Raw genomic sequence first — 57,671 nt, 5'->3', positions numbered from 1 at the left:
CTCGCCGGTCTCAGGGTCATCGATGCCGGGGTGATCTTTGCCGGTCCTTTGGTGGCGACGCTGCTGGGCGATCTCGGCGCGGATGTCGTCAAGATCGAGCACCCGAAGGGCGACGATGTGCGCAAGACGGGCAAGTTCAAGGACGGCGAAGGCTTGTGGTGGCGGGTGACCGCGCGCAACAAGAAGGCCATCTCGATCGATATGGGCAAGCCCGAAGGCGCTGAAGTCGTGCGCAAATTGGCCGGCTCCGCCGACGTTCTGGTGGAGAATTTCCGAGCCGGACGATTCGGAAAATGGGGGCTGGACTATGCAAGCCTGTCCAGGCTCAACCCTGGTTTGGTGATGTTGCATATCAGCGGCTACGGTCAGGAAGGGCCCTACAGCCAGCGGCCCTGCCTGGGCACGCTCGCTGAGGCGTTCAGCGGGTTCGCCCACGTGAACGGTGAGACGGATGGCCCACCGACCCTGCCCTCCTTTCCCGTAGCCGACAGCGTGGCGGCCATCTACGGCGCCTATGCGGTCATGGCCGCGCTGTGGGCTCGAGAGAAACGCGGCGGCAAGGGCGAGGAGATCGACATCAATTTGTACGAGCCTCTGCTCAGCTTGATGGGCTCCATGGCCATAGACTACGACCAGCTCGGTTTCGTCGCCAGGCGGCACGGCAATCGGTCGATCTGGAGTGTTCCTAGGAACGCCTACAGGACCAGCGACGACCGCTGGGTGGCCATATCGGGCGCTGCCAACTCGGTCACGCAGCGCCTGTTTCGCGCCATAGACCGCAACGACATGGCAGACGATCCGGGGTTGGCCACCAATCAGCTGCGCGCGCAGCGCATGGATGAATGTGACAGCGCGATAGCGGACTGGATCGTCCGGCACACGCTTGAAGAGGTTATGGCCCGCTTTCATACCTACGACGTGGTGGCCGGCCCCATCTACGACATCGAGCAGATCTTCAATGACCCGCAGGTGCAGGCCCGCGGCACATTCGCCCAGCTCGATGACCCGGCGCTCGGCAAGGTGCGCATCCAGGATGTTGTGCCTCGATTCACCAACCGACCCGTCCATATGCGCTGGCTGGGCAGGCGCGAGATTGGCGCCGATACCGAAAGCGTGCTTGGCGACCTCGGCTATTCCAGCGATGCGCTCGAACAGCTTGAATCCCAGGGAGTGATCAAGCGCGCTTGCCTCAACAATAGCGCGCCTCGCGTAGATTGACGCTTGCCCGGGTTGAACGATGTCCTGCCCTATCTTGCCGTTTTACAATGACCTCTTCCTGAAAACCGGTTCTTGTCCACAGCATAGGCATTTGCAGGATTTCGCACTGCGCCCGCTGAACCTGTTACGGCCATGGGTTCGACCTGACCGAAACAACAGGAACTTGGAACCGTGAATTCTCTGATTGGAATCGGCGAAGTCTTTGTCATCAACCTCGCACTGTCAGGTGACAATGCCGTCGTGATCGGCCTTGCCGCAGCAGGCCTGCCGGGGCAGCAACGCAGAAAGGCTATCCTTTTTGGGATACTTGCAGCAACTCTACTTCGCTTATGCTTTGCCCTTATCGCAAGCCAGATGCTCGATGTGTTCGGGCTGTTGTTTGTCGGCGGCGTCCTGCTTGCGTGGGTATCTTGGAAGATGTGGTCCGAACTGCGCCAAGACAACAAGGCTCACTGCCTGAATAACGAGGGACACCCGGACAATGTGCCTTCAAAGACGCTGTTTCAGGCAGTCACCCAGATCGTGATTGCCGACGTGTCCATGTCGCTGGACAACGTGTTGGCTGTTGCAGGAGCCGCAGGCCAGAGCACGACCGTACTCGTTGCGGGACTTCTGATGTCTATCGCACTGATGGGCGTTGCGGCTACGTTTATCGCCGATGTGCTGAACCGATGGAGGTGGCTCGGCTATGCTGGTGTAGCCCTGATTGCTTATGTCGCCGTCACAATGATTTGGCAGGGCTCCGAACAAATGTTGAGCTCCGGGATACTCGGAAACTCGTTGTAACCCACCGAGCTGGCATGCCTCCGGTCAACGAGCAGTTGGCTCAACCTCGCTAGCGTCGGCATCGGCATGCGTCAGCAGCACGGGTGCAAAATGGACCGCGACATGGTGCCATATGTTACGCCGGATACCAAAGTTCATTCAATTTCCATGCCTTTCCTTCGTCTTGAAGCTTTATCAAATGCGCATCCACATTGCGCTGCGCAGCCCGCATCAGCTTGGGGTGCGCGTTGCGGTATAGTGCATCCGAAATCTGCTTTACCGACATACCATCGACGGTCAGCGATTTTAGGATCTCTTTTTCGCGGGTCTGCCTTCGTTCCAAAAGGTCACAGACATGTGGCAAGGGTTCGAACAAGGCTGGCCCGTGCCCCGGCAGATAGACCTTGTCTGATCGGTCGATCATAAGCTGCAGACTGACGAAGTATGCCCTCATGTCACCAAGGGGCGCCGAGACAACGGTGCTCGACCATCCCATGACGTGGTCACCGGTAAAAACGGTCCCATCGGGACCACAAAAACATAAATGATCAGGAGCGTGGCCCGGAGTGTGGAGCGCGGTCAGATCTGCAACGACGTCACCATTCGTGATCGCGCGGTCGGGGATAAAGTCCGTGGTCGGGTTTTTCCCGAAAGCGTATGTGGGGACACCAAGCGCTGCTTTCAGCATCGGTAGGGCGCCGATGTGATCATAGTGGGCGTGACTGACCAGGATCCCGGCCGGTGACGTCTTAATCGCCGCGATCACCGCCGCGACGTGACCAGCGTCATCTGGTCCTGGATCAAGAACGAAAGTGCCTTCAGGACGATCCAGGAGGTACGTGTTAGTGCCGTGGTAAGTCATAGGCCCAGGATTTGGTGCCACAACACGGCCGACACCGGGCAGCACCGGCATGTAGATCCCGCGAGGGGGTTCCGATTCCGTAGAAAAGGGCATCAAGGTTTTCCCGAGGCAAGCGAGTTGCCGAATATGATGTCTAACGCACCGTATCGCGCGTTTCGCTGAGGTTTGGCTGCCTGAGGTACTTGTTACCCAACGTCAAGTCCGACAGTTCGACACCCTTCTCGTCTACCACCTCAAAGTGCAAACAATTCTTCATCCCCTCCTGGCCTCCTGGAGCCCCAGCTTTGCGCGGTTTGGGTTTGAAACCTGGGGAGTGTGGAAACAACGTCCTCACCAAATCTATTCTCCGAATATCCATCATTCTCAAAGCTAAGGAATAGCTCCAAAATTGCCAGGTTTTGACGACCGCAATATCAATGCTTTAGCGTCGGCCTCGCTTCGGGCAGCTTTGCGGCTCGCACGCCTCGCAAACAAAACTCAACTATGCCATCGCCCCGTGCCCATCCGGTGAAGACCGCAGGTGGCTTGAGCCTGTTTCTAGAAATTTGATCGGAGCGCCACGACTGCTTCTGCGGCTCTATCGCACAGTTTCGCCGTCTCGCGATCGGGGAGATCGGCGCGGCATCCCTCACCACAGTCCCGTCGGCTGCCGACGGCCAGATGAAGCGGCCGCGTTCAAGCTTCTTCGTGAACAGGCAAGCACCCTGGCCGATGCGCGGAATTCCCTTCTGGTTCTTCCTGACCGCCACCCTCTATGTGAGCCTTGGGATGGTCTGGGGCACTCGAGCTGCCGTTCGACATTTTCGATCGGCCCGGAATGTTGCGACGCTGGAATGGTTGTAGAATTCGGCTTTCGTAGTGCCATCGCCATCATGGTGGCTTGAGGACGTTTGCCTTCGGCTTCTGCCTGCCCGGTTTCGCCTTACATTCCTTGGCCCTCGGCTTCTTCAGCTTTCCCGGTTTTCCTTCGGGCTTTCCAGTTCGAGGCGCGATAGCGGGCCGTGGTTGTACTCGTGCGTCACCCGCTGAACGGTCTCCTTCTGCGCTTCACGAGGCCGGCGCTTTCGACTGCATGGCCATGACAAAGCTCCTTCCAAACTCGGTTTTGCCTTTGCCGTCGATGGCTGGACGTGAATTCTATGGAAGAACGGAAGCTGCCCTCGGCGCCTCACCAGCGAATGACGATCACCTTATCTCTCCCGCCGCCCAGTTGGATCGCCTCGGTGCCATCGGACTTGCGGCTACCAATTTGAGCGTCGTCAACGATTTCTACCGCAGTAGGATTCATGCCAAAGGCTTCGTCCACTTCGGCGCTGCAGACCAGCGTCTCCGGCGGTAAATCCTTGATCTGCTCTAAAAGCTCGCGAACGGTCATTTCGCACCTGTTTCATGGAAGTGGAAGACACAGATCGCAAACTGCCCCCCTCGCGAAATGTTCCTCCTGCACGGCGAATATCCCCGCAGGCGGAGCTGATGGCATCGCTCAGCCGCTCAGCGGATCTTGCGGGCGACGAGGTGATGAAGGATCCGCTTGGGAGCATCACCTTTGCCCCTTCGTTTGCTTATGGCTGCCCCTGGCCGCCGCCGGACCCGTAGATATTTCCGGTTGCGAAGCTTGCATCGTTGGCTGCCAACTGCACATAGATGGAGGCCAGTTCCGCCGGCTGACCCGGCCGTTCCAACGCAGTTGTGCTGCCGAATTTCTTGTATTTTTCCTCCGACGCGCCGCCGCTTATCTGCAGGGGCGTCCAGATCGGTCCCGGGGCCACGCCGTTTACGCGAATACCCTTAGGTCCGAGCTGCTTCGCCAACGACTTCACGTAGTTCATAGTCGCGGCCTTGGTCTGAGCGTAGTCGTAGAGCTCGGGCGAAGGATCGTAGGCCTGTTCCGAGGTCGTTCCGATTATGCAGGATCCTGGCTTCAGATGCGGCAGCACCGCCTTGATGATCCAGAACGGCGCGTAGATGTTGGTCTTCATTGTAGCGTCGAAGTCCTCGCTCGTTATGTCGAGGATGGAGGGTTTCGCCTGCTGCCGGCCGGCATTGCAGACGACGATATCGAGCCCGCCGAGCTGCTGCAGGGCGTCGGCAACCAATTTCTGGCAGAAAGCCTCCTCCCGCAAATCGCCGGGAAGCGCGACTCCGGTCCTGCCGGCATCTCGTATAAGTTGGATCACCTCACTCGCGTCGGGCTCTTCCGACGGATAGAAGTTGATCGCGACATCCGCTCCTTCGCGCGCATAAGCAATAGCGGCGGCCCGGCCCATACCGGAATCGCCTCCCGTGATCAGAGCTTTGCGACCCGCAAGCCGGTCTGAACCCTTGTAGCTGGTCTCTCCGTGGTCGGGTTTCGGCTTCATGTCGCGTGCCAGGCCGGGCCAGGGCTGCGTCTGTGCTTCGAATGGCGGCTTCGGGTACTTGGAGCGGGGATCTTGCATCGCGGGTCCGTTCTCTGAGATTTTGGTCGTTGTTTGCTGGGCGCTGGCCGTACCCGAGACGCCGGCCGCTATTCCGACTCCTGCTGCCGCCATGACTTCACGTCGGGACAATGAACGGGGACGGTCTTTGGTCATTCGACTTCTCCGAGGCGCGTGAAACGTCCGAACCGCCTCGGCCTGATAAGGTTCCTTGGTCCGATCGAGAGAGCCCGAGGAGGGCCGCCATGTCATCTTTTCTCCACGGGATGGCGAATTTTCTCCACGGGATGGCGAATGGCTGGGCGGCTGGTTGCGCAGGAGGTCCGATTGACCGCGAACCCAAGAGCTCTCAATGCCCGAGATAAGGAAGCAATGGAGCAAATCATCGGCTATGACAGCCGAAATTACCTCGACTGGAGATCGGCAGTGCGTACGAGGCGATCCTGCTGGCGTTGTGGGCCCACAGAATTTCGCCTACCCAATTGACCGCTAGCAGAGTTCTTTGCCCGTTAGCGGCAACGCATCTTCGTCCAATGATTTGAGCCGGCCGATCCGGAGCTCGCGGCTGGTGATTGATCTAATCGGTCTGCACGAGCGACATAATTTCACCTTTGACAAGCGCCTGGGGATTACGCGGCCTCTTCCGTCTCAGCGTAATTGACGGGAATCTGCAGGTATGACGGGTCGAGCCGTCGAGCCCAGTTCCTCTCAGCATCGAGCAGTTCATCCTCCTCAGTCAGGCCGTTCATAAAGAGCCTGAGGACGTGCGCAGCAATGCGCGCTGCTTCGTTCGAAGCAGGGGCTACGCCGCGCTCTTTGCAGACGGAGTGACAAACGTGGGCAAGCATAACAATATCGCTCGGCCCCAAAAAACGACCAGGATACAACATACCGTTCTCTGCTCAAAAGCTACTGATGGCTACCGGTTACGCAAGGTTACCAGCAGTTACAATTAACTATGATAGTCATGCACCTCGACTTTGCGAAACATCCATTGCGCCCTCGAAAGGGCGTCAGGTACCAGCAGCACTGAGGCCGAGCCGGACGCTGGGCTGATCTGGCTGCTCGGGAGAATGTGAGAGAGCCTGAAAACTTGGACGAAGTGAAGCCGCTGGACCCGGGAGCGGCAGTCCCGTGCGCTCTGTGGCCGCGGCTACCAATGCGATCAAAGCGTCCGTCATCGATCCTTGAATGCCGGCCGATCGCGCAAGCTCCAAACATTGGCGTCCGGTTCAAATGTCGCGCCGACCACCCGCTCCTTCTCCTCCGGCCCAGCGCCGGCGCCGCTCGACCGAGGTGATCACTTCAATCTGATGCTTCGTCATAGGGCTACTCCTAGTGCTGGCACTAGAACTTGCAGCCCTTCAGCCTATGTCAGCAAGGCTGCTTCACCGGATGGGTACCGGGTTTCCAAAGAGGACATTCGTGCTTCTCGCGGTCGCTCGCCTCGCCATGTGTATATCGAGAAGAGATCGCCGCGATCCCCTATTCATTTCACCTGCACTTCGTCATTCCCGTATGGACCGGTATGTCGTCGATCATCGCGCAGCGCTGGAACGGACGAAACTGAGGCAGGGGGTTATGTCCGGGTAGAGGGCGGCCTGCCGGCATGCGGAACCCGAACACATAGTTCGATCCAATAGCTGGCCCTGACTTTCAGTTCCACACTACGCGCCGATGAATTGAACCGGAAGAGTCCGGCCGCGTTGTTGGGAAATCGAAACTAATCCTTGGAGGAAGAAATGGCCGCTACTCAAACAACTCGCGGGCGCAGCCAGGACCGCGCAAAGGTCGCTGGTGGGCAGAATCATGAGGTGAAATACGAGGCGGGCAAGAGTGGGGCAAGCAAAGCCGACGTCAAATCGGCCGTGAAATCGGTCGGCAACAGTCGCAAGAAGGTCAAGGACAAACTCGGAAAGAAATGAGCCACGGCAAATGGTTCGGATTGCCACCTTCAATGTGAACGGTGTCAATGGACGGCTGCCCGTGCTCCTCAAGTGGCTCTCGGCCACCAACTACGACATCGTCTGCCTCCAGGAACTAAAAACGTCCGACGAGAAATTTCCGATCAAGGCCATCCGCGAGGCGGGGTACGGCGCCATCTGGCATGGCCAGAAATCCTACAACGGAGTGGCCATTGTAACTCGAGGGATGGACCCGGTTGAACGCCGGCGCGGCTTGCCTGGCGATCCTGATGACACTCACAGCCGCTACATCGAAGCCCAGGTGGACCGGCTCGTTGTCGGCTGTCTCTACGTGCCCAATGGGAATCCAGCGCCTGGTCCCAAGTTCGACTACAAGCTGCGCTGGTTCGACCGCTTGATCAGCCACGGCCAGGACTTGCTCAAAGCGGGAGCGCCGACAGTGCTGTGTGGAGACTACAACGTCGTTCCAACTCCGATTGACGCCGTGGTGCCGCGACGATGGCTCGGCGATGCGGTTTTCTTCCCCGAGAGCCGGCAAGCCTATGCCGAGATGCTTGAGGATGGCTGGATCGATGCGGTCCGGCGCATCCGCCCGGAGAAGGGGGTCTATACTTATTGGAATCACACCTATGGCGGCGGCTACGACAAGAGTTCTGGCCTGCGAATGGACCATCTGCTCGTCAGTCCATCGTTGTCGCCCAGGCTTCGCGATGCCGGCGTGGATGTTGGGACGCGAGGGTGGGAAAAGCCCAGCGATCATGCGCCGGCTTGGATAGAGCTCGACTAGTCGATTTTGACGGGGCCAAGTTCAGATGTCAGCAGGTTCACGCCTTTGTCCGAAACTTGTCGCATATTTCGGACATGTCCTTGGTTGAGCCTGACAGCAATTTCCGTTCGCGCGTGCTTGCACGGATCGAGTCCAAACCCGACGAGGTATGGACCCGCCGACTTTGCAGACTTCGGTGGAGGCATCGAGAAGAGCCTCAACGGTGGCAAACAGGGTCACACTCGACCTCGCCGTCTTTCCAACCCACGCGCCGCCTTTCGTGCGACCCTGAGGTCATCGAGAGTTGGCTGCCACCAAAGCGCGTCACCAATCTCCGTCTTGGTTCGCGAGGGCCAGGTCTTGATGAGCTCATCGAGGGCGGCGGGACGCCACCGACCCCAGACATAGTCATGGTGGTCTGGAAAGTCGGCGTACTGGGTACCAAGAATGTCGCCATCGACGGGCTCGCCATCGCACCCGATGAAGACAATGACACCGTAGCCCCGTGTCATTACCGGCCGGCCAAGCGGCGGAAGATCGTTTGGATCCAGCGGATAGCGCCTGCGGCGGCGTTCCGTGGCATGGGCGCGAGACGCCAGTTCTTGCGGAGACCCCTGCCTCTGCGCCGCGCGCTGTTTTCGCGCTTCGGGCTCGTTGCGAAGAGCGGCAGCCTCAATTTCCGCCCAGCGTCGATGCAGTTGTTCATAGGAGCGATATGGCACTTTCCAAGCGTGCCTGTCGGGATCCCAGGACGCAAACGGCACGTCGCGCATCACCTTCACCACCGAGCGAGAATATGGTGTTTGCACCTCCAGCCGATCCTGGTGCACGAACAGGTACTTGGAAACGATAGGATCGAAGGCGTAGGCGTCGCGTCCTCTGCTGTCAGCATGCACGCTCGATCCGGCGAGTTCTTGCTCCATCCAACGATTGACGCGCCGAGCTGCGGTCTTTCCCGGGACAAACCAGGCCTTGAGTTGATCGCTCCAGCGGGCCCGGGGAAAACTCTTCCGGAAGCGTTCGACGGTGGTCCGATCAAAGGGGAAGGACGCCGGCACGCCCGTTGAGACATTGTCATTCGAACCTGATCCATCCGTTCTCTTCATGATCATGGAGCCTTCACCGCATCTCTGACAGGAGAACGCTTTACGAAAGCGCAAGTGCCCTTCGCGCCGATGTCGGCAAGAACTCCCAGATTGCAGGAGGCGAACGGACCTTTGCTTACTTCGCTAGGGCCTGGGCGATAGCGCGATCGGCGATCCAGCGCGCAATGCAACAGGATCTGCGCTTTTCGTCCGGAAGCCCGAGAGGCCGATCAAGCTGGATTTGCACCAGCTTTCTTAATTCGAGACCGAAATCGAAATTCAACAGTGCCAATTATGTGGACCTTCTCGAGCACAGACACCTGACCGTTTCCATTCATCGCCCAAGGCCAGTTTATCGCTGGAAAGCCAAAGTGCGGGAATTCAGGAGAAATGGCCGCTGGATGCGTTTTTTCTGAAGGGGGTTGTCGAGGGGAGATACCCATGGCTGCACCAGTCTGTCGGCGCTGCCAAATTTGCAGATCGCATCCAGGACCTTTCCAACGACATTCCGGAGCTATGTGACATTATGGAGGCGTTGCTTGCCGCCCGACAGAAACTTCGCGAGCAGTTCACGGTGCTGCATGAAAGGTTGTTGTCGATCGTGAAGGATGACACGGTTCTGCAGGCGGTTGATGACCGTGCCTGGCATCGGCCCTGTCGTTGCGCTGGCTTTCAATGCCACGGTCGACGTTCCTGCACGCTTCAAGAACTCGAAAGCCGTAGGTCCGGCTCTCGGGTTGACGCCGCGGTTGCATCAATCAGGCGAGGACAATCGCGTCGGACGTGTTTCCCTGTGCGGTGACGCCATGATGCGGACGCTGCTTTATGAAGCCGCGCAAGTCTTGCTGACGGTGGTGAGAAAGTGGTCATGGCTGAAAACTTGGGCGACGAACATCGCCAAACGTCGAGGCCGGCAAAGGGCGACCGTTGCCCTTGCTCGCAGAATGGCTGTCATCATGCACAGAATATGGTCCGACGGCGGTGAGTTCCGCTGGGCGCGAGAGGAAGCGACGGGGGTGATATAGCCGGGTCCACCAAACGAAAGGGAGAAGATCCGATAACGGGATCCGCCAAGGGCGGATACATGTCCTTCGCGGGACGGAGGATGAAGAGAGGACGTGCCGGGACTCGTTTCCACCGCGGCAACGTGGTGAGAACGCTGTTTAGATTGTCCCCTTCATTCCAACTGATCCCATGCTGGGAGGGCCAAAGCGCCGATCCCGAAGAGAAGCAGGGCCTCGCGAAAGACATCAAATGCCCATGGTAGAGGAAGCTTGAAAGCGATTGACTTCAACACACCGAATAGAGAAGTCCCGGCATTTGCTGGAGCGGATTGAGAGTGAAGCGCTCGGGCTGGGAAGCTCATGGCTTGCAGATGAACTCGTAGGGGGTGAGACTTTGAGGGTTTCGAGTCTGCGACCGAAATTGTAGGCCGCGACCAAATCGGCAAGATGCCGACGCAGTTGGGCGTGATCGTGGTTCTGGGATGCCGCACCGAGCCGCAGCGTGTATGAGAGGCGCTCAACATCGCGTCGGCCGCGCCGCGCTTGGCGGTTTGTGTCTTCTGAGCGGGGAGCGGCTTTCGCTTGGGACGAAGGCAGCGTGATGCTGATCATCGCCGCCGCGCTTCGGTCGCCGATGACGCATGATCATCAGCAGCACCAGCATCGCCACGATGATCATCATGATCGGCATGCCAATGACCATCGCCGCGGTCGGTTGGTCCGTGTGGGGTACATTGGCGCTCGGCTACGCGCCGCCGATCACCATGACTTTGGGCTGGCTGGCCAATGCGAATGCAGCGAATGAGCGCTGCACCCGTTCTAAATCGAGGCCGTCGGCAATGATGACCAGCCGCGATGTGCGGTCTTGGCTCGGCCACGCCTCCATATGTACAGGAGGATGAACGAGATGCTGCACACCGTGGACCGCGACCGGGCGGTCTTCACCTGCGATGTTCAGGATGCCCTTCACCCGAAGGACACGCTCTCCATGTCTGTTGAGCAGCATGGTGAGCCATAAGCCGAACGCGGTCCAATCGACTTGCTCGTCCCAGACCAGGACGCAGGATGCGATCGCCGCTTGATGCGCCTGTCCGGCGGCAGTCGCCAACACGGCAGCCTCCTCGCAGAAGAAGCCTGACTGCGATTGCAGCTGGCTTGCACGGGCTACAGTCTCCTGCTCGAACAGATCTCGTGCGCAGAACCCGGAGCGGACATTCAGTATCGGGGCATCCGGATTGATGCGCTCCAGCCGATCTGCAAGTCGCCCGATTTTGGCGTCGTCAGCGAGATCGGTCTTGGTCATGACCAGCCTGTCGGCAATGGCCACCTGACGATTGGATTCGATATATCGGTCGAGGTTGGCAATCCCGTTCATGACGTCGACGGTGGTCACCACATTTCCCACGATGAAATGGTGCTTCAGCATCGGATCGGATTTTAGCGTCGAAAGAATCGGAAATGGGTCAGCCAGCCCCGTACTTTCGACCACTACCTGCCGGAACGGGGATATCTGGCCTCGCTCCCGCTTCGAATATAGATCGCGGATCGCGTCGGCCAGTTCACCGCGCACGGTGCAGCACACGCAGCCGGACTGAAGCAGTACCATGGTTTCGTCAATTCGTTCCACCAAGTGGTGGTCGAGCCCAACCTGGCCGAATTCATTGATGAGCACGGCCGCGTCCGATAGATCCGGGTCATCAAGCAACCGTTTCAGAAGTGTGGTTTTGCCCGAGCCGAGAAAACCTGTCAGCAGGTGGACCGGGGTGAAAGGCGGTAGTTCAGCCATCGCGACCGGCTTCGAAGCTTGCGATGACATCGGCCTCCAACGGATCGCAAGTCCTGCCCGAAAGACGCTCCGCAGCCTGCCATAGGTGTCCGAGATCGTTGATGATCTCGGTCTTGCCCGTTCGCGTTGAAATGACAAAGGCCGTCCCCTGCCAGTCCGCCAGCCGCATGCCGAAGGAGGCCAGGATGAGATTAGCTATCCTGACGCGATTGGCGCGCTCACGGCGCCGGTCAACGTTTTCGACGTTGCGCGTGTAAACGCCGGGCCGGGCCACGGCATCGGTCCAATGTTCGTTGCTGCCTAGAACGCCGCATAGCGAGCACATGATCTGCTCCTTGGATGACCGTCTTCGGAGACCGTTTGACCCCGACAGGGCCTTACAGTTCCTCTGTAGGTGGTTGCCCTGCCTGGCGATGCCAAGTCCCCCCTGCCTGGTCTACCGCAGGCTTCGACCAGAAGAAGAACGCGGTCTCGGAAATGCCGAGGCCGCGTTCTTCTGTCGAGGAACTCAAGGGGCCGGGATCGGCTTAACCTTGTTTGGCTCCAGCCAGTCCTTGGTCGGCTCACATTTTCCGCAATTGATGCCGGGCAAATTGTCGGCGTAGGTCACGTCGGGCAGATCCTTGATGGTTGCGCCCGGCGTGGGCGTACTATCTTGCACCGACTTCAAGCTGAGTTCGGGCAGCAGATCGCCGTTCAGCGAGGTGTCGATGAAGAGCGGTGGCACCTTGTCGGCAGGGAAGGTGTTGCAGCCGTCAACGAAGGTCTCACCCTGGCAGAGCTTCACATCCTGCGGCTCAACCCATGGCAGCGGATATTCGATGTTGTTGGCGGTTAGCTTCTTCTTGCCGGTCACGACTTCCATCATGAGCTTGAAGGCGTAGCCGCCAACGGCCGGACCCGCGCTCGAGGAAACGCCTTTCAGGCCCTTGGCCTGCATGGCCGGATCCGCCATCGCCAGGCGATAGCCGTTGTTGGACTGGCCGGCAATCACGACCAGCTTGTCGGGACGACTGTTGATGACGGCCTGCAAAGAGCCAAAGGTGCCGTCAACCGTCCAGATGCCGTCGACGTTGGGGTGCGCGGCCAAGATCTTGGCAACCTCCTCCTGCGAGGTCGCGTCGTTCCAGTTGCCATAGAAATCGCCGACGATCTTGATGTCGGGATATTTCTTGAACACGCCATAGGCCTGTTCGTCATAGGTCTTGGTCACGGTCGTGCCGGCGACGCCGTGGTTGAAGATCAGCTCTCCCTTGCCGCCCATCTGGTTCACCATCCACTGCGCCGTATTGGCGCCGTAACGGGCGGTGATGTTGGAGACGTTGTGCGCGCAGGACTCCGTAACCGTACTGTCGTAGGTGAACACCACGACGCCTTGATCGCAGGCTTGCTTGATGGTGCGGTTGAGCGCAGTCGGCGAGAGCGGATACAGAAGAATGGCGTTGGCGCCTGCCGCGATCATGCTCTGGAGGTCAGATATCTGCTTCTGCACGTCGGTGCCGGAGATAATGGTCTTGAACTGTACCTGCTTGTCGTAAGGCGGGGTCGAAGCCAGTGCCTTGATGCCGTTGGCGGCGCTCGCCTGCCAGGTGTTGCCGCTGTAGCTCATGTTCAGGAACACCTTGTAGGTATCCTGGGCATTCGCGCTGGATGTCCCCAGACCAAGCAACGTGGCGGCGATGGCCGCCCGGCCGTAAGTCAGTCTACGCGAAGCGTTCTTCATGTTCTTTCTCCCATTTGAAGCGACCGCCGACTAACGGCTTCGCAGATTGAGCCGCCCACGCTGGAGCAGCAAAGCGATGATGATGATCCCGCCCTGCACCAGGTCGCGGAATCCCTGCGAGAGGCTGAGCGTGGTGATGACGGTGGACAACGTGCTGAGGAAGAGCGCGCCGGCAAGAGTTCCGAGATAGATGCCGGAGCCACCGGTGACCCGTGCGCCGCCGATGACGACGGCGGCGATGGAGGGCATCAGCAGCGCATTGCCCATGTCAAGCGTCGCGCTCGAGGAATAGCCGGCCAAGAGGATGCCGGTCATTCCGGCACAAAGGCCGCTGATGGCATAGACCGCGATGGTGAGCGCGGCGATCGGCAGGCCCAGCACGTTGGCCGCGCCAGGGCTGCTGCCAATGGCGTAGAGCTTGCGGCCTTCCGCGCTCTTGTTCTGGAACAGCCAGGCGAACACCGCAAAGACGATTATGAAATAGACGGGATAGGGTACACCCAGCCAGCGGGAGCTCATGAACTGCTGGATCGCAGGAGCGACCGATTGTTGCGAATTGCCCGCGGTGAAACCCAGCGCCACCCCGAAGAATGTGATGCCGGACGCCAGCGTCACGATGAAGGGCGGGATCTTGGCAATCGCCACACCGATGCCGTTGATGAGACCGATGCCAAGACAGCACAAGAGGGTAAGCGGAATGGCGTACAGCAGCGCGTCGTTGCTGCCGCGCGTAAGTTCCGCGATCATCATGCCGCCGACACCGATGACCACGCCCAGTGACAAGTCGATGCCGCCCAGAAGGATCACCAGCCCCTGCCCGAACGAAGCGACCACCAGGAAGATGGCGGTAACCAGTATGGCGGTGAGCTGGTCGAACGAACCGAAATTGGGACTGGCGATCTTCGTGCCGATGACCAGCAGCGCCGTGGCGGCGAACACGGTAATCGGCGGCACAAGGTCCGATGAGACAAGTGCGCGGCGCGCGCTCTGCGCGCCGTGCTCGGACGTCTGTGCGGGGGTCGTAATGTCCTTGTCGGTCATCAGGCTTCCCTTCTCGCGGATCGGCGCGCCAAATAGGCGGAGGCTTGGCCGAAAAGGATTGCCAAGATCATGATAAGTCCGTTGAAGATGTTGGTGTAAAAGTCAGCCACGCCGAGCGCGAACAGCATCTTTTGCAGCACCGTCAAAATACCTGCACCGGCCAGCGTGCCGACCACCCCGCCGCGACCGCCGAACAGGGACGTGCCGCCGATCGCGACCGCCGCGAACATGAACAGCAAAAAGGAATCGCTGATGCGTGGATCGCCCGAACCGATCTCGGCGCTGAAAACGAAGCCGGCCATGGCATAGAACAGGCCGGCGGCCACGAAAGCGAATAGCCTGGTGGCGCGGATATTGAGCCCCGAGAGCCGCGCGGCCGTCTGATCCGTGCCGACCGCGTACATTGCTATACCCATGCGCGAATGCTTGAGCAGAAACCAGAAGACGAGCACCAGCACCAACAGGATCGCCGGCACGGGAATGCGTAGAATGTCGCCGGTGATGCCATAAGCGATGGATTCCACCACCTCGCCGCCAGGTGCCGGAAGGATGAGGAGCGCGATGCCTTGGCATGCGATCAGAGAACCGAGCGTCACGGCGAGCGACTGCAGTCCAAAATAGGCGACCAGTATGCCGTTGAGACCACCGACCACGAGGCCGACCAACAGAACCAGGCCGAAGCTGCCGAGGGCGCCCGCATCGCCGCCACTCACCGTCGCCACCACCACATTCGCGATGGCGATCACACCGGGGCCCGAAAGGTCCAGCTCGCCGCATACCACGACGAGCGTCAGTCCCGTTGCGGCGAGGGCGAGTACGATGGCGTTGTTGAGGAGGTTACCGATGCCGAACAGCGAGAGTGCCGAAGGCTCGTGGGCGGCATAGACGGCGAACATGACGATAAGCAGGCCGATGGCGGCGACCGCTCCGTTGCCCAGAATTGTCAAGCGGCCGCGAGGCGTATCGGATGCCATCGTTACGCCCCTTGGGCGGCAGGCCGCCGCGACCCGTCGCGATAACCGGATGCCAGCGACAGCATACGGTCCTGTGAGAGATGGTCGCGACCCAGCTCGCCGGCAATCGAATTGCGGTAGAGAACGAGGCAGCGATCACAGAGCTGAACGAGTTCGTCCAGTTCAGTCGAATAGAACAGGATCGAGCCGCCATCGCGCACGAACGCGCGCATCATGGCGTATATGTTGCGCTTGGCGCCGACGTCGACACCGCGCGTGGGATCGAACAACAGCAGGCACCGCGCGCCCGTTATCAGCGCCCGCGCCAGGACCGCCTTCTGCTGGTTACCGCCCGAAAGCGCGCCGACGTTGAGGGGCAGGAGCTGCTTCGAAAGGTTCACTGCCGGGGTTACCTGTTCCACCAGCCGCAGCTCGGAAGATCTGTTTACGAGCTTGAATGGGCTCACCTTGTCTATCACCGGCAGCGAGATATTCGCCTGCGTGGTGAGATCGTGAAACAGTCCTTCGGACTTTCGTTCCTCCGGCACCAGCACCATGCCGAGCCTACGCGCCGCGCGAGGCGAGCCGACCGAAGTCGCCTTGCCTGCGATCGAGATCGTGCCCTCCCGCAGCGTCGACAAGCCCACCAGCGACTTGAAGAGACTGGACTGCCCGTGCCCCTCCAGGCCCGCCACACCAAGAATCTCGCCGGGAGCCAGCGAGAAGCTGATATCATTGACGCCAGGGCCGATCAGGTGACCGACCTCCAGCGCCGGCGTGGCGCCGACGCGAACCGCCGACGGCACCTTCTCCGCGGCTTCAACCACGGAGCGACCGGCCATACTGCTGAATATCGCTTCGTCGCTCATGGATTCAACATCGCTTTCCAGCACCTTGCGGCCGTTACGCAGGATAACGCAGCGCTGGCACAGGCGGCGGATCTCGTCGAGCTTGTGGCTTATGTAGAGCACTGACGTGCCGCCACGAACAGCGGCATCGACCAGCTTGAAAAGCCATTCACGGTCGGAGAGCGCGGCGGTCGCTTCGTCGAGCACCAGCACGGCCGGGCGGTGCCGCAGCGCACGCACGATCTCGACCTTCTGGCGCATGCCGAGCGGCAGATCCTCGACCAGCCGCCGGGGCGCGATATCCGTCACGTCATGGGCTTGAAGAATCTCAGCCGCCTCACGCTCGATGTTGCGCGCCGACACCAGACCAAGGCGGTTGAGTGCCGGGCGCGGCAGGAACAGGTTCGCGGCTACTGACAATGTCGGAATCAGGCTGAGTTCCTGGAAGGCGGTTGCTATGCCGGCCAAGCGGGCGTCGACAATGCCCTGCGGCTTGAAAGGAGCGCCGCGCAATTCGATGGAGCCGGTATCAGGTGTGACGACGCCACTCAGTATCTTCACGAGTGTCGATTTGCCGGCGCCATTTTCGCCGAGCAGACCGCATACTTCGCCGGAGCGCATTTCAAACGAAATATCCTCAAGCGCAATCGTGGCACCGTAGCGCTTGGACACGGATCGGAAATCAAGGACGTTGTGCGTTCTATCCTTCATTCCACCTCTTCCCAGTCTTCCCTGTTTGGTCAGACCAAGATTGGAGCTAGCACGCCTTACCCGCCATGACAATTAAGAAAACTTGCAAGAAAGCTTGAATTTTCAGCACATTTGGTCTGACCGGAAATGGATAGTCGAAAAGTGGTGCGAAGGCACCAACTCCACCATCAATTCTGCTGTTTCCAGCAGAATTGATGGGCGCTGCCATCGGCGAGATGACACAGAAAGCATAATCAATCCGATCTATCGGGTCTGACCATTCAAGCGAACCGGGCCGGAGACCGCGCGGCGGTCCCGGCATAGTACGCCGAAGCCGCTCAGGATTTGGGACGTGCCTTGCCGCTGCGCGGGAAGCGCTTGCCGAAATCGGCCGCGATCTCTTCCATCTTGACGAACTTCACGCCCTCGAAGCCCTTCATATAGTCATGGAGCCGTTCGTGCATCTTCAGCACATGCGGCTTGCCCGACACGTCGGGATGGATCGTCAGCGGGAACACGGCATAGTCGTAGTTCTCGTAGATCCAGTCGAACTGGTCGCGCCACATCTGCTCGATATCGCGCGGGTTGACGAAGCCGTGACTGTTGGGCGAGGCCTTGATGAACATCATCGGCGGCAGGTCATCGAGATACCAGGATGCCGGTATCTCGATGAGATCGGTCTCCTCGCCTTGCGAATACGGCTTCATCCAGCTGGATGGATGCTTGGAATAATCGATCTTCGTCCACTGGTCGCCGACCGTCACATAGTAGGGGTGATGGTCGTTATGCATCAGCGAGTGGTCGTAGAGCAGCCCCTTCTGCTTCAACAGCTCATTTGTTTTCGAGCCGAACTCCCACCAGGGAGCGACATAGCCGCGAGGCGCCTTGCCGCAAAGCTTGGTGATGAGGTCGACGCACTTGTTGAAGATGGCCTCTTCCTGCTCGGGCGACATGGCGATCGGGTTCTCGTGGCTGTAGCCATGCATGCCGATCTCGTGGCCAGCGTCCGCCACTTCCTTCATTTCGTCCCAAAAGCTCTCGATGGAATGACCGGGGATGAACCATGTCGTCTTGATCCCCCACTTTTCGAACATCCGAAGCAGCCGGAGGCTGCCGACCTTGCCTGCGAAGGCGCCGCGAGAGATGTCGCAAGGGCTGTCCTCACCGCCGTAGGAACCCAACCAGCCGGCGACAGCGTCAACGTCCACTCCGTAGGATACAAACATTTCTTTCGGCATCTCTCTTCCTTTCGTTGTTCATGTCCCCGGCCGAAGGGCGTCTAGGGTAGTTGCGAGGGTGGAAGACCGGCCCGGCTTCCCGCCATGCTGATATGTTTGCGCATGTAGTAGTTGGCGCCATCGGGATCGCCCATGGCAATCGCCTCCAGGATGCGGTCATGCTCCTGCACCGCGAACAGCAGATTGCCCCGCCGCTCGGTGGGCAGGCGCTGGCTCTCCAGCAGCACGCTCGCGAATGTCTGGTGCATGTCCACCAGCAGCTTGTTGCGCGAGATGCGCATGATGAGGTTGTGGAAATCGAAGTCCGTCTGCGCGTAGGAATTGAGGTCCTTTTCGCGCGCCGCGTTGCGAAAGGCGGTCGTGCATTCCTTCAGGTCGGCGATCTCCTGATCGGTATGGGTCAGCGCCGCGAGCTCGGCCGCGTAGGATTCGACGATGTAGCGGAACTGATAGACCTCGCTCAGCGAATAACGCGCCGCGAAGCGCCAGGACGGAGTTGCCGGTGCGCCGGAAGGGTCGGCACAAACGAAGCCCCGCCCTCCCTCGCGCGCAACGATCTCGCCGATGGTGGCGAGGATCGACAGAGCCTCGCGCAGCGTGGCGCGGCTCACATTGAGGTCGCGGGCCAGGTCGCGCTGCGGCGGCAATGTATCGCCTGGTCGCAACCTGCCGTCGCGGATCATCGACTGCAAGGCGGCCACCGTTGCCTGGGCCACACCGCCGCTGGCTTCCCGGCGCTCGCGCCGCAGGTCGGGCGGCTGTAAGGCCGCCGTCTTTCCATCATCACTAAGATTGCGTTTCATCATGGCTAGGCCCCAGCGTCAGCAGGAATTGTCGCCACATAGCTAGAACAAGATACATTTGGATGGAACCATTCAGCCCGCGGTTGATCAGAGCATGACATCGCCGCCGTTCGGATTCATGGTCGCGCCGATGTAGTAAGCGCCCTCCTCCGACGCCAGCAGCACGGCGGTGGGAGCGATTTCGTCGACATGGCCGGCGCGGCCGATCGGCAGTTCGCCGAGCTTGCGCTTCTTCCATTCCTCCGGCAGCGCCTTGAATAGCTCCGTTTCGATCGGGCCGGGACAGATGGCATTCACGGTGATGCCGTCGCGCGCCACCTCATAGGCGAGCGAGCGGGTGAAGCCGATGACACCGGCCTTGGCGGCCGCATAGTGCGCCATTTCCGGCGCGCCCTTGTGACCGAGCTGCGAGGCGATATTGATGATGCGGCCGAACTTGCGGGAAATCATCGGCTTCAGCACCGCGCGCGTGCAAAGAAAGACGCTGCGCAGGTTGACGGCCATCATCTGGTCCCACATGCCGGTGCTCATTTCGGCGACGACAGACGTCGTGTCGATGCCGGCATTGTTGACCAGTATGTCGATATGGCCGAGCGCCGCCTCCACCTTCTTGACGGCTGCCTCGACCTGCGCCTCGTCGCTGACGTCGGCCGCGACGGCGAAGGTCCTTGCACCGAAATCAGCAAGGGCGGAGATGCGCGCCTCGGCGGCCTCGAGTTTCAGGTCGAGAACGGCCACGTCGGCGCCCTCGCGCGCGAAGGCCGTGGCAATCGCGCCACCGATGCCGCGTGCGCCTCCCGTGACCAGTGCTTTCTTTCCAGCGAGACGTCCTGACATGCTTGGTTTCCCATTTCCTGGTTGATTGACTATCGAAGCGAAGACGCGAGACCACCGGGCGCCGGCCGGCCGAGGATGCGTTCGGCTTCCTTCATGAACACGTTGAAGGTGTCGGAGGCCGGCACCGAAGCGGCGACGTCCTTGTGGCGGAAGCAATGGACCGTGTGCCGTTCGCCGACCGTCTCAGCCGGCGGCATCTCACGGCGGCAGCGATCGATGACGAACGGGCAGCGCGATGCCAGGAAGCAGCCCTGGGGCAGATTGATCGGGCTCGGGATCTCGCCTTTGAGGCTGACGCTGCTTTCGATCTTGAGATGCGGATGCGGCAGCATGACCGACGACAGCAAACCACTGGAATAGGGATGTTGCGGGCGATTGAAGACCGTTTCGGCGCTGCCCTGCTCAACGATCATGCCGAGATACATCACCGCGACGCGGTGGCTGATGAAGCGCACCGTGGAGAGGTCGTGGGAGATGAACAGATAGGCGGTGTTGCGTTCGCTCTGGATGCGCCGCAGCAAATCGATGATCTCGGCGCGGGCGGTCGGGTCGAGCGCCGAGGTCGGTTCGTCGAGGACGACGAGTTCGGGCTCCGTGACCATGGCGCGCGCTATGCCGACACGCTGCTGTTGCCCGGAAGGCAGCTCGGAAGGATAGGCGTCGAGCAAGTCGGTATCCAGCCGCACCAGGCGCAAGGCGTCGGCCGTGCGGCGGCGCCTCGTTTCGCGGTCGAGCTTTAGCGGCAGGAGCGGCTCGCTGATCGTGTCGCCGATCTTCATGCGCGGGTCGAGCGACTCGTTCGGTTCCTGGAATACAAGCTGAATCTTGCCAGCCAGCTTGCTCTTGTGTTGATGGCGCTGCGCCAGGTCGGTGCCGCGGAAGCGAATGTTTCCGGCGGTCGGCTCGATCAGGCCGACGATGCAGCGGCCGACCGTGGTCTTGCCTGAGCCACTCTCGCCGACGAGCCCCAGTGTCTCACCCGGCTCGATGGTCAGGCTGACGCCGTTGATCGCCTGCACCACCTGCTTGGAGCCGGCAATGGGGAAGCGCTTGTAGAGGTTGTCGATGGTCAGGACGGCGTTCATGCGTGCCTCACGGGGAAATGGCAGCGGACGAAGTGGCCCGGACCGATCTCGGCGAAAGGTGGCCGCTGTGCGCGGCAAACCGGCTGAGAGATGGGACAACGGTCGGCATACTGGCAGCCGGTGGGCGGTTCGCGCCGCCGGCCAGTGTCCGGCACGCTCCAGCTGTCGCGCAGCCTGGGGCTATGGGAGAAGGCTGCAAGCAGCATCAATGTGTAGGGATGCGCGGGCGCGAGGAAGAGCGCCTCGCGCGGCGCGATTTCGACGATTTCGCCCGAGAACAGCACAGCGATGCGATTGCAGAAATGCGCGGTGATGCCGACGTCGCGGGTGATGAACAGCATGGCGCTGCCATGCTCCGAGGCAAGCTTGGTCAGCAGGGCCAGGATCTGCGCCTGCACCGTGACGTCGAGTCCGCTGGTGGCGTCATCCGAGATGATAAAGGCCGGGCTGCAGATCAGCGCCATGGCGATGACGACGCGCTGCGCCATGCCGCCGGACAGTTCGTGAGGATAGGCATCCATGCGCCGTTCCGGGTCCGGTATCTGCACGTCGTGCAGGATCTTCAACGCCATGCGCCGCGCCTCCTTGCCGCCGACGCCGAGATGGATCCTCGCCATCGCGGCGATCTGGTCGCCGACCTTGAGCAGCGGATTGAGCTCAGCGCGGGGATTCGGCACCACGACCGAGAGACGGCGGCCGCGAAGACGGCGGAGTTCGGATTCGGACAGGCTGAGGATCTGGCGGCCCTCGAAGTGGACTTCGCCGCCGGCGATGCGGCCCGGCGATGGCGGCAGCCCGAGGATGGAGCGGGCGAGCGTCGTCTTGCCCGCGCCACTCTCACCGACCAGGCCAACGATCTCGCCAGGCTGTACTGCAAGGTCGATGCCCTTCAGCACCGCCTTCGGTTCGGCGCTTCCGGACGGGAACGTCACGCGCAAGTTCCTGATGTCGATCAACGGCGGCTTGTCGCCGCCGGACGCGTTGCGCGTTTTGCTTATGATTTCTGCTGCGCCCAATGACATTCTCACATTAATTGCTGATCCGCGGGTCGAGCAGGAAATAGATGAGGTCGACCGCGATGTAGACGATGAGGGAGAAGATGGCGGAGAAGAGCACAAAGCCTAGAACCGGATAGATGTCCGAATTCAGCACACCTTGCACCGCGTATTGCCCCGCCCCTCCCCACGAGAACACGATCTCGACGAGCACCGCACCGCCGATCAGGAAGCCGTAGAGCACGCTGATAATGGTGACGATCGATGGCAACGCATTGCGCAGCGCATGGCGCACGACTAGGTTCTGCGGCACCCCGCACAAAACTTCAAAGCGGCTGAAATCCGAGTCCAGCATCTTCTCCATCGTCGCCTGCGTCATCTTGAGGATGGGACCGGCATTCAGGAGCCCGAGCGTCATCACCGGCAGGACCAGATGCGCGCAGGCAGACCAGAAGGCCTGCAGGTCGCCGGCGAGAAGCGCGTCGATGGTGAGGGCTCCGGTGACCGGCGCCGGCGGTATGACGATCATGTCGATACGGCCGAGAGGCGCAGGCGCCCAGCCGAGCACGGTATAGAAGATGAAGATCAGCACGAGGGCGAACCAGAAGTCCGGTAGCGCACCGGCACTCAAGCCATAGAGATCGGACAGGCGCGCGATCCAGCCGTTTGGCTTGCGCGCCGCATAAACGCCCAGCGTTACCCCAACGATGATAGCCAGGAGCAGCGAAAGCGTGACGAGTTCGAGGGTCGCCGGGAAGCGCTGAAGCAGATCCTCGAGCACCGGCCGCGTTGTCTGCCAGGAGGTTCCCAGGTCGCCATGCAAGAGATTGCGCACATAGATCAGGAACTGCATGTAGAGAGGCTGGTCGAGCCCGAGCTGCTGGCGCAGTGAGGCGATGGCCGAAGGCGTCGCCGTGGGGCCGAGCATCAGCACAGCGGGGTCACCCGGAATGCTCTTCACCAGCAGGAAGCTGACGAGCACAATGCCCAGCAACTGCGGGACCACGAAAATCAGGCGCTTGGCGAGATAGGCCAGGATGCGCATCAGGCGCCCTCCGCCGGCCGGTCGACCCGGCGGCGATGCTCGCGTGCATCGCTCAGCAGCTGCCGGCGCTTGGACGGATCGGCCAGGACCTCGATGGACGCGCCGACCAACGAGAAGCCGAATACGGTGATCGCGAGCATCGCGCCGGGGAACATGGACGGCCACCACTGGCCGGTCACCACGTTTTGAAAGCCCATGGCGATCATGCTGCCCCATTCAGGTGTCGGCGCGCGCACGCCGGCACCAACGAAGGACAGCGCCGAGGTCAGCAGGATGCCCCAGCCGACATTGACCGATAGCTGCGCCAGCACCGGCGCCATCGCATTGGGAATGATGTGGCGCCGAATGGTCTGCATGTCCGACAGGCCATTGACCTGCGAAGCCTCGACATAGCGCATGGAGCGGATGCTGAGCACCTGCGAGCGCATGAGACGCAAGTAGATCGGCGCATTGACGAAGGCTATGGCCAGAACCACCGTCTGGATGCTCTGACCGAGGCTGGCAACCAGGGCGATGGCGAAGACGAAAATGGGAAATGCCTGCAGCACGTCGGCCGCGCGCATGACGGCGAAGGATAGCCACACGCGAATGCCGCGCCCGCTGCTGTAGAAACCAACAACAGCACCGATCGAGCCGCCAATCAGCGCCGACAGGAGCGTGCCCAGTATCGCGATCGTCAAGTCAATGCGGGGCGCGTAGATGGAACGACTGAAAATATCCATGCCGACATTGTCGGTGCCAAAGAGATGGGTGGCATCCGGCGGCTGCAGGAAGCTGGCCGAATCCGCCTCGGTCGGCGAATAGGGTGCAATGGCCGGCGCGAAGATCGCCAGCAGGGTGATCGCGATGACGATCAGATAGCCGATCGCAAATCTCGGCCGGATGACCGCCAGCCTCAGGAGAAGGCTAAGCTTCGAAGACATCTAAGATCTTTCCGATACACTAACTTGTCCCCGGAGGCGGCAGCCTCCAGGGACAAGACCTCATCAGCCGCGGCTGAAATCCTGGAACCGAAGATTATTGGACGTGTAGTAAGTGTAACCCTTGAGGTTCGCCTTACGCGCCAGCGTGTATTTCGGATAAGCAATGAAGCCCCAGGGCGCTTCGTCCATCAACGTCTTCTGCACCTCCGAGTATTTCTGCTTACGCACATTGTCATCAAGCGTGGCAAGACCGTCCTTGATCATCTGATCGACGCTCTTGTTGTCATAATTGGAATAGTTCACGTAGCTTTCGGAGTTGAAGTAGAGGTAGGTCGAGTAGCCCGGATCCGGCGTCCACGGCGAATCCAGATAGAAGATCATCGGCTTGGCGCGCTTGGTGACGTTCTCGTAAAACACGCCGGCCGGCAGCTTCTCCAACGTCAGCTCCACGCCGATCTGCTTTAGCGCGGTCTGGATCAGCAATGCGATCGGCTCCTGCGTCGGGTCGCCGGCGTTGTAGGACAAGGTGGTCGCCAGGTTCTTGGCACCTGCCTTGTCAAGAAGCTCCTTGGCCTTGGCAAGATCATAGCCGTACGCGAAGAAGCTTTCATCCGCCATCGGGTAGATATAGGGCATCGGCGCCTTCTGCTCGTCGGCATAGCCGTAGTAGATGGTGCGGATGATCTCGTCGCGCGGGATAGCGAGGTTGATGGCTCGGCGCACGTCGACATTATCGAATGGAGCGATCTTGGAGTTGAGCTCCAGCCAGATCATGTAGGACGAATTGACGGCATCCACCGCCACGTTCTGCTGCTTCTTCAGCGCCTCCAGTTCGCGCGGCTGCAGGAACTGTGCGATGTCGACCGCCCCGCCCTGCAGCAGCGAGAAACGACTGGCCGACTGCGGCACTTCGCGCATGATGACGCGCTTCATGAAGGGCTTTTCATCCCAGTAGTCTTCGCGCGCCTCGAATACGGCTTGTTGACCGCGCACGAGCTGGGCAAGGCGATATGGACCAAAGCCAGCACTATCGTTCTTGAGGAAATTGACCGCCCACGGGTCGTCGGAGCCACCGGCTTCGGCGCATTTGGTGGCGTCGTAGATCGGGTTGGCGAGGTTACACTGCTGCTTGAGAAGCAATGGATTTGGCTGTTCGAGATTGAAAGAGACCGCATAATCGCCTTCCACCTTGATCTGGTCAGGCGTCTTGAGACCGAGCACCGCGGTCTGGAACAGGCCTTGCCCCTTGAGGTTGAACTTGCGGTCCCAAGTCCATTTCACGTCCTTGGACGTGAACTTGTTGCCCCAGTTGGAGACGACACCCTCGCGTAGCTTGAAGGTCGCCTTGCGGCCATCGGGGGCCACTTCCCAGCTTTCCGCCAACCGGCCGCGCAAGGCGAGGTTGTTCGGCTTGTCGGTATGGACGCCGGTATCCTCCCGCAGCACGCCGGGTGCATTGGGATCATCCATCTTCTCATAGCCAAGCATGTACTCGTAGAGCGCACCGAGGGAATCGATCGAGCCCAGGCTGACGTCGAACTCGATGTCGAGGCCCTGGGGCGTCGCGGGCGCCGCGATCACCAGCGTACTGTTTGCGTCCTGCGCGAAGGCTTCCCCCAAGCGGCCGGTCGATGCAGCAAGTGCAGCGCCGCCGAAGGCGGCAGTCGTTTTCAGGAACTGACGGCGCGTGGGCGCCAACCGAATTCTGGTAAAATCATCAACCATCTCTCGTTCCCCATTGGTTGCGCGAATACGCTTCGTTATCTTTCCGCTTTTGGACAGACCAAAGAGCGTAACTGACATTAATGGACAAATTGGCCTGACCGTCAATCACAAAAAATGCGAAAAATTCGTGCATTTCATGCACAAAAAAATAGCTTCTTGATTTCTTGGTCTGACCAAATTATTCAACGTCGGGTACGGCAGCGAGGAACCGAAATGCGAAAAATCTGTCTGATGACAACAGGAGGGACGATCGCATCCAAGCTGGAAGCCGAGAGTGGACATGTCACCGCAAGCGTCACAGGATCGGAGTTGCGCGCCATGCTGCACGATCCGCTCGATGGCATTGACATCGCCATCGACGAGTTCTGCAACGTCGGCAGCTATGCCATCGACCTCCCGCTCGGCTTTGCACTGGCCCAGCGGATTTCACACCACCTTCAAGGTGACTTCGATGGGGTCGTGGTGACCCACGGGACCGATACGATGGAGGAAAGCGCCTTTTTGGCTGATCTCCTTGTCGCGACTGACAAGCCGATAGTGTTCACCGGCGCACAGCACGCGGCCGATGAGGCGAACCCCGACGGCCCACGCAACCTCACGGATGCCATCCGGCTAGCCGCATCCGAAACTGCGCGGGGCCTGGGCGCGATGATCTGCTTCGAGCAGGAATTCCATGCTGCGCGTGACGTGAGCAAGTCGCACAGTTCACGCACCGATACCTTCATCTCCTACGAGCACGGCAAGCTCGGGGAAGTGGACGGCGACCGTATCGTATTGCACCGCAAGCCGGTCCTGCGCCGCACCTACGACGCAAAAGGCATTGTCGCTGATGTCGATCTTATCAAGCTGGTCATGGGGATAGGTGACCGCTACATCCGCTTCGCCGCCCAGGATGGTGCCAAGGCCATCATTCTGGAGGGTTTCGGGCGGGGTAACGCGACGCCCGCCGTCACTGCCGCCGCGACGTCGCTTGTCGCCAATGGTACTCCCGTCATCATGACCAGTCGTTGCCAGCGCGGCCGGGTCAAGCCGATTTATGGCAATGGCGGCGGCAAGACACTCTCCGACGGGGGCGTGATCTTTGCCGGCGACTTGAGCGGCCAGAAAGCACGAGTGCTCGTGGCAGTCCTGCTCGGCATGGGCATCGAGGGCGAACGCCTGCGCCAGGAGATCGAATATTTCGGCGGCTGATGCCCGCTCTTCCACCGCCTGATTTCCGTAAGGCGGCCGTCCGTCGCCGCCGTCCCATTCCTGCAGCCGAGGAACCATGATGTCAGCAAAGAAGCACAGGATCGCGGTCATTCCCGGTGACGGGATCGGCAAGGAGGTCGTCCCCGAGGGACTTCGTGTACTGGAAGTGGCGGCAAGGCGCTTCGGCATCGACCTACAGTTCGACCATTTCGACTTTGCGTCGTGCGATTACCATGCCAGGCATGGCCGCATGATGCCGGAGGACTGGAAGTCCCGGATCGGAAACCATGATGCCATCTTCTTCGGCGCGGTGGGCTGGCCGGCCATGGTTCCCGACCATATCTCGCTTTGGGGATCGCTGCTGCAGTTTCGCCGCGAGTTCGACCAATACGTCAACCTGCGCCCCGTCCGGTTGATGCCGGGCGTGCCGTCGCCGCTCGCCAACCGCAAGCCCGGCGATATTGATTTCTACGTCGTGCGCGAGAACACCGAGGGCGAATATTCATCTATCGGCGGCCGGATGTATCCGGGCACGGAGCGCGAGATTGTCATCCAGGAAACCGTGATGTCGCGCGTCGGCGTCGATCGCATCCTGCGTTATGCGTTCGATCTGGCGCAGAAGCGTCCGCGCAAGCACCTCACATCGGCCACCAAATCCAACGGCATCTCGATCACCATGCCGTATTGGGACGAGCGCGTCGAGGCGATGGCCGCCCAATACCCGGATGTCTCTTGGGACAAGTACCACATCGATATTCTGGCAGCCCATTTCGTGCTCAATCCGAACCGTTTCGACGTTGTGGTGGCATCGAACCTGTTCGGCGACATTCTCTCGGATCTCGGACCCGCCTGCACCGGCACGATCGGCATCGCCCCGTCGGCCAACATCAACCCGGAAGGCCGCTTTCCGTCGCTGTTCGAGCCGGTACACGGCTCGGCTCCGGACATCGCCGGGAAAGGCATCGCCAATCCGATCGGACAGATCTGGACGGCCGCCATGATGCTCGACCATCTTGGTCACGAGGAGGCTGGCCGCGCGATCGTGGAAGCCATCGAAGCCACGCTGAAGAGCGAAGCCACCCGCACCGGCGATCTCGGGGGCAAGGCCGATACCGTCACCTGCGGCAAGGCGGTGGCGGAGGCACTCGAAGGATAGGACCAAGCATGCGCATCGTCGACATCAGGGAAAAGACCGTCTCGATCGCCTCCCCCATCGCCAACGCCTATATCGACTTTTCGAAGATGACCTGCTCGGCCGTCGCCGTGATCACCGACGTCGTGCGTGACGGCAAGCCGGTGGTTGGCTACGGCTTCAATTCGAATGGCCGCTACGGACAGGGCGCGCTGATGCGCGACCGTTTCCTCGCGCGCGTCCTCGAGGCCGATCCCGAAACGCTGATCGACCATGAGAACGACAACCTTGACCCGTTCGCCATCTGGAAGACGCTGATGACCAACGAGAAGCCCGGAGGCCACGGCGAACGGTCCGTGGCGGTGGGCACCATCGACATGGCCGTCTGGGATGCCGTCGCCAAGGTCGCCGGCGTCCCGCTGTGGCGCCTGCTGGCGGACCGTTACCGGGCGGGCGTGGCGGACGAGAAAGTTTGGGTCTACGCGGCAGGCGGCTACTATTATCCCGGCAAGGATCACTCGAAGCTTCAGGCGGAGATGCGGGGCTATCTCGACCTCGGCTACAAGGTCGTGAAGATGAAGATCGGCGCCGTGCCCCTGGATGAGGATCTGCGCCGCATCGAGGCCGTGCTGGAGGTGGTCGGTGGGGGCCAGTATCTGGCTGTCGATGCCAACGGACGCTTCGACCTGAAGACCGCCGTCGCCTATGCCAAGGCGATGCAGCCATACGGCCTGTTCTGGTACGAGGAGGCCGGCGATCCGCTGGACTATGCGTTGCAGACGGAACTGGCGAACCACTACGGTGGGCCGATGGCGACAGGCGAGAACCTGTTCTCGCACCAGGATGCGCGCAACCTCTTGCGCTACGGCGGCATGCGGCCCGACCGCGACTATCTTCAGTTCGACTGTGCCCTCTCCTATGGCCTGGTGGAATACCTGCGCACGCTGGAGGTGATGAAGGCGCTTGGCTGGTCGTCACGACGCGTGGTGCCGCATGGCGGACACCAGATGTCGCTCAACATTGCCGCAGGGCTGCATCTGGGCGGCAACGAATCCTATCCCGACGTTTTCCAGCCCTTTGGCGGCTTCGCCGACGACATCGCGGTCGAAGATGGCTATGTCGGGTTACCCGATGTTCCCGGTGTCGGCTTCGAGAAGAAAGCCGAACTGTTCAAGCTGTTCCGACAATTGCACCAGCCGTGAGCGAGACGCCGGCCGTGCCGAACGACGGTTTTCAGCCTGTCAGGACGTTGCACCCGCCTATGGCGTTGCAGACTGCTTCGGTGACTTCGCGCGTCGTCGCCGCAAGATTGGGTGCGGCGACGCCGACAGCCGCAACCTCCTTCGAACTCAGTGTGATATCCGCCCTCATAATCGCCATGCGGGGCAATGGCCTGATCATTCTCGGCATGTGGTCCGAGAAGCAGAAGATCATCACCGGCCTAATTCTCATCCTTGCGGTGTTTCTTTCGCTGGAACACGGCAAGATCGGCCGTCATCGAGTGATGCGCATGTCCACAATCGCATCGAACCACGCAGTGTCCGGGAGATCGTCATGACCAAGCCTACCGTAATCATCAGCGGCGCCGGCATCGGCATTGGCCGCGCCACGGCCCTCGCTTTCGCCAGGGTTGGCTACAGAATCTGCGTGACCGACATTCTCGAGACCGAAGGCAAGCAGGTGGCCGAAGAGATCAAGGCGGGCGGCGGGGATGCTTATTTCCGCAAACTCGATGTGACCAGATCGGATCAGGTCAACGACGTCGTGGGAGAAATCGACAAGCAGTATGGCGGCGTGGACGTCGTGGTGGCCAATGCGGGTATCGCCCACAAGGTGCCGCTGGCGCAGATGAGCGATGCCAAGTGGGACATCACAGTCGACATCGACCTAAAAGGCGTGTTCCGGATGGCACGCGCTGCCACGCCGCGCATGCGAGAGCGTCGCAAAGGCGCCATCGTGGCGGTATCGTCGATTTCAGGCATGAGCTATGGCTGGGCCGAACATGTCCATTATTCCGCCGCCAAAGCCGGCGTTCTGGGTTTGGTGCGAGGCTTGGCCGCCGAGTTGGGCGGCGACGGGATCCGCGTCAACGGCGTCGCGCCCGGTTTCATCCGCACGGCACAATCCCTCTCCGAGGAGCACTCGATGGGTGAAGCGCGGCTGGTGGCTCAGGCTCCTTCCATTCCATTGCGTCGCATCGGCGAACCCGACGAGGTGGCGGATGTAATCCTGTTTCTGGCTTCCGACGCAGCGCGATACGTGACGGGCCAGACTTTGCTGGTAGACGGCGGGCTGACGATCAAACAAGGCTAAACATCATCATGCGTCTGCTTGCTTGTGCAACTGGTCGTCCTTTGTGCCAAGCCAAGGCGCCCCACGTTGCATCCGCTTGGCGGCGGCGTGGTGGAGGTCTATACGTATCGGCCCACTGGTGGTGCGACTGGGTTGACGGCGAGTCACCCTATGAAGCTGATCAATCCAAGTGCGTTCCAAGCCCTTAGGACCGTCGCATGCCGCTGAGCCCTCGCGAACGAATAGACTACCAGGCCATCGTCGATAGACAGCCGCTGAAATTGCCTGACGGCGTCAGGATGCCGGTGTGGCTGATCGTCAATGTCGAACATTGGGACGCGAGGCGGCCGATGCCGCGCACCGTCTTGCCGCCGCCGATGGGCATGCCGATGCTACCCGATATTCCGAATTGGTCGTGGCACGAATACGGCATGCGGGTCGGCTTCTGGCGCATCCACGAGAGCCTGACATCCCGAACAATTGTTCCGACGTTGGCCATCAATGGATCAGTGTGCGAGGTCTATCCCAGGATCGCGCATGCCGCGCACGACGCCGGATGGGAACTGATGGGTCACGGTTGGCTCCAAGGGCCGATGCACAACCTCGAAGACCAGCGCGTTGCAATTCGGCGCACAATCGGCGCGCTGTCCAAGATTTCCGGTAAGCCGCCGGTGGGATGGGAAAGCCCAGGGCTTACGGAGACCTCGGACACGGCCGACATCCTCGCTGAAGAAGGAATTCGGTACGTCGCCGATTGGGTAATGGACGACCTGCCTTGCGAACTGAAGACGACGGCCGGCCGGCTGGTGACACTCCCCTATACGGTAGAGATTAACGATGTCGCAATAATGGCTGTGGCGCAGCACTCGTCGGCGGAACTGCTCGAGCGCGGCAAGCGCCAGTTCGACCGGCTGTATCGGGAGAGCGCGACCTCGCCCCGGATCATGTCCATCAGCGTCCATCCTTATCTTAGCGGTGTTCCGCATCGGATTGGCTATCTGGAGGAATTGCTGGATTATATCTCCTCTCATCGCGACGTGGCATTCTGGACGGGCGAGCAGATCTATAATTGGTACACTTTTGCGCGGCTCCCCGCAGGGTCGGTAGAGCTGTCTGGCACGGCTATGGGTTGAAAAAAGCAAACGCTCGTCTCCACCGAAGCGCAGCATTCTCGTCGATCGGGCTGTTCGGAATGCTATTGCGGAACTGGCGGGCCCGTGGCAGCTTGGGCGAGGCGTATCCGCGCTTTGGTGAGCGCTAATTTCCGTCCGCCTTTGCGGCCGCGTGCTCTGGCGGTAGGAAGACCAGCTGGCGCATTCACGGGTCAGGTCGCGCTCCAACTCGCCAGCGTGGTGAAGACGCAAAACCACCATACGGCCGCTGCGGTCGTGGTGCGATCTACGCACTTTTCCGGCTGGTCAGGCAGGGTTCTTTACCGTATTGGCCAGGTAGGCAAGCGATCGCCCGAGGCAATCCAGCTTATAGTTCCTTAGTGCCTTGTTTTAGACGAACACGGCGAACAGACCTCAGCTACGGTATATTCCCTCGTACGCGATCCTGATCAACGAGGATATTCCTCAGTCCAAGCGACAGGGCGGCTTTCGGGTCGCACTTTTTTCTGGCGACGACTTCACGGCCGAGTTGAAGCCGTCCAACTCCTCGCCGATCTCGACAAGGGCCTTTCTGACTGTCTCCTCAACTTCCTGTCGTTTCTTCGGCGGCATCAGGCTCAGCCCCTTCAGCATCGCCTCGCGCCAGTGCTGCCCCCTGCCCCACGCTTCCGCGAACGCTGTTGCAAGGTCGTCCTGGCGACGGGTGGCCTCCAGTGCCTCGATAAGGAGGCTGGCCTGATAGACGTCCTTTTCGCGCTTGGCGACGCCGTTTGCATCTGATTGCCTGCGAGAGGCGACGATGAGCTTGTGAACTGCATAGCGTTCCGGCGACGGCACGGTTACAGGCACCCCTGACCGATGCAGCATCACGGTCCGGATGGGCTCGTGGATGAGGAAATCAAGGAAACGCAAGGGCTGCGCCGAAGCTCCGCCCAGTGCTGGCATCGGAGTGGCATGGTCGGTGTAGTGATCGGATCCCCGGTTCGGCGTGAGGAATTCGACCTTGTATCTCGTTGCATTCTCGAATTGCGTCGCGTGTGCGGGATCCGATCTGTGCGGGATCTCCCTGAAGGTCGGGTCAATCTCTCTCAAGATTTCCAAGATCGGCGGCCGGCTGTCGTCGACTGACGAGGAGATCGAGTAGTGCTGCGCGAAATCGGCATCGCCGGTTTGCAATGAGGCACCGGGCAATCTCACGCCGAGATGTCCCGCATACGTCTGGAAGGCAACCGTACCGACGAGCACGCCTCTCAGGCGGAAGATTCCTGCTGCTCCCATTGCTCCAACGACATCGCCAGTGAACCGGTCCGGTGCAGTCAGCCCTGCTTGGCGAGTCAGCGTGGAGACGAGTTTCCGTCGCCCGCGGAGGTCTTCCTTGATCTCTTGGAAGGCTGCAACGCGTTTCGCGATCTCGGGATCATCGGACGGGCCGACATACTTCCGCGTCTTCTTGGGTTGGGTCTCCTCAAAATACCAATAATCCCGCCCCTTCACCGGAACCCGAACGAAATTTCCCGCCGTTGAGAAGTCGGTTTCGAACGATGCACCAAGGCAGCGCTGAACGAGTTCCGCATACATCGTGCGATAAACGAGATCGACCGTCTTCATGCGCCGGCTCCGTTATAAGAAAAATGAGTTTCTCTTATAACAGGATGAACTCAAGCGACGCAAGCGGTGGTTATAAGACAGTTGCAGAAATCTTATAACGCCGCCGCATCATCCAGGGTTCACGCAGACCCGTCATGCCACACATGGCGATCGATGCGCCCGGCTTTGGCCAATGCTACCGCCAACGATGCTGGAGCCGCGCCGATCAATCAGGCACCGCGTGACCGCCGCTGATCATGTGAACCATTTTGATGCCGTTTAGGATGATCGCGGCTGATCCCGGTGATTTGAAGCCGAGCATTGACCCGATGCGGCGCTTGATGCGCCGATGGTCCTGTTCGATCCGGTTACTCAGGTATTTACTCTTGCGGGTCCGGATCGGCTTTAGCCGACGCCGGGAACGATACTGCAAGCGATTTGAGTTGTCACAGGAAACGACAGCCTCCAGGGTGGGCTGGTGCTGCCAGCACCAGGTCGGCAAGCACCAGGCCAAAAGCTCGGGGTCGGGCCGAATCGCGGCGACGCGGGCGGCGATTGCCGTTGCAGCGAACGGCACCGGCCGCTGCGATCCCGCCAGTTTTTCGATCTCCGTGCAAAGGTCGGCGAGCGCCGCGCGGTGGCAATGGAGCCCGAGCTGGTCGACGATCTTTTCGAGTCGGTCGGCGCTGCCAGCGGGCGGCTGCACGGACAGCTGCCGCCAGGCGCCAAGAACCGCGCCGGCGGGGCCGGGATCGGCGCCGGCCGGGCGCAGGTACCAGGGGTCGCGCAGGGCGTCCTCGGCGCGGCCGGCGAGCCGCATGCTGCCGGCCGCGCTTCCTATCGCGGTGAGCTCGGCTCCGGCCTGTCTGACAAGTCCGTCAAGCCCGGCTCCGCCGTTAAGTCTAAGGCGAGGCCGCGTGAACGAACACGATCTCAAAGCGCCTGTTGCGCTTTGTGAACGATGCCCTTTTCGAACCGGGAAAGAGCAAAGGCGGAAAGATTGATCGAGGGGCTGCCCTGTGTGACCCATTCGCCGAGTTGTTTGCCGATGGAAGGTCCAAGCGCAAAGCCGTGGCCGCTGAAGCCGGCCGCCACGAAGAGTTCGAGCTCTGGCTTGGGCCGATCGATGATTGGAATGACGTCGGGCGTGATATCCAGCCTGCCGGCCCAGGCGTTCTGCAGTTCGATCGTATTCAGATGCGGAAAGATCTGCCGGAAGCCAGCAAGGTTGGCCATCACCTTGCGCATATTGGGCTTCGGCTCCGGCAGCGCCTGCACGGCATTGCGGCGGCTGAAGCGCGCGGCTAATTGATGACGGAAATCGGCTCCGATGCTGAGGTGCAGTTGACGCCAGTTGTTGCGATAGGCGGGTATGAAATGGCGCATGCAGCGAAATGAGTCGACGGTGATTTCGTAATCGACTCCCATGCCGCGATAGCCGTTACCGATAATGAAATCGCCGCCCATAGAGGGGCGGAATGCAACGCGGGGACCCCACATCGCGATGCGGGTGAAGGGTGCTGCCTTCCGGGTGCGGCCGACGGAGGATTTGACGATCTGGATAGGCAGGTGCAGGCCGGCCGAAGCGGCCAGCACCGGTGCGCCGATGCCGTTTGCCAAAACGACGGTTTTTGCTTCGAAGATCCCGTTAGACGCCAGGAGCCTCGGTCTGTCCTGCCTGTCGAGGTCGAGCCGGAAAACCGGTGTATCTTCCAGGATAGTGACTCCGGCTTCGCGTGCCGCAGCCGCGATGGTCCGGGTCGAAAGAGCCGGATCGGCATGGGCGTCGTCGGCGGTGAAAAGTCCGCCGCGCCATTGCCCAGCCAATTCGGGGATTGTCTGACGAACGTCCGCGGCATCCAGCAGGCGCGTCGAAAGGCCGAAGCTGCGCGCAATATCGTGGCCGCTGCGGATCCGATCCTCATCGGCAGCGGTTTCCGCGGGGACCAGGATTCCGCTGCGGGTGAACTGCGTCGCCTGTGTGCCGTATCTCGAGGTCAAGTCCGCCCACAGTTCCAAGGCTTCGACCGCGAGCGGCAGCTCGGCTTCATGCCGTCCTTGCCGGCGGATGAAACCCCAGGCACGGCTGGATTGTTCGGAAGCGATCTTGCCGCGCTCGAAGATTGTTACCGACCTCCCTTTGCGGGCTAGGGAAAGAGCGGTCGAGCAGCCGACAATTCCTCCACCGACAATGGCCACGTCCGTTTGAAAGGTGCCCATCTATGTTCCTTGCCCGATCCTTCGCCGCGACAATAACAGGAGAAGGCAGCCGCGCGTGGCATAGGGCTATGCCGGATCGGCATAGATGCGCGCCCGGCTTCAATTGCGGTGGAAGATATCGTCGATCTGACGCAGGACATCGCGGCGCGATGCCTTGAGGCTGGAAATGAATTCGCGCGCGACGCGCGAGGGGGAACGGTGTGTCGGATAAAGCATGCCGAGACGCAGGCTGACCGCGGGCTCGAAGGGAATGGAGCGCACTCCCGGATGCTCGCGAAAATCGAACGCCGTGAAGGGGTCGATCAATCCGATTCCCAGCCCCTTGGCCACCATGTTGGCGATGGTGCTAAAAAGCTGGGCTTCAAGGACAATGCGGCGCTTAACGCCGTAGCGGTCGAAAATCTGGTCGGCGAGTTGCCTCCCCAGATGATTGTGGGTGATGGAGATATAGCGTTCGTCGCGTAAATCTTCCGGCGTCAGCCGTGCCTTCTGCGCCAGCCGATGATGGCTTGGAACCGCCATCAGATAATGCGCGGAGCAGAATTCCTCGATTTCGATGCCGGAGCGGTCGAAGGGATATTCGGCGATGCCGACATCCACAAGCTGGCTGGCGACGAGTTCTTCTATGCGCGGCGACATCTGGATACGCAGCGAAATGCGGCTCTCCGGCCGGCTTGCCGTGAAGCGGGCGATCGCCGAAGGCATGAAGTCCATTGCCAGCATCGGCAGCGACGCCGCCGAGACCATCCCGGAATTGGCGACCTGCATTTCGCGGGCGATCTCGCGGATTTTGTCGATCGACACGAAGGCACGAAGAACCTCCTCATGCAGCAGGAGGGCTTCCGGCGTGGGATTGAGGTGCCCGCCGGACCGGTCGAACAGGGTCACTGACAAAGATGTTTCCAATTGACCCAGAAGCCGGCTTACGGCCGGCTGGGAAACGCCGAGAAGCTCCGCGGCCCCGATGGTGGTCTTTGCAGTCATCGTTGCCTTGAAGGCTTCGAGTTGCCTGATGTTCAAGCCGCCTCTCCTTTGCAGCCTATAACGGAACTGCATAGCGTCCATAATTCCCCTTATTTGACAATGGGATCGGCGCGAAGTCCGATTGATGAGGCGGTGACCAATCGCCGGACCGCGACATTTGTCGCCAATAATTGCAATGGGAGGATTGGGCAATGGATTTATGGGTGAAGTTCACGTCGATCGCCGTCGTGGCTGGCGCGGTCCTTGCGGGAGTTGCCGCAAAGGCGGACGCGGCCAATGATCGCTTCAAGGAAGTCCTTGAACGCGGCACGCTGCGGGTCGGAGTGCAGGGTGCCTATCCGCCCTGGTCCTATCGTGACCCCGATGGCAGGCTCGTCGGGATCGAGCCTGATCTCGCTGCGGATGTCGCCGAAAAGCTGGGCGTCAAGCTGGAACTGGTTCAGATCGAATCCGCCAACCGCATGCAACTCCTGCAGCAGGGAAGGATCGACCTCATCCTCGGGGCGATGTCCGACCTGCCGGAGCGACGCAAGGTCGTCGGGATGGTGCAGCCAGCCTATTGGGTATCGGGCGCCAATGTCATGGCCAAGGCCGGACTGATCAAGAGTTGGGAGGATCTCAGCGGCAAGCCGCTTTGCGCCAAGCAAGGCCTTTTCTACAATACCGTGATCGCTCAGGCCTATGACGCCAAGATCATTTCCTTTTCCGGCAATACGGAAACCAAACAGGCCCTGCGCAGCGGCAAATGCGCAGCGTGGCTGTCGGACGATACGGCGATCCAGCAGTCGTTGAGAACCGAAGGCTGGGATGGTTACGAAATGCCCCTGAAATCCCGTTATCACAGCTATTGGGCGGCAGGCGTTCCACTGGAGGAGCGCGACGGCATCTGGGGAAAATTCATGACCGGCATGAGCCATGGCTGGCATGCCTCCGGCAAGCTCATCGAACTTGCCGAGAAATGGAAAGTGGTCGCGGATCCGTGGTTCGAAGCCGAACACGAAAAGCTGCTTGAGGCTGACAACACGAAAATGGACAGCCAGTAGTCTCAACGCGACAGGCGCGCCGCCAGGCCGGTTGGCGGTCGACAGACAGCCTTTGTCGAGCCGCCGGCCGGAGACGGAAAAGCTCCATTTTGAGACCGGTGGACGCGGTCCTCCGGTCGATTTTTTTCAACTCTTGGTTCGATCGGCCCGGCGCGGGCGCCTGCGCCAAGCGGATCCATAGTTGCAAACAAGCAGGGATATCATGCGCCTTTCACTCGATGAACTTTCCGGATCAGTCTTCGACGTCGCCATCGTTGGTGCCGGCATCAACGGCGCCGAAACAGCGCGTTGCCTCAGTGCTGCCGGCTATTCGGTGCTGCTCGTCGACAAGAGTGATTTCGCCGCCGGCGCCAGCGGACGGTCTTCGCGGCTCCTTCATTGTGGTCTGCGTTATCTCGCGCCCGGAAAATCCGTCTGGGAATTCGTGCGCCAGCCGCAGCGCTTCCTGACCGCGTGCCGGATGGCCCGGGCGGCGATGCAGTCACGGGCGCAATTCGTCCGCGACACGCCCGACCGTATACGCTCCATGAGGTTCTGCTTTCCCGTCTACCGTGGAGGCCCTTATAGCGGGTGGCAGATCGATGCGGCGTTCCGCATCCTGAAATCCCTGGGCGGCCGCGAGGTGCCGCTGAATTACCGCCGGTTATCGGGCGCAGAAGTCGCGCAGATGCCGCTTCTCCAGCATCTGCGCGACAAGCAGGCGCTCCAGTCGGTCGCCATGTTCGACGAATACCAGTTCGACTGGCCCGAACGGGTGGTGGTGGATGCGGTGCTGGAAGCGCAGCGTCTGGGTGCGTCGGTACGCAACTATACCGAAGTCACCCATGCGGCGCAGCAGGGCGATCTGTGGCAGCTGGAGCTCGGCGATACGCTGGATGCTGCCGCCCGGCCCGTTCACGTCGTCGCGCGCAGTGTTTTCAACATGGGCGGGATATGGATCGACCGCATTAATGCGCGCGTCGAGGCTGGGCGGATCGGTCGTCGCATCACCGGCACCAAGGGCGTGCATATCGTGGTCCGCCTGCCGCCCGAATGCAGCCGTTTCGGCATCGCAACGCTCAACCGGCTGAATGAGGGGCTGTACTGTATCCCGTGGCGTGGCCTGCATTATTTCGGACCGACCGAAACGTTGTATGACGGCGATCCCGACGACATCCATCCGACCGAGGAGGATTTCGAGTTCCTGCTCGGCGAAGCCAATCATCTCCTGCCGACGCTCGATATCAGGCGGTCCGACATTCTCTATGGCTGGGCGGGCGTGCGGCCGCTCACTTACGATCCGGCGCAGCCCATGGGCGCACGTTCGCGGCAACTGCATGACTTCGGTCCTGAAGGAGCGCCCAACCTGTTCGCCATGACGGCAGGGCCGATCATGAGCCATCGCTCGGCAGGGCAGCTCGCATTGACGGCACTGGGCAAGGGACTGGCACCGTCACGGCCGAGCCAGCAGCCGGATTTCGCTTCCAGGAGCGTTCCGCGCGAAACCGGGAACAGCTCACGCGAGGACAAGCTTTCGATCATGCAACGGGGCGTGGAGAGCGAGCATGCCGAGACCATCGACGATCTGCTGGTACGCCGCAGCGGCCTCGTCTGGAACGACGACCCGCTTGGCGAAGACGTAGACCTGGCAGCCGAGGTGCTTGCCAAGGCGCGCTCATGGTCGGCGCAGAGGAAGCGGCAGGAGGCTGCTTCCGCCCGGGAGGCTATCGCCCATCGGCTGCACATTGATCCGCCCGCTTGACCCAATATCGGGCCCACCTGCCACCAGAGGCAGTGTTTCATGCCCTCTTTGCAGGACAGTCCGCGCCTTGAAGCCGTCAAAGATAATGACAGCCTGCTGATGGATAGATGCTACACAGCCGGTACGCGATCGCGGGAATCGCGATTACGGGACGAATGGCTTTGCAGGGAGTCCGGGGAAGACCGGTGCGCCATGACAAGTACGTTGAACCTTCTGCACTACTCGGCATTTCGCGCCGTCATGCTCACCGGCACCGTCAGCGGCGCGGCCGAATTGCTGGGGCGCAGCCAGCCGGCCGTCAGCCGGCTTCTCGACAAGCTGGAATACGAGCTTGGCGTTTCGCTTTTCGAGCGCCGCAGGGGCCTGATCACGCCGACCACCGTGGCACACCTGTTACTCGACGAGATCGAGCGAGCCTATGTCTCGCTGGACGCGTTGAGCAGCTTCGCAGCACGGTTGGCAAGCGGGGAAGGCGGCGAGATCAGCCTTGCGGTCATGCCGGCGCTGGGCATCAATTTCGTGCCGCATCTGCTGGCCGATTTCAGGAAGAACTGGCCGAAGACCAAGGTCACGCTGAACGTGCGCATGTCCGTCAAGATCGAGGAATGGGCGGCCGCGCAGCAGATTGATTTCGGACTGGCGGAAACACCGTTCAAGCGCTCCGGGTTCCGGACCGAAGTCTTCAGTGACGCGCCCTATATCGCGGCTGTTCCGCGCGATCATCCGCTCGCCGGGCGCAGCCGGCTCGGCCCGGCCGACCTGCGCCAGGGGCCATTCATTTCCTGGACTTCCTTCGTCTCGGCACGGCATCTCCTCGATCAGGCGCTGCTGTCCAGTAGCGTCAAGGTGGATGCCGCCTATGAGACGACCTTTTCGGTGTCGGCCTATGAAATGGTCAAGCACGGGATCGGTATTGCGATCATCGATCCCTACACCGCGGTCGAGCAGTTGGACGACCGGGTCAGGCTGATCCCCTTCGCGCCGAAGATCCCGTTTAACGTTGCCCTGCTGCGCCCGGAGTCGCGCGGGCCCAACCCCGCCGCCGATGCCCTGCTGGAGCTGATGGCGCAAAAGCGCGATCGGATCCTGAGACAATTGCCGGACCAGGACGATATGCACACTACGCATATCAATCGCCGATAATTCTATTTTGAACATTTCGGTATCAGCGCTTTATTGGCGTGATCGACCGTCCAGGAAAACAGGCCGCCAATGTCGCCTAGAATTATCGAGATGCAGGGCCGGGACTACGATGTCGTCGTGGTCGGCGCCGGCATCAACGGTTCGAGCGCGGCGCGAGAACTGGCCGCAGCGGGTTACAGCGTCCTCCTGGTCGACAGGAGCGATTTCGCCGCCGGCGCCTCCAGCCGATCCTCGCGCATCCTGCATTGCGGCCTTCGATATTTCGAAACGCCCAACCCGATCCGCACCTTTGCGTTTCATCCGCAGCGCTTCGCCGCGGCCTTGCGCATGGCGCGGGCGGGGATGGAAGCGCGAACCGAACTTGTCGGGCGGAGCCCGCAACGGTGCAAGCCCTTCACCATGTGCTTTCCGATTTATCCGGAGAGCCCCGTCCGCGGCTGGCATTTGGATCTCGGTTTCCGCATCCTGCGCCGTCTCGGGCCACCGGAACCGGCGCTCGCCTATCGTCGGCTGAAGAGTGATTTCGAAACCCACCTGCCATTCGCAAACGACCTGCGGGACCCCGAAAGTCTGCGGTCGATTGCCACCTACCGTGAATACATCATGGACTGGCCGGACAGGCTGTGCGTGGATGCCGCCCTCGACGCCGAGCGAAACGGCGCCGAAATACGCCTGTTCTGCGAAGCTTCCGTTATACGTAGGAAGCCGGAAGGCTGGCTCGTCGAACTGCGCGACGGTAAGGGGGAAGCGGCCGAGGTTCGCGCGTCCGTCGTGCTGAACATGGCCGGCACCTGGGTGGACGCGGTGAACGCCAATCCCGTCGCCGGCAAGCCAGCGCCCTGCCTTGTTCGCGGCACCAAGGGCGCTCATATCGCGGTCAGGCTGCCGGATTCCTATCGCGGCTACGGCATCGCCACGATCAACCGCAGCGGTATGCCGTTCTATTGTCTGCCTTCGCATGACGACTGCTTTTATTTCGGGCCGACGGAGACGCCTTTCGACGGCGACGCCGCCGGTGCCGCAGCCACCAACGAAGACATCGATTTCCTGCTTGCGGAAGCCAGTCACATGCTTCCCGGCCTGCGGCTCGGCCGCCGCCACGTCGAATTCACCTGGGCCGGCGTGCGGCCGCTCACCTTCGATGCAGCCGAGCCGATGGGGCGGCGCACGCGTCAGATCCACGATCTCGCATCTGCCGGCAGGCCGGGTATCTTCGCGATGACGGCAGGGCCGGTCATGAGCCATCTGAGCGCAGGGCGCGAGATGCTGCGGATCGTCGAGAAGCAACTGAAGCCGACGCGCAAGTCCGTGGCGAGGCGGATCCCGGAGACAGGCGACAGCGGTGCGGAGTTCGCAATTTCGAGGCCGCTTTCGCAAGGCAGGCGCGCCGCTTTCCGCACAGCGGTTTCGGTCGAGCATGCCCGCGACCTGAAAGGTATTCTCTATACGAGGACAGGCCTCGCCTGGCGCCGCCATCTCGACCGCGCCGAGGTTGAGGAGGCTGCCGATGCCATTGCCGATCTGGTCGGCTGGGCGCCGGAGCGGACCGTCAGTGAAATCGACGGGTTCATCCGATACCAGAAGACGGCGTTCCGCGCCGCATCGGACCTTCCAATTCAGCCGACAACACACAAAATGGGAGATGTAGAAGCATGAAAATCGGATCAGCACTGAAAACCATCGCCGCCCTTGCAGTCACGCTGGCCGCAAGTGCGATCCTTCCCGCCAGCAGCGCGCAGGCGGCCGAATCGCATCTGCAGCAGATTCTGGAACGAGGCGCCGTGCGTGTCGGCGTTCTCGGCGCGTTCAAGCCCTGGTCCTTCCCATCGCCGGATGGTTCGATGCAAGGCATCGAGGTGGACCTCGCCCAGTCGGTAGCCGATGCGCTCGGCGTCAAGCTTGAGCCGGTCGTGGTCACGTCCGCCAACCGCATGCAGTTCCTGCAGCAGGGCAAGATCGACGTCATCATCGGCGGCATGTACGACACCACTGAGCGGCGCAAGGCGGTCGGCATCATCGAGCCGGCCTATTGGACGTCCGGTCCGACCCTGCTGGCCAAGGAGGGTGTCATCAAGGACTGGAAGGACATCGCCGACAAGCCGGTCTGCGCCAAGCAGGGCGTCTACTACAACAAGCTGGTGGAGACGGAATATCACGCCAAGGTCGTCGCCTTCACCGGAAACACGGAGGGTAAGGAAGCCTTGCGCTCCGGCAAGTGCATCGCCTGGGTCTATGACGATGCGAGCATTATGGCCGACCTCGCTTCGGGCGAGTGGAAGGGTTATGAGATGCCTGTTTCCGTTCTCTTCGACAATCCCTGGGCGGCCGCGGTGCCCGTGGCGGAAGTGGACAAGGCCTTGGGCGTGTTCATGGCAGGCATGGCCTATCGCTGGCAAGCGTCCGGAAAGCTGGTCGAGCTTGAAAAGAAATGGAAGGTGAAGCCGTCGCAGTGGATCGCCGAGCAGCACAAGAAGGCTGAGTGGGACACGAGCTACCTGAAGGGCGGCAACTGAGCCGATGCTCTGCGAAACGCTGATCGATGACCGGCTGCCGGAGCTAAAATGTTCCAGTTGATCGCGCCCTTCTTCCAGGATCTCTACGACCGCACGGGCCTCAATTTCATCGTCTTCTACGACAGCTATGAATATGGGCGCTTCCTGTCCGGCATCAGCATATCGCTACAGCTGATCTTCTGGTCGATCGTCGTGTCGCTGGTGATCGGCGTCTTGGGGGCCTGGGCGCAAAGCGCCCGGTCTCCCGTCCTGCGGGTGCTGATGGATGCCTATATCCAGGCATTCCGCAACACGCCGCCGATGATCCAGCTCCTGTTCTTCTATTTCGCTCTCGGCGCCTTCACGCCGCAGGTCGATGTTGGCGGCTATTACCAGCCGCTGATCTCGTCCTTCGCCTGGGCGATCATCTCGCTCGGCATTTTCGGCGGCGCCTTCAATGTCGAGATCTTCCGCGCCGGCTTGGAGGCGGTGCCGGGATCGACGAAGGAAGCAGCCGAGAGCCTGTGCATGAGCAAGTGGCAGATATACCTGTATGTCACCCTACCGCTGGCCTTCCGCATCAGCCTGCCGGCCCTCACCAACAATCTCGTCAGTCTCGCCAAGACGACATCGCTCGCCTACGTCATTTCCGTCCCGGAGATGACCTATACGCTGAACCAGGTGTGGTCGGACAATGTGAACGTGCCGGAGATGATGTTGCTCCTGTTCCTGTTCTATGTGCTCGTCGTCTCGCTCCTGGCCGCCGGGCTCCATTTCATCGAGCACAGGCTGACCCTGCCGGGATACGGCCAATGAGCGGCGCGGCTTTCCGTATCGAAAGGGGCCGCTTCGCAGAAGAAAGCTTCTGCTCGCGCATCCATTGGCGGCACGGGCTGTGGCTGGTGCTCGCCTTCTTCGGCTCGCTTGCCTTCGCCTATGCCCAATCGGACCCCCAGCAGCAGGCCCCGTCGGCCATCGCCACGCTGATCCTGTGGCTGCCTTTCATTCTCAAGGGTTTCGCTCTCAATCTCCTGATGAGCTTCATCGCCATGGCGGTCGCAACCCTTCTGGGGATCGGGCTGGGATTGCTGCGGGTCAGCCGCTCGAAGCTGTTGCGAACGCCCGCATGGTTCGTGACGCATCTGTTCCGCAATTCGCCGTGGCTGGTGATCCTGTTCACGGTCATGCTGCTGGTGCCGTTCGAGATGCGCCTGCCCGGCGCCGGAACGGTGGCGATACCGGACTGGATCAAGGCCACCTTCGCCTTTTCGCTACCGGTGATGGCCAATATCAGCGAGGTGCTGCGCGGCGCCATCAACTCCATCCCGAAGGGTCAGTGGGAATCGGCGGAGAGCCTTGCCTTCACGCGTGGCCAGACCTTGCGCTGGATCATCCTGCCGCAATGCGTCAGGCGCGCCATTCCGCCATGGATGAACTGGTACGCATTGCTGGCGCTGGCGACGCCGATGGCCTCGATCCTCGGTGTGCACGAGGCGGTCGGCAATGCCCAGGCCGCCATGGAAGCGGCGGGCGCGCGGCCGGAATTCCTCATTCCGTTCTATCTTTTTCTTTTGTGCCTGTTCTTCGCCTACATCTATCCGATCGCAATCTGGACGCGGAAGCTCGAGCGAAAATATGTCGTTGCAAGTTAAATCGAATACCGACGAAGCAAAGCTGAAATCAGGCTGGTCGCCGGACATGCCGATCATATCGCTGCGCGACGTGCACAAGTCCTTCGGCGCCCTGGAGGTGCTGAAGGGGATCAGCTTCGATGTCCGCAAAGGCGAGGTGATCTGCGTCATCGGCCCGTCCGGCTCGGGTAAATCGACGCTGATCCGCTGCATCAACGGGCTCAGTCCTGTCCAGAAGGGCTCGATCAAGGTCGAAGGGCAGGAGGTGAACGACACCAAGCTCGATCTTCTCGCGCTGCGCAAGAAAGTCGGCATCGTGTTCCAGCAATATAATCTCTTCCCGCACAAGACGGCCCTGCAGAACGTCATGATGGCGCCGGTCCTGGTGCTGAAGGAGCCGAAGAGGGAAGTCGAGGAGCGCGCCCGCGCGCTGATCGCCAAAGTCCGCCTGCAGGGCAAGGAAAACGCCTATCCGGGAGAACTGTCGGGTGGCCAGCAGCAGCGCGTCGCCATTGCGCGCAGCCTGGCCATGCGCCCCGACATCATGCTGTTCGACGAAGTCACGGCGGCGCTAGATCCCGAGACGGTGAAGGAGGTGCTGCTCACGATCAGGGAACTGGCGGCAGAGGGCATGACCTGCATCCTCGTCACCCATGAGATGGGATTCGCCCGCGAGGTGGCGGACCACATCTATTTCACCGACCGGGGCGTGATCGTGGAGCACGGCCCACCGGACGAGTTTTTCACCAAGGCGAAGGATCCCAGGACGAGGCAGTTCCTGAGTCAGGTTCTTTAGGGCCGCAGGCCCTCGGACTAGGAGTTTAGGCCCAAGACCCTTGGGCCTCGGAAATTGAACCAACAGGCCGGCAACGGCGACGCGCGGACCGATCCGTCTGCGCGAGCGATCGTGCTCGGCCGGAATTCGGCAGGAGAATGAAATGAACGGGCCGGTCAAGACCATTACCAGGGATCCGCTGCTGCAGCCGCTGACCATCAAGAAGCTGACATTGCGCAACCGTATCATAAGCACCAGTCATGCCTGTGGCCTGGAAGTCGGCGGCATGCCCGAGGAAGCTTATCAGCGCTATCACGAGGAGAAGGCGCGCGGCGGATTGGCGCTATCGATGTTCGGCGGCTCGTCCAACGTCGACCTGGATTCCCCCAACATCTTCCGGCAGCTCAATGTCGGCACCGACGCGATCATCCCGCACTTCCAGCGCTTCAGCGCGCGCATGCATGATCTCGGTGCGGCGCTGATGTGCCAAATCACCCATCTGGGCCGCCGCGGCGATCCTTATGCCGGCGACCGGCTTTCTACGATCGGACCCTCGCCAGTGCGCGAGACGCTCCACCGCAGCATCCCCAAGGAGATGGACGAGCACGACATAGACCGTGTCGTGAAGGCTTACGCCCAGGCTGCCCTGCGCTGCAAGGAAGGCGGTCTGGACGGGATCGAGACCCTGGCGGCCGGGCACCTGATCGGCCAATTCCTGTCGCCGTTGACCAATCGCCGCACGGATCGTTTCGGCGGCGCGCTTGAGAACCGCCTGCGTTTCGGCCTGATGGTCCACGAAGCGATCCGCAAGGCCGTGGGGGATGATTTCCTCGTCGGCATACGTTTTGTCGTCGACGAAGGCCCCGATGGCGGCCTGAACTTCGAGGAATGCGTCAAGGCGGCCCTGATGCTCAAGGCGGGGGGAGGCGTTGACTTCTTCAATGCCATTTACGGCACGATGGATACGACACGCGCGCTTGCGGAGGAGAACATGCCCGGCATGGGCTCGCCGCTGGCTCCATGGATCGAACCGGTCGGCGCCTTCCGCCACGAGGTCGGGTTGCCCGTCTTTCACGCCGCGCGCATTGCCGATGTCGCTTCGGCTCGCTTCGCGGTGGCGGAAGGCAGGCTGGACATGGCGGGCATGACGCGCGCCCAGATCGCCGACCCCCATCTGGTGGAGAAGCTCGCCGGCGGCCGCGAGGCCGAGATACGCCCTTGCGTTGGCGCCACGCATTGCCAGTCGCCGTATCGCCCCTCCTGCCTGCACAATGCCGCGACGGGCCGCGAACTGACGCTGCGCCACATCATCCAGAAGACTGACGGACCTGCCCGCAAGGTAGTCGTCGTCGGCGGCGGACCGGCCGGCCTGGAGGCGGCGCGTATCAGCGCCGAGCGCGGCCATGCCGTTTCGCTCTACGAGGCGGCTGGCGATCTCGGCGGGCAGATCCGGATCGGCGCGACCGGCTCCTGGCGTCGCGACCTCATGGGCATTGTGGAGTGGCGCGAAGCCGAACTGCAGCGTCTCGGCGTTGCCGTCCATACCAACGCCTATATGGAAAGCGCCGATATCGCCGCGCTTGAACCGGATGTCGTCATCCTCGCCACGGGCGGCCTGCCGCAGATCGACCTGCAGGAGGGCGCGGAACTCTGTCTCAACACATGGGACGTCCTGACCGGACAGGTGCCGCTGCATGGCGAAGTGCTGATTTACGACGGAACCGGACGGCATCCAGGCCCGCTTTCCGCCGAACAAGCCAGAGATGCAGGTGCGGAGGTCGCCTATGTCTCGATCGACGCGCAGCTTTCGGAGGAACTGACCTATGCCGAGCGGCTGCGCTGGAAGAAGCGCTTCCTGCAGCTTGGCGTGAGGCCAGTCTTCGAGAGCCGACTCTTCGCGGTTCAGCGCAAGGACAACCGGCTGGAAGCCAGCTTTGTCAATGAAATCTCGCGGGAGGTGACGAGTATCCTTGTCGACCAGGTCATCGTCGAGCAGGGCAGCATTCCCATGGACGAAACCTATTTTGCGCTGCGCAGCCACTCGGCGAATGATGGCGTCACCGATCTCGACGCCATGGTTAAGGCGGCGCCGCAACCGCGCCTGCGGGAAAGCGGCTTCGAACTGCACCGTATCGGCGACGCGGTTTCGAGCCGCAACATCCATGCCGCGGTGCTGGACGCCTTGCGCATATGCAGCGCGCTGTGACGGTGCGCGCGCCGGCGGTGTCAGCGGCCGATGCGGTCGAGAAACTGATACCAGCCCGCCACTGTGCGCACCGCCGGCTCGCGCAGGAAATAGAAGGGGATGGATTGCGGCTCGTTGCGTTGCATCAGGCCGAGTTCCGGCCTGTCTCCCAGCATCAGGTCGACGGCGCGGCGGCCCATGAGGCCCGACATGGCGATGCCGGCCCCGTTGTAGCCGAGCGCGAAACCGGTCCGCTCGTCGAGCATGCCGATCTGCGGCAGGCTATCCATGGTCATGGCCACGAGCCCCGACCATCGGTGGGTGATCGCGGTGCCGGCAAGCTGGGGGAGCATCTCCTTCAGCGCCCTTTCGAGCGCCTGGAAGGCGGAGGCGGAATCTTCGCGCCCGAAGGCCCCGCGCCCGCCGAACAGCATCCGGTCGCCGGCGGGTCGAAACCAGCGCATCATGCGCCGCGTCTCGCTGTAGCTGCGGCAGTGCCGCATCAGCGTGGCCCTGAGGTCGGCGCCAAGCGGCTCGGTCGCGATCATGGCGCTGCGGAAGGGGATCACCGTTCCGCGCACCGGCGCAGTGGCGGCGGTAATGTCGGAATAGCCGTTGGTGGCGATCAAGACATGCCTGGCTGCGACCTGGCCCCGCGCCGTCGTCAAAACGGTGCGGTCGCCGTCCTTCCGGCGTGCCACCACGACCGAATTCTCGAAGATCTCGCCGCCCCGCGTGCGCACTGCGCCGGCAAGCCCCCGCGCATAGTTCAGCGGATGAACGATGCCAGCATGGGTGGAAAGCACGCCGCCGACGAAATCGGCCGAACCGGTTTCCTCGCGCACCGCGCTGGCGTTGAGTATGGTCAGGCTGGCATCGCCGAACATACCCCGCGCCGTCTCCGCTTCGGCCACGAGCCTTTTCTGGGCAAGTTCGTTGTGGGCGCAACGCAAATTGCCGGTCTGGATGAAGCCGGCGTCGGCAATACCCAGTTCTTGGATATTCCGTTCGACGCGATCCATCGCATCATGGCCGATGCGGTGCATGCGCCGCGCCGCTTCAAGCCCATGGTGCGCCGCGATGTCGCTTAGCGAGGCGCGAAACTTGGTGGAAACGACCCCGCCATTGCGGCCGGAAGCGCCCCAGCCGATTTCGACCGCTTCCAGAACGACGGGATGCAGGCCGCGCTCGATGGCGCGCAAGGCGGCATTGAGGCCGGTATATCCGCCGCCGATGATGGCGATATCGGCCTGGACCGCGTTTCCAAGCGCGACCGGCGGCGGCGCCGGCGAGGCCGTTTCCAGCCACAGCGATCGTGGATGTGCCAGGTCCTGCATCGGCATCGTCCTCCCTTGGGCGCCGGCGGAGCTATTCCCGCTCGACGGCGTCGGCGAGGTCGCGCAGTGTGGCGAAATGGAAATCCGGCTTCGTCACTTCGCCCGGATGCGGTGTGCCGCCATAGCCTTCCAGGTGCATCCGCCGCTCGATCCAGCAGACCTTGTAACCGAGCGAGCGGGCAACGCCGATATCATGATACTGGCTCTGTGCAACGTGCAGCATGTCCTCCTGGCGATAGCCGAAGGCGGATTGCCGCCCGAGATTATGCGAGAAGAAGCGTGGGTCAGGCTTGGCGCATCTGGCGTCGTCCATCGTGACGGCGTCGTGGAAAGGGGTCCCCAGCGTGTGCGAGTAGGCGCTGAAGGCAACGCGGTCGGCGTTCGTCATGGCGACCAGGCGGAAATGCCGGCGCAGCCGCTTGAGTGCCTCGGCGGAATCCTCGAATGCCGGCCAGCGCAGCACGGCAATCTGGAAAGCGTCGGCCGAGCGCTGGTCCGCAGGCAGGCCGAGCTTATGGGCCACATGGAGGTAGACGTCCGCCATCACCTGGCTGGAGCGGCCGGGATGATCGACGCGCCCTTCAAGATAGGGGGCGAAGAGATCGTCGTCGCTCAGCCCCTCGGCAGCCTTTCCCCCGATCGAGCGGAACGCGTCGAGAATGCCTTTCTCGAAATCGATGAGCGTCCCCACGACGTCGAATGTCAAAATTTTGAATTGCTTGAAGGACATCAGACCTGCCTCTCTTCCTCGCTGAAACCGGCTTCCGACCGGCGGAAGCTTGCGTTCAATGAACAGAAGAGGATGCGTCGCCGCAATTCCACAAATGCTGATCGGGGAGCTTACATTTTGTAATGTCCCGCCTTCGACACCTGCTTCCTTCGCTCAATGCGCTCGTGACCTTCGAGGCGGCCGTACGCTGCGGGACCTTTGCTCGTGCCGCACAGGAACTTTGCGTCACCGGCCCGGCTGTCAGTCGCACGATCGGGCGGCTGGAGGCCCATCTGGGCGTCGCGCTTTTCCACCGGACCGCTTCCGGCGCCGTCCTGACGGAGCAGGGCAGCGTGCTTTTTTCGGGAATTTCGGGCAGCTTCGACGAAATCGAGCGAACAGTCCTGCGGGTGCAGCAGTCAAGGCAGTCGGGAATGCGGACAGTGGTTCTTTCGGTGTCGTCTGCCTTCGCCACGCACTGGTTCATGCCCAGGCTAGCGCTGTTCCAGTCGAGATTCCCGAAAGTCGATATCCGCTTTCAGCTGATCAGCGGACCGCTTGGCGGAGCCGTGGACGGTGTCGATATTGCGATGCGCTTCGATCATGGCAGCAACGCCCGGCACGTCGCGCGCAAGCTGATGCCGGAATTGCTGGTGCCGATCCGCGCTCCTCACCTGCCGGAAAAACAGGCGCCCACCGGCACGTTCATGCCGGCGCTCGACAGGATCATCAATCTCAGCACGGCAGAACCGGACTGGTCGGGCCTGTTTTCGGAGAACACGGCAAATGGCACGGCGGGCGGGCTGCAGTTTTCGGACTATACAGTCGTGGTCCAGGCCGCCCTGCTCGGGCAGGGCGTCGCTCTCGGCTGGCTCAACGTCGTGTCGCATCACCTGGCGCGCGGTGTCCTGGTGCCGGTAGGCCCGGTCATGAAGACCGGCCGGACCTGCGAACTGGTCATCGCCCGCAAGCAGGAGACTCCTGTAGTTTCCGAGATCTGCGATTGGATAGATACCGAATTCACCACCGATATGAAGCGCGTCGACGCGCAGTATCCTGGCCTTGAACTTGGTGCCGATCCATCGCGCCAGGAAAATGGCCGTAATCCGATCAGGAGTTCATCCCATCCAGCGTCTTGCGGCGGATTCTGATAAGGGTGTTTCTCCATTGCTCCAACGGCTGCGGCGGCATCGCGCTTTTCAAGGCCGTCGAGTATTAGGGTGTGATCGCGGACGCTCAGTGACACGGCGCCCTTCGCCAAAAGCCCCGGCGGCGGAATTCCAGGCCGAACGAATACATCTTGTGCAGAAAATCGGCCAGAAGCGGATTGCCGCCGGCCCGACAGATGGCGTCGTGGAATTCGGCGTCGGAAATCTGAAACTTGACGGGATCATACGTCATCTCGCGCTGCGCCTCGACCAGGCGTCTCAGGCGCTGGATTCCGGCATCGTCCATGCGCTCAACGGCGAGACGAACTGTCGGCAATTCGACGAGGCGCCGTGCCTCGTAGATTTCATGCGCCGACGAGCTGTGATCATCGTCGACCTCTGGCGTGCGACGCACGACCACACGCCAACGGTCATCGTGCTCCTGCGGCGCAGGCGTGAATCGGGATCGCGCGTTTCATCGCGGTCGAGCTCCGTCCAGGGCGTGGCACCGCGCACCGTCAGCGCAGCGTGGATCGGATTGGCGCGATCCGCATGATCGAGTCTCACCCATGACCGAAAAATGCCTACATATTTCGGATCAGCATAGCTCTGGCTAACTTGATACCTTCGAGATCACTCGCGAGGCGCTTCAGTGGCTTGCAGAGCGAGTCTCCGACCGGTCGTATCGAAATGATCTGCCTGTCACGGCTTGAGAAGTTGAGGAGCGAGGCAAAGACGGCTGATCAGCGAGCAGGCTAACTTCGCCATCGCACCAATTCCAGTGTGCCGTCCAGAATTATCTGTAGCTGTCCGGAATTAGTCAGGACGTCGCCGTCGTGCGCAAGTGCCAACGCTGAGATACTGACGCCATCTGGCTCAAGCGATTGTGGGGAAGTATAGAGCTGAACCTCGGTCGACAGGGCTGCTGCCTCGGGTACCAATCCTGGCGTCTTGGGGTTGACCAATCCGTTGGCCGACGTAAGCGGGTTGACCAACAAGGGCGCCTAATTCCACGCAAATCCAATTACTTAATGCCACCCCAGAATTAACTGTCATTGAGGCCATTGGTAAACTCGGTTTTTGGATAGGGAACCCTTACCTTCGGCCCGAAACCCTCTTGTTTTTAATCGCATAGGGCGGGTACCCAGGCCCATAATTCCGGACTGCTAAACCCCATGAAATGCCAAATAATTCCGGAGATCACACCACACTGCCCTTTTATGCGACTTTCGAAGCACAAAAAGCGAACATCAAGGCGGCGGTCTTGAACGGAACTGAACCGCAGGCTCACCAATTAACCCCGTTACGCCAAGGCAACCCTAAAATCATCCAAAACTCGAGCCAGTCCCGGCGCACCGATAAGCGTCACTACGCGTTCCGGCTGAAGCTTTCCCACTGCTCGATCATAGATGGCGAGATTGGTCCGCGCCGTTGAGTCGAGAAGGGTAAATGATCCCGTCAGGCCGGGACGGATGTTCGTAAAACGCTACCGACCATTGGCGAGCGAGATTGTGGTTCTGTGCGCGGACGACGTCACTCGGCACCCCCATCCTGACCGCATTGTCGCCTCTGAGGTCAACAAGACGAAGGTCTTCCACTGTCCTGACCTCTGCATAGCGCCGTTGTGTCAATTCCGCCTCGTCTATCGGGAGGTCGTCGAGAACCCCTTCGCGCCGATCTCGAAGCACCGCCTCAATGAAGCATACCTTCAAGGAGTCTCCGAGATAGAGAACACCGAACCGGTTGGCCTCGATACGGCGCCGAGGATCACTGAAGCGGCTTGGCGACTTGCCGTACCCCAGCGGATTGGGAAAGGTCCTCCAGTAGATTCTGCCGAATGTTTGCCCCGGCGCTATTGTTTCGATCTCGAGCGTTGCGCGCGCGAAATCGGTTGGAGGTGATAGGCCCGGCATTCAGTTGAAGTCGCCGCTGGCGATGCCTTCTGCAGCAGTTAACACCGAGACATCATCTCCGCGCTGAAGGGCTTGAAGTCCGGTCCGACCATCGAGCGCACCGTGCCGAGATACGAGAAAGCGGTAGACCGCCCAGGAATTGTTGCCCAACGTCGAATGGAGGATCGGCAGCGCCCCGAATGGACGGCCGTCCTTATCAAGTTGCCACACAGGGAAACGGAAACCCCGCTTGGCGCCATCGATCCCTAGCACCTGTCCGCTTTGCCGCTTGGCGTTGACCGTCACCCGCGATGTCCCGAGCAGCTTGGCAAACGCATCAGCACTGAGCATGTCTTCCCCCGAGACAATCTCGGCAACACGCTTCCGGCCGCGCTCGCGCGCACTGGCGAGCGCAGCTTCCAACTCGGCATCAGGCTTGCCCGCTTCCTCGATGGGAAACATGTCACTTGTAGCAAAGGGCTGCTCCTCAACCGGCGTGATCGTTTGCGCGTCAGCCGCTGGATCAACCTCTACCCGAAACGACACACGATGACCCACCTTGCGGCTGCGCGCGACGGCCTCCTGGTAACGTTCCAGCAGCACTTTCTTGAAATCCGCCTGTGCCGGCAGCTTCGCGGTAAAGCTCAGAGTGGCGGCTCTCGCATGCGATGTGGTCTCGCGATGATTGCTGCGCTTTGGAGCGGCCATAGTTGACGTCCTCTTGTATCCACCCAATGTGGAGACAAAATGCAAGTTCGTCAAGTTCGATAAATTCGTAAAGGAAAAGAGGGCGATTATGGACGCGACCGGCTGTGCCGTTTAATCGGCCTACCTATGGCCAGAATCGGTTATGTCCGCGACCCCTCGCAACACGGACAATCCCTCTCACAGCCGATAGAATGACTGACATTTCACATAACAAGCTGCTTTCCCGTAAGATTTCCGATTTCTGCCGTCTCCGGGTCGATCCGGTCCTGCCTCCGCAGGAAAGCGCGCGGATCAAATCATTCCTCCTCAATCTGATCGGTCTTTCCCGAATGCCGCCGCGAAGTCCGCGCGGCTACGATTGGGACGAAATCGCCTTTCAATGCGGCCTCGGCAAAGAAGCGCTGCAGGCTGCCAAGACTGCGATCGTGCCCGCATTGGATGCGATCGCCCGCAATACGAAAAGCCCGACCAGGCGATCAGCCGAAATCTCCGGCGGCACCGCAACGGAGTCCCCTACCCCGCGCGGCCGTTCCTCACTGCAGCCGACGGCAAAACCGATTGCAGCAAGGCCCAACAGGTCGATCGATCGACCGGAGAAACAGACCGCGACACCCCGGCAGAAGCCCGGCATCAAACCACGCGAGATCGAGGAATTCCCCGAAGCTCTGTTCAAGGAGTGGTCTGATCCGGCTTCGTTTCCGGAAGCGCTGGAACTGCACATGCGTCGCCATGGTGACAGCTACTGGCACCTCCATCGCGCCGTGGTCCGCGATGACGAGAACTTCGACGACTCCACAATCCGCCACTGGCTGCAGGGCTCAAAGGCGCCGCGCAGCGTGGCAAGCATGGAAGTGCTTGCCCGCATCGAGCGCCGCTACCGCCTTCCAGCTGGCTACTTCAAGACAAAGCTTCCCCATCAGACACGATCCGCTTCCGGACACATCCTTGACGATATCGGCGCGGCGGAGCGGCGGCGGATCGCATGGCATTTGCCTGATGATTTCAACGCACGCTCACGCGATGAACAGGAAGAGATCCTCAAGTGGGTGCAACGCGTGATTATCCGTGGTTCGACCGATTACAGACGGTTCCAGGCCGCCGCAATGAAACAGCGATATGCCATCCGTTTTCCTGGCATCACCTATGGCCAATCGGACCTTGCAAATGACGACTGCCGAGATCAGCGTGAAGAACATGATCATGACGGTCCATCCTTCACCGATCCCGACCTGATGTCCGGTGTCATCGACGCACCGCCAGCGCTTGCGATGGAAATGGTGGAACTGATCCGCTTCAAGACCGCAACGCTCACCGCATTCGGCCTCCAGCGCAACGGTGTCTGGGGTGAGGAAACAACGTCGCAAAAGATCGAACATCTCGGATTGATGTTCGGCGCTCTGGCTGCCCATCCGCGCGGCCCGGTACGCGGCTATGGCGTGCCACTGCAGCACCTGACCTTCGCGCTGTTCGTATTCCCCTCGGTCTGGGATTGGTATGTTCAATGGCGTGAGAAACGCCGCGGCTTCTACACGGCGTGGGAAGTGGACATGCTGAGGATTTCGCTGGCGCTTACCCGCAAGGAAACGGGCTGGCTGCGACAGCATCCTCATCTGGCGTCGCGACTACGTCCGATCGACGGATTGGTGTCGCAGAAGGATATCGATCGTGCCCGCGCGGATTGGGACGACGCCTGCGATGTCTACTTCAAGCACGCCTCCTCCCGGGTGAAAGAAATCCAACGCGTCGCGCGCGTCCATCGTGATCCGTTCGAGCCGATCATGCCGGTGCTGGAAGCCGAAAGCCCGGTTGGCGAGTATCGGAAGATCACCGAAGAAATTCTCCGACTGATGCCCGATGAGCGCCTCTACCGCCGTCCTGCGGCGGAGGCAGCTCGTTCATTCCTGATGCTACGCTTCGGGCTGCATCTCGGCTTGCGGCAGAAAAATCTGCGCCAGCTGATGGTCTGCGAGCGCGGGAAGCCGTCCCGTTCAGAGCGACAGCTTGCCGACATGAAGCGTGGCGAGCTCCGCTGGAGCGACCGCGATCAAGGCTGGGAGGTGCTGATCCCGTCGGTCGCATTCAAGAATGCCCACTCGTCCTATTTCGGAAGCAAGCCATTCCGGTTGGTTCTGCCCAATCTTGGCGGCCTTTACGATCATATCGAAGCCTATATCGATCGACATCGGCGCGCCCTGCTGGGAGAAATGGAAGACCCGGGCACCTTCTTCATCAAGACCGTGAAGACCACGAGCGCGGATGCCTCATACGACCAGAACACATTCTATGAGGCGTGGCGCCTGACTATCCAGCGATACGGCATATTTAACCCTTACACCGGCCGAGGGGCGATTCCAGGTCTTCTGCCTCACGGCCCGCACAATGTCCGGGATGTTCTGGCTACTCACATCCTGAAACAGACCGGCTCCTACGAGCAGGCAAGCTATGCCATCCAGGATACGCCTGACATGGTGGCGCACCACTATGGCCGCTTTCTTCCGCAGGACAAGGCGGCGCTTGCCGCACGAATTCTCAACCAGGTGTGGGAGGCAGCGTAGGCTGGTCCCGGGGGCATCCAGGCACTCGGTCAATGCTTGAAACAGTGCTCGCGATGCCAGGCCAGGAAATGCGGGTGCGGCCGTTCACTCGTCCTGGCCGCAGTCAGTGCGCGGCCGCTCTTGTTGATGATCGCTCTGATGCCGTCGACATCGTTAGCCTGCCGGGAAATCAGGATCTCGAGATCGTCTTGCAGGCTGATCAGGCCGCGGTCGAACAATGCGCTGTCCCGAAAGTGCCAGACCGTTGCTGACGATATCCGGTCCGTTGGCCTCGACGGGCCGAATATGCGCTGCTGCAACCTCGGCCCGTCCGCCGCCATTGATGAGTTTCAGGCCGGTGACGGCACAACGAGCGTCGTAGGCTCGCAGCACAATCTTGCGGAATACCCGATCTCGAACCAGGCGAGACGCAAGGTAGTTCACCCGGGCCCGGTCCTGCTCGAGGATGAAGGGGACCTGAGCTTCCGAGAATCCATCTGAGTTCAAATCTTCGTCGACGCGCGGAAGGAGAGGCTCGTTGTCATCCAAGCCAAGCGCGAGAATGCGCTCGAAATCTTTGCTCGACAGTGGCCGCACGGCTGATTGCGCACGGCCCGATATCCGGCCCTCATCATTCAACAGCCCCTTCTCGACGATAGCCTCACCATCCTGGAATGGCACCGGACCCGAAAAATCCAGATAGCTGCCCGGCTCGATCAACGCGAGATACATGCCAGGCGTGCCGGGGTCTGGGATGACCTGACGAACCTTCGCAACAGCGAAGTAGGCTCGTGTGTCACGGATTTTTCGGGGCTCGTAGTAGACAATCCAGTCGCCGACGCATTGTTGCACCCGACCCAGATACTGCCTGGGAAACTGATAGCATTCCGCAGGACTGTCGTCGTAGATCGAATCCGACCGGTGAATGAAGACCCCATGTCCCATAAGATAGCCATATCGTGCCGGGGGATTTGACGCGACCACCTACTTCGTTTCCCCACTGTGATTGCACGACTTTCCCGGCTGATCAGTGCGAATTATGCTCGGTGGCGAGAGTCGATATATCTAACTAGCGTCGCTGAAGGCTTCATTCCAAAAATGTCCAAGCATCCCCTCGTGGCCGGTATCGATCTGAAAACGGTCCGTGATCTCTTTGTCAGGCATCAAGAGACGCACTATCGCCTCTCGCTACGGCGATCGAACGTCTGAGATATCCTGCTGTAGAAGCAGACGCCTTTCTACGACGGCTGGCAAATGCAGGATATATCGAGTGGGCTTGGAACGACCTAGAAAGCAACGACTGGATCCTGACAGAACACGGTCGTCGGCTCGCCGCGGATGATCTTGGCCCAAGATTACCTGGCGCTCTTGCGCTTGGGGACGAGACTGCATGGAATTGTTCCGCGTGCTCATGTGTTCTTTACCGCCATGGCGCCAGCAAGCCGCAGCCCACCTGTCCTGCCGGATTAAGGCTGCCATTGCCTATTCGAAGCTGTGTGGTGTCGGAAACTAATCGAACTGAGAGGTTCGCGGTGTCTGAGCGCAGACGGCGCGTGACCCTCGTCACCACCGGCCGCTCCCCACAAAGATGAATACGCCGCACCGCATCATCATCGCCTCCCCAGATTCTCACAAAGCGCATAATGGTAAGATCTTCTTGAGAATCAATGACCTGTTCAGCAAATTCAAGCTGGCGCGGGAGATTGTGGCGAATGGGCCACAGTTGATGTCCACTAAAAGCTGAATAAGGACACGAAATGCCCCTTGGAACCAAGTGTATCTACATTAGTTACAACTAATGTTGAGACGCATTAGTTCTTCCTTGGATGGGGTAGAGCCCGCATAAAGGCCAAACACGGCCTGCTCTGCGTCCGCCACCTACCCCTGCCTGCGACCCAACCCAACTACCTCCCTTTCGGCTTGCGGAGCTCGCTCCTTGGAATTGCCGGGCGGAAAATCCATTAGCTCTCCACAATATAAAATGAGGCCCGCGAGCGCCGATTACGACCTGTCGAGCTGGAAGTTCAGGGCGGGCGTGGACAAGCCTCTTGCCCAAACCGACGGCGGCGAACTGGTCGGCG

At 60.9% G+C, this 57,671-nt stretch carries 49 protein-coding genes and 4 pseudogenes (2 of these 53 cut by a window edge); 24 read left to right on the top strand and 29 right to left on the bottom strand.

What is annotated here, in order from left to right:
• Both FJ979_RS14690 and FJ979_RS14685 read left to right on the top strand, forming a co-directional pair.
• Positions 1–1,218, top strand: partial view of a CoA transferase gene (locus FJ979_RS14690; RefSeq protein ID WP_140560018.1) — the 3' portion only. 39 nt of this gene lie to the left of the window's left edge; only the last 1,218 of its 1,257 coding nucleotides appear in the window; its start codon lies beyond the left edge, outside the window; the stop codon is at positions 1,216–1,218.
• 171 nt (positions 1,219–1,389) lie between these two features.
• Entirely contained in the window at positions 1,390–2,004 is a 615-nt protein-coding gene (locus FJ979_RS14685; protein ID WP_140560019.1) for a TerC family protein, read from the top strand.
• 115 nt (positions 2,005–2,119) lie between these two features.
• Here the strand turns inward: FJ979_RS14685 and FJ979_RS14680 are convergent, their stop codons facing one another.
• The 3 genes from FJ979_RS14680 to FJ979_RS14665 all read right to left on the bottom strand — a co-directional run bounded on the left by FJ979_RS14680 (position 2,120) and on the right by FJ979_RS14665 (position 5,418).
• A complete protein-coding gene (locus FJ979_RS14680; RefSeq protein ID WP_210239517.1) occupies positions 2,120–2,896 on the bottom strand; it encodes an MBL fold metallo-hydrolase in 777 nt (258 codons plus the stop codon).
• Positions 2,897–4,013: 1,117 nt separating this feature from the next.
• On the bottom strand, positions 4,014–4,220 hold the full coding sequence (locus FJ979_RS14670; protein WP_140560021.1) for a sugar phosphorylase: 207 nt from the start codon (positions 4,218–4,220) through the stop codon (positions 4,014–4,016).
• Between the two features lie 187 nt (positions 4,221–4,407).
• On the bottom strand, positions 4,408–5,418 hold the full coding sequence (locus FJ979_RS14665) for an SDR family oxidoreductase (RefSeq protein WP_140555432.1): 1,011 nt from the start codon (positions 5,416–5,418) through the stop codon (positions 4,408–4,410).
• Positions 5,419–7,004: 1,586 nt separating this feature from the next.
• Between FJ979_RS14665 and FJ979_RS14655 the strand changes: the two genes are divergently transcribed.
• Positions 7,005–7,187 carry a DUF3606 domain-containing protein gene (locus FJ979_RS14655; RefSeq protein WP_140523303.1) on the top strand — a complete coding sequence of 61 codons (183 nt, stop codon included), beginning with the start codon at positions 7,005–7,007 and terminating at the stop codon, positions 7,185–7,187.
• Positions 7,188–7,197: 10 nt separating this feature from the next.
• The gene (xth, locus tag FJ979_RS14650) at positions 7,198–7,974 is read left to right on the top strand and encodes an exodeoxyribonuclease III (RefSeq protein ID WP_140560023.1); all 777 of its coding nucleotides are present in this window, start codon (positions 7,198–7,200) and stop codon (positions 7,972–7,974) included.
• Between the two features lie 215 nt (positions 7,975–8,189).
• On the opposite strand, the gene FJ979_RS14645 is transcribed toward xth, so the two are convergent.
• Positions 8,190–9,065 (bottom strand): hypothetical protein, encoded by an 876-nt coding sequence (locus FJ979_RS14645; RefSeq protein WP_224704885.1) that lies wholly within the window; start codon positions 9,063–9,065, stop codon positions 8,190–8,192.
• A 559-nt stretch (positions 9,066–9,624) separates the two neighbouring features.
• Here FJ979_RS14645 and FJ979_RS14640 point away from each other — a divergent pair.
• A pseudogene (locus tag FJ979_RS14640) lies at positions 9,625–10,063 on the top strand (transposase); the annotation flags it as partial.
• A 496-nt stretch (positions 10,064–10,559) separates the two neighbouring features.
• Here FJ979_RS14640 and FJ979_RS32545 read toward each other — a convergent pair.
• The 15 genes from FJ979_RS32545 to FJ979_RS14565 all read right to left on the bottom strand — a co-directional run bounded on the left by FJ979_RS32545 (position 10,560) and on the right by FJ979_RS14565 (position 25,734).
• The gene (locus FJ979_RS32545; RefSeq protein WP_181167739.1) at positions 10,560–10,733 is read right to left on the bottom strand and encodes a hypothetical protein; all 174 of its coding nucleotides are present in this window, start codon (positions 10,731–10,733) and stop codon (positions 10,560–10,562) included.
• A 54-nt stretch (positions 10,734–10,787) separates the two neighbouring features.
• Positions 10,788–11,828: a GTP-binding protein gene (locus FJ979_RS14630; protein WP_140581788.1), complete on the bottom strand. Its 1,041-nt coding sequence runs from the start codon at positions 11,826–11,828 to the stop codon at positions 10,788–10,790.
• Entirely contained in the window at positions 11,821–12,153 is a 333-nt protein-coding gene (locus FJ979_RS14625; RefSeq protein ID WP_140523295.1) for a hypothetical protein, read from the bottom strand. Before FJ979_RS14625 ends, FJ979_RS14630 begins: the two co-directional genes overlap by 8 nt.
• A gap of 183 nt (positions 12,154–12,336) precedes the next feature.
• Positions 12,337–13,551, bottom strand: coding sequence for a sugar ABC transporter substrate-binding protein (locus tag FJ979_RS14620; RefSeq protein WP_140581785.1), 1,215 nt, complete (start codon positions 13,549–13,551; stop codon positions 12,337–12,339).
• A gap of 30 nt (positions 13,552–13,581) precedes the next feature.
• Entirely contained in the window at positions 13,582–14,592 is a 1,011-nt protein-coding gene (locus FJ979_RS14615; RefSeq protein ID WP_140581782.1) for an ABC transporter permease, read from the bottom strand.
• Entirely contained in the window at positions 14,592–15,488 is an 897-nt protein-coding gene (locus FJ979_RS14610; protein ID WP_181171880.1) for an ABC transporter permease, read from the bottom strand. The genes FJ979_RS14615 and FJ979_RS14610 overlap by 1 nt, the downstream gene beginning before the upstream one ends.
• Before the next feature lie 80 nt (positions 15,489–15,568).
• The gene (locus tag FJ979_RS14605; protein WP_140581777.1) at positions 15,569–17,104 is read right to left on the bottom strand and encodes a sugar ABC transporter ATP-binding protein; all 1,536 of its coding nucleotides are present in this window, start codon (positions 17,102–17,104) and stop codon (positions 15,569–15,571) included.
• A gap of 317 nt (positions 17,105–17,421) precedes the next feature.
• On the bottom strand, positions 17,422–18,321 hold the full coding sequence (locus FJ979_RS14600; protein WP_140560027.1) for a polysaccharide deacetylase: 900 nt from the start codon (positions 18,319–18,321) through the stop codon (positions 17,422–17,424).
• Positions 18,322–18,362: 41 nt separating this feature from the next.
• Positions 18,363–19,127 carry a FadR/GntR family transcriptional regulator gene (locus FJ979_RS14595; RefSeq protein WP_224704886.1) on the bottom strand — a complete coding sequence of 255 codons (765 nt, stop codon included), beginning with the start codon at positions 19,125–19,127 and terminating at the stop codon, positions 18,363–18,365.
• 84 nt (positions 19,128–19,211) lie between these two features.
• Positions 19,212–19,961: a 3-oxoacyl-ACP reductase FabG gene (gene fabG / locus FJ979_RS14590; RefSeq protein ID WP_140523280.1), complete on the bottom strand. Its 750-nt coding sequence runs from the start codon at positions 19,959–19,961 to the stop codon at positions 19,212–19,214.
• Positions 19,962–19,990: 29 nt separating this feature from the next.
• Positions 19,991–21,046, bottom strand: coding sequence for an ABC transporter ATP-binding protein (locus tag FJ979_RS14585; RefSeq protein ID WP_140560028.1), 1,056 nt, complete (start codon positions 21,044–21,046; stop codon positions 19,991–19,993).
• Entirely contained in the window at positions 21,043–22,062 is a 1,020-nt protein-coding gene (locus tag FJ979_RS14580) for an ABC transporter ATP-binding protein (protein WP_181181779.1), read from the bottom strand. The genes FJ979_RS14585 and FJ979_RS14580 overlap by 4 nt, the downstream gene beginning before the upstream one ends.
• Positions 22,063–22,075: 13 nt before the next feature.
• On the bottom strand, positions 22,076–23,086 hold the full coding sequence (locus FJ979_RS14575; RefSeq protein ID WP_210239516.1) for an ABC transporter permease: 1,011 nt from the start codon (positions 23,084–23,086) through the stop codon (positions 22,076–22,078).
• A complete protein-coding gene (locus tag FJ979_RS14570; RefSeq protein WP_140523273.1) occupies positions 23,086–24,009 on the bottom strand; it encodes an ABC transporter permease in 924 nt (307 codons plus the stop codon). The genes FJ979_RS14575 and FJ979_RS14570 overlap by 1 nt, the downstream gene beginning before the upstream one ends.
• 63 nt (positions 24,010–24,072) lie before the next feature.
• A complete protein-coding gene (locus FJ979_RS14565; RefSeq protein ID WP_140560030.1) occupies positions 24,073–25,734 on the bottom strand; it encodes an ABC transporter substrate-binding protein in 1,662 nt (553 codons plus the stop codon).
• 213 nt (positions 25,735–25,947) lie between these two features.
• On the opposite strand from FJ979_RS14565, the gene FJ979_RS14560 reads away from it, so the two are divergent.
• The 6 genes from FJ979_RS14560 (at position 25,948) to FJ979_RS14535 (ending at position 31,482) form a co-directional block, all read left to right on the top strand.
• Complete coding sequence (locus FJ979_RS14560; protein WP_140581772.1) at positions 25,948–26,925, top strand: asparaginase; 978 nt, start codon at positions 25,948–25,950, stop codon at positions 26,923–26,925.
• Between the two features lie 79 nt (positions 26,926–27,004).
• The gene (locus tag FJ979_RS14555) at positions 27,005–28,081 is read left to right on the top strand and encodes a tartrate dehydrogenase (protein ID WP_140581769.1); all 1,077 of its coding nucleotides are present in this window, start codon (positions 27,005–27,007) and stop codon (positions 28,079–28,081) included.
• Between the two features lie 8 nt (positions 28,082–28,089).
• On the top strand, positions 28,090–29,259 hold the full coding sequence (locus FJ979_RS14550; protein ID WP_140581767.1) for a mandelate racemase/muconate lactonizing enzyme family protein: 1,170 nt from the start codon (positions 28,090–28,092) through the stop codon (positions 29,257–29,259).
• Positions 29,260–29,318: 59 nt separating this feature from the next.
• Positions 29,319–29,615, top strand: coding sequence for a hypothetical protein (locus FJ979_RS14545; RefSeq protein WP_140581764.1), 297 nt, complete (start codon positions 29,319–29,321; stop codon positions 29,613–29,615).
• Positions 29,612–30,370: an SDR family NAD(P)-dependent oxidoreductase gene (locus FJ979_RS14540; RefSeq protein WP_140581761.1), complete on the top strand. Its 759-nt coding sequence runs from the start codon at positions 29,612–29,614 to the stop codon at positions 30,368–30,370. Before FJ979_RS14545 ends, FJ979_RS14540 begins: the two co-directional genes overlap by 4 nt.
• A gap of 197 nt (positions 30,371–30,567) precedes the next feature.
• Positions 30,568–31,482, top strand: coding sequence for a polysaccharide deacetylase family protein (locus FJ979_RS14535; RefSeq protein ID WP_140523252.1), 915 nt, complete (start codon positions 30,568–30,570; stop codon positions 31,480–31,482).
• Between the two features lie 444 nt (positions 31,483–31,926).
• Here the strand turns inward: FJ979_RS14535 and FJ979_RS14530 are convergent, their stop codons facing one another.
• The 5 genes and pseudogenes from FJ979_RS14530 to FJ979_RS14510 all read right to left on the bottom strand — a co-directional run bounded on the left by FJ979_RS14530 (position 31,927) and on the right by FJ979_RS14510 (position 36,288).
• Positions 31,927–33,069 (bottom strand): GSU2403 family nucleotidyltransferase fold protein, encoded by a 1,143-nt coding sequence (locus tag FJ979_RS14530; RefSeq protein ID WP_140560036.1) that lies wholly within the window; start codon positions 33,067–33,069, stop codon positions 31,927–31,929.
• 205 nt (positions 33,070–33,274) lie between these two features.
• Positions 33,275–33,514, bottom strand: a pseudogene (locus tag FJ979_RS14525) (DDE-type integrase/transposase/recombinase); the annotation flags it as partial.
• 93 nt (positions 33,515–33,607) lie between these two features.
• Positions 33,608–33,868, bottom strand: a pseudogene (locus FJ979_RS33060) (DUF1403 family protein); the annotation flags it as partial.
• 113 nt (positions 33,869–33,981) lie between these two features.
• Positions 33,982–35,268 (bottom strand): FAD-dependent oxidoreductase, encoded by a 1,287-nt coding sequence (locus FJ979_RS14515; RefSeq protein WP_140523245.1) that lies wholly within the window; start codon positions 35,266–35,268, stop codon positions 33,982–33,984.
• Positions 35,269–35,367: 99 nt separating this feature from the next.
• Positions 35,368–36,288, bottom strand: coding sequence for a LysR substrate-binding domain-containing protein (locus FJ979_RS14510; RefSeq protein WP_181165427.1), 921 nt, complete (start codon positions 36,286–36,288; stop codon positions 35,368–35,370).
• A gap of 155 nt (positions 36,289–36,443) precedes the next feature.
• On the opposite strand from FJ979_RS14510, the gene FJ979_RS14505 reads away from it, so the two are divergent.
• The 9 genes from FJ979_RS14505 (at position 36,444) to FJ979_RS14465 (ending at position 47,283) form a co-directional block, all read left to right on the top strand.
• Positions 36,444–37,295: a transporter substrate-binding domain-containing protein gene (locus FJ979_RS14505; protein WP_140523240.1), complete on the top strand. Its 852-nt coding sequence runs from the start codon at positions 36,444–36,446 to the stop codon at positions 37,293–37,295.
• A 202-nt stretch (positions 37,296–37,497) separates the two neighbouring features.
• Positions 37,498–39,036, top strand: a complete 1,539-nt coding sequence (locus FJ979_RS14500; RefSeq protein WP_140523237.1) for an FAD-dependent oxidoreductase — start codon at positions 37,498–37,500, stop codon at positions 39,034–39,036.
• Positions 39,037–39,228: 192 nt separating this feature from the next.
• Positions 39,229–40,179 (top strand): LysR substrate-binding domain-containing protein, encoded by a 951-nt coding sequence (locus FJ979_RS14495; protein ID WP_224656359.1) that lies wholly within the window; start codon positions 39,229–39,231, stop codon positions 40,177–40,179.
• A 69-nt stretch (positions 40,180–40,248) separates the two neighbouring features.
• A complete protein-coding gene (locus FJ979_RS14490; protein ID WP_140523234.1) occupies positions 40,249–41,835 on the top strand; it encodes an FAD-dependent oxidoreductase in 1,587 nt (528 codons plus the stop codon).
• A complete protein-coding gene (locus FJ979_RS14485) occupies positions 41,832–42,692 on the top strand; it encodes a transporter substrate-binding domain-containing protein (RefSeq protein ID WP_140523232.1) in 861 nt (286 codons plus the stop codon). Before FJ979_RS14490 ends, FJ979_RS14485 begins: the two co-directional genes overlap by 4 nt.
• A gap of 48 nt (positions 42,693–42,740) precedes the next feature.
• Positions 42,741–43,487, top strand: coding sequence for an amino acid ABC transporter permease (locus FJ979_RS14480; RefSeq protein ID WP_140499588.1), 747 nt, complete (start codon positions 42,741–42,743; stop codon positions 43,485–43,487).
• On the top strand, positions 43,484–44,323 hold the full coding sequence (locus FJ979_RS14475) for an ABC transporter permease subunit (protein WP_140523229.1): 840 nt from the start codon (positions 43,484–43,486) through the stop codon (positions 44,321–44,323). The genes FJ979_RS14480 and FJ979_RS14475 overlap by 4 nt, the downstream gene beginning before the upstream one ends.
• Positions 44,307–45,098, top strand: coding sequence for an amino acid ABC transporter ATP-binding protein (locus FJ979_RS14470; RefSeq protein WP_281405127.1), 792 nt, complete (start codon positions 44,307–44,309; stop codon positions 45,096–45,098). The genes FJ979_RS14475 and FJ979_RS14470 overlap by 17 nt, the downstream gene beginning before the upstream one ends.
• 142 nt (positions 45,099–45,240) lie before the next feature.
• Positions 45,241–47,283: an NADH:flavin oxidoreductase gene (locus tag FJ979_RS14465; protein ID WP_140523226.1), complete on the top strand. Its 2,043-nt coding sequence runs from the start codon at positions 45,241–45,243 to the stop codon at positions 47,281–47,283.
• Between the two features lie 20 nt (positions 47,284–47,303).
• Here the strand turns inward: FJ979_RS14465 and FJ979_RS14460 are convergent, their stop codons facing one another.
• On the bottom strand, positions 47,304–48,599 hold the full coding sequence (locus tag FJ979_RS14460; RefSeq protein WP_140581759.1) for an FAD-binding oxidoreductase: 1,296 nt from the start codon (positions 48,597–48,599) through the stop codon (positions 47,304–47,306).
• Between the two features lie 31 nt (positions 48,600–48,630).
• Positions 48,631–49,329: an HAD-IA family hydrolase gene (locus FJ979_RS14455; protein ID WP_140523221.1), complete on the bottom strand. Its 699-nt coding sequence runs from the start codon at positions 49,327–49,329 to the stop codon at positions 48,631–48,633.
• Positions 49,330–49,451: 122 nt separating this feature from the next.
• On the opposite strand from FJ979_RS14455, the gene FJ979_RS14450 reads away from it, so the two are divergent.
• Together FJ979_RS14450 and FJ979_RS33055 are read left to right on the top strand one after the other, a co-directional pair.
• On the top strand, positions 49,452–50,459 hold the full coding sequence (locus FJ979_RS14450) for a LysR family transcriptional regulator (protein ID WP_140523218.1): 1,008 nt from the start codon (positions 49,452–49,454) through the stop codon (positions 50,457–50,459).
• A 202-nt stretch (positions 50,460–50,661) separates the two neighbouring features.
• Positions 50,662–51,012, top strand: coding sequence for a hypothetical protein (locus FJ979_RS33055; RefSeq protein ID WP_246678956.1), 351 nt, complete (start codon positions 50,662–50,664; stop codon positions 51,010–51,012).
• 847 nt (positions 51,013–51,859) lie between these two features.
• Here FJ979_RS33055 and FJ979_RS14440 read toward each other — a convergent pair.
• Positions 51,860–52,369 (bottom strand): RES family NAD+ phosphorylase, encoded by a 510-nt coding sequence (locus FJ979_RS14440; protein WP_318012529.1) that lies wholly within the window; start codon positions 52,367–52,369, stop codon positions 51,860–51,862.
• Positions 52,370–53,056: an XRE family transcriptional regulator gene (locus tag FJ979_RS14435; RefSeq protein WP_140581754.1), complete on the bottom strand. Its 687-nt coding sequence runs from the start codon at positions 53,054–53,056 to the stop codon at positions 52,370–52,372.
• 191 nt (positions 53,057–53,247) lie between these two features.
• Here FJ979_RS14435 and FJ979_RS14430 point away from each other — a divergent pair, with 191 nt between their 5' ends.
• A complete protein-coding gene (locus tag FJ979_RS14430) occupies positions 53,248–55,611 on the top strand; it encodes a hypothetical protein (protein WP_140581751.1) in 2,364 nt (787 codons plus the stop codon).
• 29 nt (positions 55,612–55,640) lie between these two features.
• Here the strand turns inward: FJ979_RS14430 and FJ979_RS14425 are convergent.
• A pseudogene (locus tag FJ979_RS14425) lies at positions 55,641–56,535 on the bottom strand (restriction endonuclease).
• A 991-nt stretch (positions 56,536–57,526) separates the two neighbouring features.
• Here FJ979_RS14425 and FJ979_RS14420 point away from each other — a divergent pair.
• On the top strand, positions 57,527–57,671 hold the 5' portion of the coding sequence (locus FJ979_RS14420) for an autotransporter outer membrane beta-barrel domain-containing protein (RefSeq protein ID WP_140581749.1). It continues 500 nt past the right edge of the window; the window shows 145 of its 645 coding nt (coding positions 1–145); the start codon lies at positions 57,527–57,529; the stop codon falls past the right edge of the window.

The sequence above is a fragment of the Mesorhizobium sp. B1-1-6 genome (assembly GCF_006443035.1).
Taxonomy (GTDB): domain Bacteria; phylum Pseudomonadota; class Alphaproteobacteria; order Rhizobiales; family Rhizobiaceae; genus Mesorhizobium.
Note: the sequence above shows the minus strand (reverse complement) of the source record. Positions and strands in the feature narration are given on the sequence as shown.

Bases quoted from the DNA above. Each gene is read 5' to 3' on its own strand.
- FJ979_RS14680 (WP_210239517.1), bottom strand. From the start codon at position 2,896: ATGCCGGTGCTGCCCGGTGTCGGCCGTGTTGTGGCACCAAATCCTGGG.
- FJ979_RS14670 (WP_140560021.1), bottom strand. From the start codon at position 4,220: ATGACCGTTCGCGAGCTTTTAGAGCAGATCAAGGATTTACCGCCGGAG.
- FJ979_RS14665 (WP_140555432.1), bottom strand. From the start codon at position 5,418: ATGACCAAAGACCGTCCCCGTTCATTGTCCCGACGTGAAGTCATGGCG.
- FJ979_RS14655 (WP_140523303.1), top strand. From the start codon at position 7,005: ATGGCCGCTACTCAAACAACTCGCGGGCGCAGCCAGGACCGCGCAAAG.
- xth (WP_140560023.1), top strand. From the start codon at position 7,198: ATGGTTCGGATTGCCACCTTCAATGTGAACGGTGTCAATGGACGGCTG.
- FJ979_RS14645 (WP_224704885.1), bottom strand. From the start codon at position 9,065: ATGATCATGAAGAGAACGGATGGATCAGGTTCGAATGACAATGTCTCA.
- FJ979_RS32545 (WP_181167739.1), bottom strand. From the start codon at position 10,733: ATGCCGATCATGATGATCATCGTGGCGATGCTGGTGCTGCTGATGATC.
- FJ979_RS14630 (WP_140581788.1), bottom strand. From the start codon at position 11,828: ATGGCTGAACTACCGCCTTTCACCCCGGTCCACCTGCTGACAGGTTTT.
- FJ979_RS14625 (WP_140523295.1), bottom strand. From the start codon at position 12,153: ATGTGCTCGCTATGCGGCGTTCTAGGCAGCAACGAACATTGGACCGAT.
- FJ979_RS14620 (WP_140581785.1), bottom strand. From the start codon at position 13,551: ATGAAGAACGCTTCGCGTAGACTGACTTACGGCCGGGCGGCCATCGCC.
- FJ979_RS14615 (WP_140581782.1), bottom strand. From the start codon at position 14,592: ATGACCGACAAGGACATTACGACCCCCGCACAGACGTCCGAGCACGGC.
- FJ979_RS14610 (WP_181171880.1), bottom strand. From the start codon at position 15,488: ATGTTCGCCGTCTATGCCGCCCACGAGCCTTCGGCACTCTCGCTGTTC.
- FJ979_RS14605 (WP_140581777.1), bottom strand. From the start codon at position 17,104: ATGAAGGATAGAACGCACAACGTCCTTGATTTCCGATCCGTGTCCAAG.
- FJ979_RS14600 (WP_140560027.1), bottom strand. From the start codon at position 18,321: ATGCCGAAAGAAATGTTTGTATCCTACGGAGTGGACGTTGACGCTGTC.
- FJ979_RS14595 (WP_224704886.1), bottom strand. From the start codon at position 19,127: ATGATGAAACGCAATCTTAGTGATGATGGAAAGACGGCGGCCTTACAG.
- fabG (WP_140523280.1), bottom strand. From the start codon at position 19,961: ATGTCAGGACGTCTCGCTGGAAAGAAAGCACTGGTCACGGGAGGCGCA.
- FJ979_RS14585 (WP_140560028.1), bottom strand. From the start codon at position 21,046: ATGAACGCCGTCCTGACCATCGACAACCTCTACAAGCGCTTCCCCATT.
- FJ979_RS14575 (WP_210239516.1), bottom strand. From the start codon at position 23,086: ATGCGCATCCTGGCCTATCTCGCCAAGCGCCTGATTTTCGTGGTCCCG.
- FJ979_RS14570 (WP_140523273.1), bottom strand. From the start codon at position 24,009: ATGTCTTCGAAGCTTAGCCTTCTCCTGAGGCTGGCGGTCATCCGGCCG.
- FJ979_RS14565 (WP_140560030.1), bottom strand. From the start codon at position 25,734: ATGGTTGATGATTTTACCAGAATTCGGTTGGCGCCCACGCGCCGTCAG.
- FJ979_RS14560 (WP_140581772.1), top strand. From the start codon at position 25,948: ATGCGAAAAATCTGTCTGATGACAACAGGAGGGACGATCGCATCCAAG.
- FJ979_RS14555 (WP_140581769.1), top strand. From the start codon at position 27,005: ATGTCAGCAAAGAAGCACAGGATCGCGGTCATTCCCGGTGACGGGATC.
- FJ979_RS14550 (WP_140581767.1), top strand. From the start codon at position 28,090: ATGCGCATCGTCGACATCAGGGAAAAGACCGTCTCGATCGCCTCCCCC.
- FJ979_RS14545 (WP_140581764.1), top strand. From the start codon at position 29,319: ATGGCGTTGCAGACTGCTTCGGTGACTTCGCGCGTCGTCGCCGCAAGA.
- FJ979_RS14540 (WP_140581761.1), top strand. From the start codon at position 29,612: ATGACCAAGCCTACCGTAATCATCAGCGGCGCCGGCATCGGCATTGGC.
- FJ979_RS14535 (WP_140523252.1), top strand. From the start codon at position 30,568: ATGCCGCTGAGCCCTCGCGAACGAATAGACTACCAGGCCATCGTCGAT.
- FJ979_RS14530 (WP_140560036.1), bottom strand. From the start codon at position 33,069: ATGAAGACGGTCGATCTCGTTTATCGCACGATGTATGCGGAACTCGTT.
- FJ979_RS14515 (WP_140523245.1), bottom strand. From the start codon at position 35,268: ATGGGCACCTTTCAAACGGACGTGGCCATTGTCGGTGGAGGAATTGTC.
- FJ979_RS14505 (WP_140523240.1), top strand. From the start codon at position 36,444: ATGGATTTATGGGTGAAGTTCACGTCGATCGCCGTCGTGGCTGGCGCG.
- FJ979_RS14500 (WP_140523237.1), top strand. From the start codon at position 37,498: ATGCGCCTTTCACTCGATGAACTTTCCGGATCAGTCTTCGACGTCGCC.
- FJ979_RS14495 (WP_224656359.1), top strand. From the start codon at position 39,229: ATGACAAGTACGTTGAACCTTCTGCACTACTCGGCATTTCGCGCCGTC.
- FJ979_RS14490 (WP_140523234.1), top strand. From the start codon at position 40,249: ATGTCGCCTAGAATTATCGAGATGCAGGGCCGGGACTACGATGTCGTC.
- FJ979_RS14485 (WP_140523232.1), top strand. From the start codon at position 41,832: ATGAAAATCGGATCAGCACTGAAAACCATCGCCGCCCTTGCAGTCACG.
- FJ979_RS14480 (WP_140499588.1), top strand. From the start codon at position 42,741: ATGTTCCAGTTGATCGCGCCCTTCTTCCAGGATCTCTACGACCGCACG.
- FJ979_RS14475 (WP_140523229.1), top strand. From the start codon at position 43,484: ATGAGCGGCGCGGCTTTCCGTATCGAAAGGGGCCGCTTCGCAGAAGAA.
- FJ979_RS14470 (WP_281405127.1), top strand. From the start codon at position 44,307: ATGTCGTTGCAAGTTAAATCGAATACCGACGAAGCAAAGCTGAAATCA.
- FJ979_RS14465 (WP_140523226.1), top strand. From the start codon at position 45,241: ATGAACGGGCCGGTCAAGACCATTACCAGGGATCCGCTGCTGCAGCCG.
- FJ979_RS14460 (WP_140581759.1), bottom strand. From the start codon at position 48,599: ATGCAGGACCTGGCACATCCACGATCGCTGTGGCTGGAAACGGCCTCG.
- FJ979_RS14455 (WP_140523221.1), bottom strand. From the start codon at position 49,329: ATGTCCTTCAAGCAATTCAAAATTTTGACATTCGACGTCGTGGGGACG.
- FJ979_RS14450 (WP_140523218.1), top strand. From the start codon at position 49,452: ATGTCCCGCCTTCGACACCTGCTTCCTTCGCTCAATGCGCTCGTGACC.
- FJ979_RS14440 (WP_318012529.1), bottom strand. From the start codon at position 52,369: ATGCCGGGCCTATCACCTCCAACCGATTTCGCGCGCGCAACGCTCGAG.
- FJ979_RS14435 (WP_140581754.1), bottom strand. From the start codon at position 53,056: ATGGCCGCTCCAAAGCGCAGCAATCATCGCGAGACCACATCGCATGCG.
- FJ979_RS14430 (WP_140581751.1), top strand. From the start codon at position 53,248: ATGACTGACATTTCACATAACAAGCTGCTTTCCCGTAAGATTTCCGAT.